This window comes from Phycobacter azelaicus (assembly GCF_014884385.1).
Lineage (GTDB): Bacteria > Pseudomonadota > Alphaproteobacteria > Rhodobacterales > Rhodobacteraceae > Phycobacter > Phycobacter azelaicus.
Genome location: NZ_WKFH01000001.1, coordinates 1 through 56,434, shown reverse-complemented (window position 1 = coordinate 56,434; position 56,434 = coordinate 1). Strand labels below are relative to the sequence as shown.

General features: G+C 57.2%; 55 protein-coding genes and 4 pseudogenes (1 of these 59 cut by a window edge). 16 read left to right on the top strand and 43 right to left on the bottom strand.

The window, feature by feature from the left end; genetic code table 11:
- The 5 genes from INS80_RS00290 to INS80_RS00270 form a co-directional block, all read right to left on the bottom strand.
- Window positions 1-256: the 5' portion of a hypothetical protein gene (locus INS80_RS00290; RefSeq protein WP_192963697.1), read on the bottom strand. It extends 329 nt beyond the left edge of the window; the window shows 256 of its 585 coding nt (coding positions 1-256); it begins with the start codon at window positions 254-256; its stop codon lies off the left edge, out of view.
- Window positions 257-326: 70 nt separating this feature from the next.
- Window positions 327-620, bottom strand: coding sequence for a hypothetical protein (locus tag INS80_RS00285; protein ID WP_192963696.1), 294 nt, complete (start codon window positions 618-620; stop codon window positions 327-329).
- Between the two features lie 112 nt (window positions 621-732).
- Complete coding sequence (locus INS80_RS00280) at window positions 733-2,400, bottom strand: ATP-binding protein (RefSeq protein ID WP_192963695.1); 1,668 nt, start codon at window positions 2,398-2,400, stop codon at window positions 733-735.
- Window positions 2,401-2,473: 73 nt separating this feature from the next.
- The gene (locus INS80_RS00275; RefSeq protein ID WP_192963694.1) at window positions 2,474-2,872 is read right to left on the bottom strand and encodes a DUF3768 domain-containing protein; all 399 of its coding nucleotides are present in this window, start codon (window positions 2,870-2,872) and stop codon (window positions 2,474-2,476) included.
- 125 nt (window positions 2,873-2,997) lie between these two features.
- Entirely contained in the window at window positions 2,998-5,106 is a 2,109-nt protein-coding gene (locus tag INS80_RS00270; protein ID WP_192963693.1) for a ParB/RepB/Spo0J family partition protein, read from the bottom strand.
- Between the two features lie 570 nt (window positions 5,107-5,676).
- Here INS80_RS00270 and INS80_RS00265 point away from each other — a divergent pair.
- The 3 genes from INS80_RS00265 to istB (INS80_RS00255) all read left to right on the top strand — a co-directional run bounded on the left by INS80_RS00265 (window position 5,677) and on the right by istB (INS80_RS00255) (window position 10,031).
- Window positions 5,677-7,512, top strand: a complete 1,836-nt coding sequence (locus tag INS80_RS00265) for a type II toxin-antitoxin system HipA family toxin (RefSeq protein ID WP_192963692.1) — start codon at window positions 5,677-5,679, stop codon at window positions 7,510-7,512.
- Between the two features lie 208 nt (window positions 7,513-7,720).
- A complete protein-coding gene (gene istA / locus INS80_RS00260; RefSeq protein WP_110732346.1) occupies window positions 7,721-9,250 on the top strand; it encodes an IS21 family transposase in 1,530 nt (509 codons plus the stop codon).
- Complete coding sequence (gene istB, locus INS80_RS00255) at window positions 9,240-10,031, top strand: IS21-like element helper ATPase IstB (protein WP_050687164.1); 792 nt, start codon at window positions 9,240-9,242, stop codon at window positions 10,029-10,031. The genes istA (INS80_RS00260) and istB (INS80_RS00255) overlap by 11 nt, the downstream gene beginning before the upstream one ends.
- 73 nt (window positions 10,032-10,104) lie before the next feature.
- Here istB (INS80_RS00255) and INS80_RS00250 read toward each other — a convergent pair whose 3' ends face one another.
- The 7 genes from INS80_RS00250 to INS80_RS19185 form a co-directional block, all read right to left on the bottom strand.
- Window positions 10,105-10,764 carry an ABC transporter ATP-binding protein gene (locus INS80_RS00250; protein ID WP_192963691.1) on the bottom strand — a complete coding sequence of 220 codons (660 nt, stop codon included), beginning with the start codon at window positions 10,762-10,764 and terminating at the stop codon, window positions 10,105-10,107.
- Entirely contained in the window at window positions 10,764-11,549 is a 786-nt protein-coding gene (locus INS80_RS00245; RefSeq protein ID WP_192963690.1) for an ABC transporter ATP-binding protein, read from the bottom strand. The genes INS80_RS00250 and INS80_RS00245 overlap by 1 nt, the downstream gene beginning before the upstream one ends.
- Window position 11,550: 1 nt before the next feature.
- A complete protein-coding gene (locus INS80_RS00240) occupies window positions 11,551-12,444 on the bottom strand; it encodes a branched-chain amino acid ABC transporter permease (RefSeq protein ID WP_369411343.1) in 894 nt (297 codons plus the stop codon).
- 83 nt (window positions 12,445-12,527) lie between these two features.
- Window positions 12,528-13,424 (bottom strand): branched-chain amino acid ABC transporter permease, encoded by an 897-nt coding sequence (locus INS80_RS00235; protein WP_192963688.1) that lies wholly within the window; start codon window positions 13,422-13,424, stop codon window positions 12,528-12,530.
- Window positions 13,425-13,573: 149 nt separating this feature from the next.
- Window positions 13,574-14,863: an ABC transporter substrate-binding protein gene (locus INS80_RS00230; RefSeq protein ID WP_192963687.1), complete on the bottom strand. Its 1,290-nt coding sequence runs from the start codon at window positions 14,861-14,863 to the stop codon at window positions 13,574-13,576.
- Between the two features lie 127 nt (window positions 14,864-14,990).
- Complete coding sequence (locus INS80_RS00225) at window positions 14,991-15,611, bottom strand: pyridoxamine 5'-phosphate oxidase family protein (RefSeq protein WP_192963686.1); 621 nt, start codon at window positions 15,609-15,611, stop codon at window positions 14,991-14,993.
- Window positions 15,612-15,927: 316 nt separating this feature from the next.
- Window positions 15,928-16,698: an IclR family transcriptional regulator gene (locus tag INS80_RS19185; RefSeq protein ID WP_226892489.1), complete on the bottom strand. Its 771-nt coding sequence runs from the start codon at window positions 16,696-16,698 to the stop codon at window positions 15,928-15,930.
- Between the two features lie 208 nt (window positions 16,699-16,906).
- Here INS80_RS19185 and INS80_RS00210 point away from each other — a divergent pair, with 208 nt between their 5' ends.
- On the top strand, window positions 16,907-18,109 hold the full coding sequence (locus INS80_RS00210) for an amidase (protein ID WP_192963734.1): 1,203 nt from the start codon (window positions 16,907-16,909) through the stop codon (window positions 18,107-18,109).
- Here INS80_RS00210 and INS80_RS00205 read toward each other — a convergent pair.
- From INS80_RS00205 to INS80_RS00190, 4 genes and pseudogenes are all read right to left on the bottom strand, one after another.
- Complete coding sequence (locus INS80_RS00205) at window positions 18,089-18,433, bottom strand: nitrile hydratase accessory protein (protein WP_192963685.1); 345 nt, start codon at window positions 18,431-18,433, stop codon at window positions 18,089-18,091. The genes INS80_RS00210 and INS80_RS00205 overlap by 21 nt on opposite strands.
- Window positions 18,426-19,091 carry a nitrile hydratase subunit beta gene (gene nthB / locus INS80_RS00200; RefSeq protein WP_192963684.1) on the bottom strand — a complete coding sequence of 222 codons (666 nt, stop codon included), beginning with the start codon at window positions 19,089-19,091 and terminating at the stop codon, window positions 18,426-18,428. Before nthB ends, INS80_RS00205 begins: the two co-directional genes overlap by 8 nt.
- Entirely contained in the window at window positions 19,088-19,711 is a 624-nt protein-coding gene (gene nthA, locus INS80_RS00195) for a nitrile hydratase subunit alpha (protein WP_192963683.1), read from the bottom strand. Before nthA ends, nthB begins: the two co-directional genes overlap by 4 nt.
- 412 nt (window positions 19,712-20,123) lie before the next feature.
- A pseudogene (locus INS80_RS00190) lies at window positions 20,124-20,705 on the bottom strand (IS3 family transposase); the annotation flags it as partial.
- Between the two features lie 84 nt (window positions 20,706-20,789).
- On the opposite strand from INS80_RS00190, the pseudogene INS80_RS19525 reads away from it, so the two are divergent.
- The 7 genes and pseudogenes from INS80_RS19525 to INS80_RS00160 all read left to right on the top strand — a co-directional run.
- Window positions 20,790-20,925, top strand: a pseudogene (locus INS80_RS19525) (transposase); the annotation flags it as partial.
- Window positions 20,926-20,954: 29 nt separating this feature from the next.
- Window positions 20,955-21,134 (top strand): hypothetical protein, encoded by a 180-nt coding sequence (locus INS80_RS19520; protein ID WP_192963681.1) that lies wholly within the window; start codon window positions 20,955-20,957, stop codon window positions 21,132-21,134.
- Window positions 21,135-21,181: 47 nt separating this feature from the next.
- Window positions 21,182-21,313 (top strand): hypothetical protein, encoded by a 132-nt coding sequence (locus tag INS80_RS19515; protein WP_439650922.1) that lies wholly within the window; start codon window positions 21,182-21,184, stop codon window positions 21,311-21,313.
- 96 nt (window positions 21,314-21,409) lie between these two features.
- A complete protein-coding gene (locus INS80_RS00175; protein WP_192963680.1) occupies window positions 21,410-22,396 on the top strand; it encodes an ATPase, T2SS/T4P/T4SS family in 987 nt (328 codons plus the stop codon).
- Window positions 22,393-22,581: a hypothetical protein gene (locus INS80_RS00170; protein ID WP_095589381.1), complete on the top strand. Its 189-nt coding sequence runs from the start codon at window positions 22,393-22,395 to the stop codon at window positions 22,579-22,581. The genes INS80_RS00175 and INS80_RS00170 overlap by 4 nt, the downstream gene beginning before the upstream one ends.
- Window positions 22,578-22,982 carry a hypothetical protein gene (locus INS80_RS00165; RefSeq protein WP_192963679.1) on the top strand — a complete coding sequence of 135 codons (405 nt, stop codon included), beginning with the start codon at window positions 22,578-22,580 and terminating at the stop codon, window positions 22,980-22,982. Before INS80_RS00170 ends, INS80_RS00165 begins: the two co-directional genes overlap by 4 nt.
- 6 nt (window positions 22,983-22,988) lie before the next feature.
- Window positions 22,989-24,068, top strand: coding sequence for a TrbL/VirB6 family protein (locus INS80_RS00160; protein ID WP_192963678.1), 1,080 nt, complete (start codon window positions 22,989-22,991; stop codon window positions 24,066-24,068).
- A 245-nt stretch (window positions 24,069-24,313) separates the two neighbouring features.
- Here INS80_RS00160 and INS80_RS00155 read toward each other — a convergent pair whose 3' ends face one another.
- The 21 genes from INS80_RS00155 to INS80_RS00055 form a co-directional block, all read right to left on the bottom strand.
- The gene (locus INS80_RS00155) at window positions 24,314-26,317 is read right to left on the bottom strand and encodes an ATP-binding protein (RefSeq protein WP_192963677.1); all 2,004 of its coding nucleotides are present in this window, start codon (window positions 26,315-26,317) and stop codon (window positions 24,314-24,316) included.
- The gene (locus INS80_RS00150) at window positions 26,314-29,100 is read right to left on the bottom strand and encodes an Eco57I restriction-modification methylase domain-containing protein (protein ID WP_369411342.1); all 2,787 of its coding nucleotides are present in this window, start codon (window positions 29,098-29,100) and stop codon (window positions 26,314-26,316) included. Before INS80_RS00150 ends, INS80_RS00155 begins: the two co-directional genes overlap by 4 nt.
- A 105-nt stretch (window positions 29,101-29,205) precedes the next feature.
- Window positions 29,206-29,997: an IS21-like element helper ATPase IstB gene (gene istB, locus INS80_RS00145; RefSeq protein ID WP_050687164.1), complete on the bottom strand. Its 792-nt coding sequence runs from the start codon at window positions 29,995-29,997 to the stop codon at window positions 29,206-29,208.
- Window positions 29,987-31,516 carry an IS21 family transposase gene (istA, locus tag INS80_RS00140; RefSeq protein ID WP_110732346.1) on the bottom strand — a complete coding sequence of 510 codons (1,530 nt, stop codon included), beginning with the start codon at window positions 31,514-31,516 and terminating at the stop codon, window positions 29,987-29,989. The genes istB (INS80_RS00145) and istA (INS80_RS00140) overlap by 11 nt, the downstream gene beginning before the upstream one ends.
- 107 nt (window positions 31,517-31,623) lie before the next feature.
- Complete coding sequence (locus INS80_RS00135; RefSeq protein WP_226892488.1) at window positions 31,624-32,043, bottom strand: hypothetical protein; 420 nt, start codon at window positions 32,041-32,043, stop codon at window positions 31,624-31,626.
- A gap of 155 nt (window positions 32,044-32,198) precedes the next feature.
- Window positions 32,199-32,927, bottom strand: a complete 729-nt coding sequence (locus tag INS80_RS00130; RefSeq protein WP_192963676.1) for a DUF736 family protein — start codon at window positions 32,925-32,927, stop codon at window positions 32,199-32,201.
- A gap of 124 nt (window positions 32,928-33,051) precedes the next feature.
- A complete protein-coding gene (locus INS80_RS00125; protein ID WP_192963675.1) occupies window positions 33,052-33,354 on the bottom strand; it encodes a hypothetical protein in 303 nt (100 codons plus the stop codon).
- A 100-nt stretch (window positions 33,355-33,454) separates the two neighbouring features.
- Window positions 33,455-33,916 (bottom strand): DUF6915 family protein, encoded by a 462-nt coding sequence (locus INS80_RS00120; RefSeq protein ID WP_192963674.1) that lies wholly within the window; start codon window positions 33,914-33,916, stop codon window positions 33,455-33,457.
- Between the two features lies 1 nt (window position 33,917).
- Complete coding sequence (locus INS80_RS00115) at window positions 33,918-34,304, bottom strand: DUF6878 family protein (protein WP_192963673.1); 387 nt, start codon at window positions 34,302-34,304, stop codon at window positions 33,918-33,920.
- A 121-nt stretch (window positions 34,305-34,425) separates the two neighbouring features.
- Complete coding sequence (locus INS80_RS00110; protein WP_192963672.1) at window positions 34,426-38,688, bottom strand: strawberry notch family protein; 4,263 nt, start codon at window positions 38,686-38,688, stop codon at window positions 34,426-34,428.
- A gap of 102 nt (window positions 38,689-38,790) precedes the next feature.
- Window positions 38,791-38,943, bottom strand: a complete 153-nt coding sequence (locus tag INS80_RS00105) for an antitoxin PaaA2 family protein (RefSeq protein ID WP_043754116.1) — start codon at window positions 38,941-38,943, stop codon at window positions 38,791-38,793.
- Window positions 38,933-39,097, bottom strand: a complete 165-nt coding sequence (locus INS80_RS00100; protein WP_009819683.1) for a hypothetical protein — start codon at window positions 39,095-39,097, stop codon at window positions 38,933-38,935. The genes INS80_RS00105 and INS80_RS00100 overlap by 11 nt, the downstream gene beginning before the upstream one ends.
- Before the next feature lie 94 nt (window positions 39,098-39,191).
- Complete coding sequence (locus tag INS80_RS00095; protein ID WP_024099306.1) at window positions 39,192-39,710, bottom strand: type II toxin-antitoxin system YhaV family toxin; 519 nt, start codon at window positions 39,708-39,710, stop codon at window positions 39,192-39,194.
- Complete coding sequence (locus tag INS80_RS00090) at window positions 39,707-40,033, bottom strand: type II toxin-antitoxin system PrlF family antitoxin (protein ID WP_005668772.1); 327 nt, start codon at window positions 40,031-40,033, stop codon at window positions 39,707-39,709. The genes INS80_RS00095 and INS80_RS00090 overlap by 4 nt, the downstream gene beginning before the upstream one ends.
- Before the next feature lie 124 nt (window positions 40,034-40,157).
- On the bottom strand, window positions 40,158-40,811 hold the full coding sequence (locus INS80_RS00085; RefSeq protein WP_142494606.1) for a DUF6927 domain-containing protein: 654 nt from the start codon (window positions 40,809-40,811) through the stop codon (window positions 40,158-40,160).
- Window positions 40,811-41,404: a regulator gene (locus INS80_RS00080; protein ID WP_142494607.1), complete on the bottom strand. Its 594-nt coding sequence runs from the start codon at window positions 41,402-41,404 to the stop codon at window positions 40,811-40,813. Before INS80_RS00080 ends, INS80_RS00085 begins: the two co-directional genes overlap by 1 nt.
- A gap of 76 nt (window positions 41,405-41,480) precedes the next feature.
- A complete protein-coding gene (locus tag INS80_RS00075; protein ID WP_192963671.1) occupies window positions 41,481-43,463 on the bottom strand; it encodes a ParB/RepB/Spo0J family partition protein in 1,983 nt (660 codons plus the stop codon).
- 155 nt (window positions 43,464-43,618) lie between these two features.
- A complete protein-coding gene (locus INS80_RS00070; protein ID WP_043754131.1) occupies window positions 43,619-44,008 on the bottom strand; it encodes a DUF3768 domain-containing protein in 390 nt (129 codons plus the stop codon).
- Window positions 44,009-44,096: 88 nt separating this feature from the next.
- Window positions 44,097-44,369 carry a DUF6330 family protein gene (locus INS80_RS00065; protein WP_192963670.1) on the bottom strand — a complete coding sequence of 91 codons (273 nt, stop codon included), beginning with the start codon at window positions 44,367-44,369 and terminating at the stop codon, window positions 44,097-44,099.
- A 23-nt stretch (window positions 44,370-44,392) separates the two neighbouring features.
- Entirely contained in the window at window positions 44,393-45,331 is a 939-nt protein-coding gene (locus tag INS80_RS00060; protein ID WP_043754134.1) for an ArdC family protein, read from the bottom strand.
- Between the two features lie 40 nt (window positions 45,332-45,371).
- A complete protein-coding gene (locus tag INS80_RS00055) occupies window positions 45,372-45,857 on the bottom strand; it encodes a hypothetical protein (protein WP_043754136.1) in 486 nt (161 codons plus the stop codon).
- Window positions 45,858-46,301: 444 nt separating this feature from the next.
- On the opposite strand from INS80_RS00055, the gene INS80_RS00050 reads away from it, so the two are divergent.
- Window positions 46,302-46,652 carry an MbcA/ParS/Xre antitoxin family protein gene (locus tag INS80_RS00050; RefSeq protein ID WP_027264271.1) on the top strand — a complete coding sequence of 117 codons (351 nt, stop codon included), beginning with the start codon at window positions 46,302-46,304 and terminating at the stop codon, window positions 46,650-46,652.
- Complete coding sequence (locus INS80_RS00045; RefSeq protein ID WP_043754138.1) at window positions 46,652-47,164, top strand: RES family NAD+ phosphorylase; 513 nt, start codon at window positions 46,652-46,654, stop codon at window positions 47,162-47,164. The genes INS80_RS00050 and INS80_RS00045 overlap by 1 nt, the downstream gene beginning before the upstream one ends.
- A gap of 174 nt (window positions 47,165-47,338) precedes the next feature.
- On the opposite strand, the gene repC is transcribed toward INS80_RS00045, so the two are convergent.
- The 4 genes and pseudogenes from repC to INS80_RS00025 all read right to left on the bottom strand — a co-directional run bounded on the left by repC (window position 47,339) and on the right by INS80_RS00025 (window position 52,052).
- Complete coding sequence (gene repC / locus INS80_RS00040) at window positions 47,339-48,394, bottom strand: plasmid replication protein RepC (RefSeq protein WP_085870099.1); 1,056 nt, start codon at window positions 48,392-48,394, stop codon at window positions 47,339-47,341.
- 240 nt (window positions 48,395-48,634) lie between these two features.
- Window positions 48,635-49,603, bottom strand: coding sequence for a plasmid partitioning protein RepB (gene repB, locus INS80_RS00035; protein ID WP_223229246.1), 969 nt, complete (start codon window positions 49,601-49,603; stop codon window positions 48,635-48,637).
- A complete protein-coding gene (gene repA / locus INS80_RS00030) occupies window positions 49,603-50,802 on the bottom strand; it encodes a plasmid partitioning protein RepA (RefSeq protein ID WP_043754158.1) in 1,200 nt (399 codons plus the stop codon). The genes repB and repA overlap by 1 nt, the downstream gene beginning before the upstream one ends.
- 342 nt (window positions 50,803-51,144) lie before the next feature.
- A pseudogene (locus INS80_RS00025) lies at window positions 51,145-52,052 on the bottom strand (recombinase family protein).
- 226 nt (window positions 52,053-52,278) lie between these two features.
- On the opposite strand from INS80_RS00025, the pseudogene INS80_RS00020 reads away from it, so the two are divergent.
- The 3 genes and pseudogenes from INS80_RS00020 to INS80_RS00010 all read left to right on the top strand — a co-directional run bounded on the left by INS80_RS00020 (window position 52,279) and on the right by INS80_RS00010 (window position 55,275).
- Window positions 52,279-53,341, top strand: a pseudogene (locus INS80_RS00020) (hypothetical protein).
- A 757-nt stretch (window positions 53,342-54,098) separates the two neighbouring features.
- The gene (locus INS80_RS00015; RefSeq protein WP_192963669.1) at window positions 54,099-54,485 is read left to right on the top strand and encodes an alpha/beta hydrolase family protein; all 387 of its coding nucleotides are present in this window, start codon (window positions 54,099-54,101) and stop codon (window positions 54,483-54,485) included.
- Window positions 54,486-54,924: 439 nt separating this feature from the next.
- Window positions 54,925-55,275 carry a hypothetical protein gene (locus tag INS80_RS00010; protein WP_226892485.1) on the top strand — a complete coding sequence of 117 codons (351 nt, stop codon included), beginning with the start codon at window positions 54,925-54,927 and terminating at the stop codon, window positions 55,273-55,275.
- A gap of 282 nt (window positions 55,276-55,557) precedes the next feature.
- On the opposite strand, the gene INS80_RS00005 is transcribed toward INS80_RS00010, so the two are convergent.
- Together INS80_RS00005 and INS80_RS19170 are read right to left on the bottom strand one after the other, a co-directional pair.
- The gene (locus INS80_RS00005; RefSeq protein ID WP_226892513.1) at window positions 55,558-55,833 is read right to left on the bottom strand and encodes a MerR family DNA-binding protein; all 276 of its coding nucleotides are present in this window, start codon (window positions 55,831-55,833) and stop codon (window positions 55,558-55,560) included.
- Complete coding sequence (locus INS80_RS19170; protein WP_226892501.1) at window positions 55,787-55,927, bottom strand: MerR family transcriptional regulator; 141 nt, start codon at window positions 55,925-55,927, stop codon at window positions 55,787-55,789. Before INS80_RS19170 ends, INS80_RS00005 begins: the two co-directional genes overlap by 47 nt.
- Window positions 55,928-56,434: the final 507 nt, after the last annotated feature.

Below are 56,434 nucleotides of genomic sequence, written 5' to 3'. Positions count from 1 at the left end.
GTAGAATGACAGCCTTCCGCTCTGCACGCGGAAGCAGATCATCAACGCCGAGCGGAACATCTTCAGACATGTTCAGAAGATCAAGCAGGAATGCGCGTCCTCCATCGAAGTTGTGCTTATCGCCAAGTTGATAACGGGAGTGTCCGCAAATCATCGTGCCAAGATTGTCCCAATCGCGCGGGTTTTCTGGATCGGTGTCTGGATAAATCTTGATGGTGTGACCGCAAATGGTCTCTTCGTAAACTGGGGCTTCCATGGGTTTTCCCTCTCTGAAATGAAAGAACCCGCCAGCGGCGCTGACGGGCTAAATTTGGCATTGGGTCGAATTAGCCGCAGGCAGCTGTGCCGATCGGCTTTTCCTTTAGATTGAAGTAGAGGTCGGAGGTTGCTGCCTTGAACCCGGGCGGCTTGCGCGGGGCGAGACATTTGACATAGGCGTTGCATCCTTCGCCGTGATCGTTGGCGAAATCGGTAATCTGGGCCACCAGATCGGGCATGCCCGCTGCTGTGATTTCTTTTTCGGGATAGGTGCCGCCGAAGATATCGACGGTCGTTGTGACGAACCCGCCTTCGCGATGCGCGGGATGAAGCGTGACTTTGTAGTTGATGGATTTTGGCATGGGTTTTCTCCTGTTGCGCGCGGGCCGGTCCATCCGGGCCTTGAAAACGCGGCAGCAGGCAAGGGCCGCTCCTGTTGTCAGGAACGACCCAGCGGTATCGAATTGATCGGGTTTAGGCGGCCTTCGTTTGAAAGGCTGTGTCGAGACCGTCAATATCGACGCTGCTTCCGCGAATAGAGATCGAAATCTCTGAGGTTGGGCGAAGGATCCAATAGAGTTCGCGTCTGATCACGCGTTCGACCTGATTTCTGTGCACGTCAGATGGGGTCTGTAGATAGGCAATTGCGGTGTCTTCGGCCTCATCTGTGAACCATTGCCGCTGCCGGTCGTAGGAGTCTGCATCGCAATCGGTGGAGGGAGAGAAAAGGGCGCGTTCCATGAAGTCGACCAGATCATCAACGGTCAATTTGGCCGACTTCGTGAGGCAAGGAGCGGCCTCATCGATATGCGCATCAGCTGGCGCAAAGAGGATGAAGTCGGTCGAGAGTGACCAGGGAGTTGCGCTTTCCCCTTGATGGCACGTTCCGATGATCCAAAGACGATCCGGACGATCCTTGATGACGGGTACATCCTCAATATCGCACTCTGACGAGGTTTCACCATCTCCCCAGCGGTAGCCAGTGACTTCGATTTTCGCGATCGCATCATACCAATCGTATCCTGCGAAGGCAGAGTTTGGTTCGTAAACCGCCAGATCAGATGCATCCTTGGAAACAGCCCAAGCAAAATTCTGTTCTTCCACCGCTTCGTCGGCCCCTGAGAAGAGAAAGCACTCGTTCTTTACCTCTATCGGTGCAGGCCAGTCGTTCGAGTCGCGGTCAGCATGGCTTGGTGAGAAGGGTCGCAGCTGCTTCACAGCTGATGAAAGTTTGATGCCCAGAGCCGCTGCGCGCTGATGATCCTTGAAAGACAAGGAATGGGTCGCAGCCTTAGCGACAACTTTAAACAAGGTTCGCTCGATCTCGTCACGCAGAGTGTCGTAGAAGGCATCCTGCACCACTTCCTTTCGCGCGGGCAAAACGAGCTTCAGGTCGCGGCAAGCTTCAACATCAAGACGGATGTGGAGTTGATCATGATAGGATTGTGAGAGGCTGGGGAGGGGAATATTCAGGGTCAGCCCATGGAAATTCGTGTTGTGATGCACATGTCCACGAAAGCTGGTTCCAGGAAAGACGCCGATACGAATACCTTTCCATGTCTCAATATGGACCGCACCGTTTAGATAGTCTTTCCGCTCCACTTCCTCGCATTGAACATAAACAGGAATGGAGCAATATTTGGCCGCTGCGTTGGCAGCGGGCACAATGTTTTCGCCAGGTTTGGCTGCAAAGAGAATGGTCGTTCCGGTTTGCTCATCGAGCTCTTCGATGCCCTCGATGGGTTCTTCGCCGCTAAAGGCTTTGGGCGAGACATCGAGCACCCAGTTTGATCCATCACCTTTGGGGTTTTCGGCAATGATGCGGGTTCTGCGGCCGGCCAGGGAAAAGAAGCCCATACCTGCGGCATCTTCAGCGGAACAAGTGTCTGCGTCCCAACCGCTTCGTCCGAGTTGGAAGAGACTGGCGGGATCTTCAAGACCAGGTCCATTATCAGAGACGGCAATGACTTCGCCAAGTTCTGAGTGCTCATATTGCTGGAACCACACTTTGGTAGCTCCAGATCGGCGGGCATTCTGAAGCAGTTCGGTGACGATATCATCGAGGCTTGCATTGAAAAGACGGGTGACTTTGGACATCGCATCGGGGGCGACAGATGCTGTGAGGGTGAATTGTTCTTCCATGGAAATTCTCCTGACGCCAAAACGCGCGCAGGGGATCGCTGCGTGTTGGCTCAACTCGGTTTGGGGGAGTGGATTAGTATTCTGAGGGTAAGAGCAGCGTCAGAACACGGCGTGTGAAGCGCAGCTCCGTTGGATCTGATGAGCCGTACTCATAGTTCTCATCGTAGAGGTCGATTTTGAACCAAACGGTTTCGCCTTCGATCTCCATCACGCCCATTTCGTGCCAGCCATGCGGATCGCAATCGGTGTTGAAATCATCATAGGCGACAACGGCATGAATGAGTGCCGCGCGAAAGCTCTCGTCGCGATCGGACACACCAGCTGTCATCATGACCTGGCCAGATGGAATGGGTGCTTGCTCGGCGATGCCAAAGGCAGCGCGGCGAAAGCGGTCATTTTGATCGGCAATGATCTTGGCGGTTTCCGCACGGCTGAGGACCGGGGCTTCTTCGAGGATGATATCGTTGGTCATCGGGTTTCTCCTTACCGGTGCGATCGGGACCATCCCGTTCTTGTTCATCCGGCATGGAGAAAGGACCGTCCACGACCTGTGTTGTGGCCGCGGACGATCCAGCTGCGCTCGATAGGGTGCGGGTTTTAGGCCGCTTCTGATTTCAGGTAGTCGGGCAGCTCTGCGGTCTCATCCGCTTCGTTTGACGCGGCATCGTCCTGAACTGCGTCTGTTGCGTCGCCAAAAGACATGCCGTCTGGCAACCAGCGAGATGTTTTCGCGGCACTGTCTGGCGTCAGTCCTGCGGCCTCGCTCGGATTGTCCGAGAACGCCTGTTCCATCGCTTTTGCGAGCTCGGGTTTGCGCAAACCGGATTTATCGTCGGACCAGCGCTCGCCGATGAGAGAATTTGCGGTGGTAAGCGCATGGTCCTTTTTGACCCGCGCCCAATAGGTCTCAGAGGTTGGTCGCCAGCAGGCGGCCACATCGACAGACAGGCGCTCTCCGATGACTTCGATGGCGGCATTAGACTGGCTGTCATTAGACAGCTGCTGCTTGAGTGCGTATGCCGTACACCAGGCAAAGAGCGCTTGTTTTTCCTCATCAGGCAACTTGCACATGGCTTGGAAGTCTTCCGGTTGCTCGAGCAGCATCCAGGAGACAGACAGGCCTTCATTGAGCGCATCGAGCATATGGCTCGCGACGGTTTCTTTGAGAAGCTCCTTTGATCCCATGGTCATGGCCGGCCGCAAGGACATATCAAGGGGGCTCTTGTAGCCACCATGGCCGAGCGCATTGAGGGCCATGGCATAGAGCATGGTGTCATAGGCCGTTGCATAATCGGCTGCCAAATGGGCTTGCAGGATCTGATGACGTGAGGCCCGCAGATCATCGGCCAAAGCGCGTGGAATGCCCTGGTCTTTTCGCGCGGCTTCGGTCGGATCAACCGGTATGGAAGAGCTCCGCATGGATTGCGGCAGCTCAATCGTGGGGCCTGCCGCGTCCACATTGTCTTCGCTGTCACCTGTTTCAGCGTCGTCCGAAGAGGCGTCTTGAGAAGGCTCCGGAATGTCTTCGGCCCGTACCAGACCTTCGTGATAAGTAACCTCGCCCGCGTGATTGATGGTTACAACACATCCGGCGATCGCGTGGTCGTCTTGCGTGAAGGCGACATTGGCGTCACGGATGTCCTCGATCTCGCGCTGACGATCCCAGATCTGCTCTTCTTCCTCCTGAAGCGCCTCCGTCCACGTTGCCTCATCATAGTCCGCCTCCAATTGCTCTTTTCGAGCTTGAAGCTTTTCATATTCGGCTTCGAGTTCAGTATCTGGATCGAGCGGTTGGGGATAGACCCGACCATAGGGCCGAAAACTGTCATAGTCGGTTTCCAGATGTGCTTCGGCCCATTTCCAGGTTTTGCCCGCTTTCTCGGCGATGCCGTCGAGCTTCTCTTGTGCCAAGCGTTCCAGAAGCTCCGGGTCTTTGAGATGCACGCTGTCATTGTCGGAGAAGAGATCCTCGATGACATCGCCACCTGCTTTCTTGTAGGCATCAACACCGACGAATTTGGCAAGCTTTGACCTGCCCGAGTAAGATTTCTGTGTCAGATGATTGCGGATGGCGTAGGCACTTGGATTGTACTGTTTCTGGACAGTCTCCCAGGCCTCCAGCTGGCGCTCATGATCGTCGGTCAAGGTGAAGGCCATGATGCAATCGAGCGTGATGTCTTCATCACGAAACCTCTGCATCAAGTCCGGCGCAACTGATGCCAGTTTCAGACGCTGACACACGAGGTTTTTGGTGATGCCAAACTGGGCCGCGATCTGCTGCTCGGTTCGTCCTTTAGCGCGCAAGGCGGCGAAGGCTTCGAACTGATCGGCTGGATGCATGGCAGCGCGCACGATGTTCTCGGCCGCTGATGTGTCTTCTGCGACGTCCTTGTCCTCGACCTGGCAGGGAATGGCATGACTTGCTTTGACGTGGCCATCGGCTTTCAGTTTCTGCAGCGCTGCGAGGCGCCGGCCGCCGGCATGAACGTGGTATTTCGCACCAACTTTGTGGACGATGAGGTTCTGTTTGAGACCGGTTTCGAGAATGCTGGCGTAGAGCTCGGCGTCGGCTTCAGGACTCGCCTGCGTTTTGCGGACATTCATCGGGCTCAAGGCAAGCTTTGAGAGCGGGATCATCTCAATGGTTGCGACAGCTGCGGCTTGCGCAGATGTTTCGGTTTTTGCTTTTGATTTTGTCTTGGTCATGTTTCGGGTCCTTTTTGTTCCGAACCCGGGCCGGGAGAGCCTCTCTCTCCCTATCAAGCCCGGCAACCCGGGCTTGCCTTCCTCTTCCTTTGTTCAAAGACCTCATCCTCACCCGAGGCACCGGCTATTCCGCACTCCTTCACGGTCCAGCTTCGGTTCAGGTTCAGTTTGAACCAGCGCCGCTGACCTAGTTGGGTTCATTCATGTCGGTAGAATTTGTGGGGCTATAAGGCCTTTGCCGATTTTATGACGCTTCACGTTGGCAGAGCTGATGCGTGATGAACGATCATGATGATCACCATGGTCATCGCAATGATCATCATCTGCATGATGGTGGTCATGGTGGTGATTATTGTTGTGACGATGACTGCCATGATGATGCGGACATTGTTGCGGCGACGGCTACGATTTATGATGTTGTGACTATTGTCGTGGTCGTGTCGACTGAGCGGAGTTAATTGCAGAATTCTAACGATTGCGTCTTTGAAACACGCGAAAGTTAGAAATTCTTGACATGCTGAGCAAAAAAATATAACTATTCCGTATTTGAAATACGGGAAAGTTAGAAAATTGATCTATCTCGTCGGAGAGAACCTCGACAAAAGCCGTGCGCACTATCAGGCCGAAACAGGCAAGATCGTGCAACTCATGCGTGGCATCTATGTCGACGCCGATGCTGATGCGGATGCTGATGTACTGAGATATGCAGTCCGGATTGCGAGGTATTTGTATCCGCGGGCGTATCTCTCAGCCGCGAGCGCAATACTGCTTGCCCCGACGCGCGATGGTAGGCTCTTTCTCAGCGGGCCGCGCAATCAACGCACCCGAATAAGAGCGCTGGAAATCATCCAAAATGCTGCACCCGATCATCCGTCGGTTGCAAGTGCGACTATCGAGGATGGGCTTGGAGAGTTCCGGACCAATGTCTCGTCTGTCCGCCAGCGGTTTCTTGAAGCATTCCGACTGCGTAGCGAACATGCAGGGTCGATCGACGAAGCGATGCGCGCCGACATCATGGAAAGGCTTGTCGCCGAATATGGTGATGCCAAAGCTGCGGCCGATGCGCTTTGGGCGCTGGCACGAGAGAACAGTTGGTATCGAGAAGGGGAGCAAGCTGAGCGCTATTTGCTCAGCACGCCAGTAGAGATTGACATCAGCAATCAGGCAGCGCTCGATTTCATTGTCGCTTGGCACGGGACCAATATAGGTCATCTTCTGTACGACGGATTTGAATGGCGCTGGAAGCCAGACGATGGGTTCGACCTGCCGCTTATCCAACAGCGTGTTCCAGGCAAGCTACCGCCTTTCATCTTATCTCTTCTGCCAGAAGGATGGTTGGAACGCGTTCTTAAGGAAAGCGACGAGAGAGCGGTCCTGCGGTCTGGTAAGCGATATATGTCAAACATCACGATCAGCACCAAGGCAGCGGACCTTAAAGCATTGCCCGCAGACGTCTTGGTTAGCCGCCTGCAAGATTTTCAAACCGACGGCGTATTTACCGGTATCTACGCGGGCCCGAGCCGGGGCGACATCGAGCAGAGCTTCGAAGAGAGGCTGGCGCGTCTTTACGCCAGTGCAGACACACCGCGTTTGTCCGGTGTGCAAATTAAGGCACCGATGTTTCTGGGCGAGGACGGCGCGCTCGTGCCCAGTACAGGAGTGCCATTTACGCACATTCTAAAACCTGCAGGGACCAGCGGCTTTCAGGCTCTGCCTGTGATCGAGTTTCTCGCCATGGCACTTGGACGGCGTGCGGGCCTTGACGCGCCGCAGACGGCACTAACAGAGATGCCGGATGGGATGCCACCGGCACTCATTGTCGAACGGTTCGATATACGCTGTTCGTCGGAGGATACGCGACGACTCGCACTTGAAGATTTGTGTTCGGTTTTGGACCTCCCTCCGGAGGCCAAATATGATGGCACGATTGAGCGTATCGCCCGGGGGGTGAGACCGCTTTCAACTCAGGCCGAAATAGATTTGCAGCTTGTACTTAAGCGGTCATTATTTGCTTGGCTTATCGCCGATGGGGACATGCATCTAAAAAATCTCGCGCTGCTCAAAGTTGCGCAGCCTGACACGCGAAGTTTTGAAAGTGTTGAGCTCGCACCGCTCTATGATGCTGTCACCACAGTCGTTTTTCCAGGCCTTGAACATGATCGCATGGCGTTGAAGATTAACGGCAAAGACAATCGTCTACGTCGCACGGACTTTCTTAAAATGGCGGCAACCGCTGGATTGACAGCCAAGGGTGCAAACACTGCGATTGACGCGTTGGTTTCAGGATTGCGCTCTGGCTTAGACGCAATCACGATTCCGGAAATAAGCGGGATTGATAGAGACATCGCCGGTAAAGCCGAACAGATGCTTGGGATATGCCATCAGCGCCTCAGCGAATTTGAGTGATCTTGACCCATCATGGAGAATGGGTTGTTGCAAATAAGTTCAGACCGGCAAAATCAGGTGAGTTCAACAAGTTAGAAGGGCAGTTTGGCTTTGGTTGTTGATTGTCACTGAGAACTGACCCGGTAGCCCTATAAATTGTCACTGAGAATTGACCCATGTGAACACACTTCCCCGACGGTTTTGGTTGGGGGGATTAGGAGTGATCGACATGGGATTTTTGAGTGTCATTCGACGCTGGGCATTGCGTGACAAAATGCCAATCAGGGAGATTGCCCGGCGGACGGGTTTGTCTCGGAACACGATCAAGAAGTATCTGCGTGAAGGTGCGGTGGAACCGCAGTTCAAGACGCCCAAGCGTCCAAGCAAGCTGGACCCCTACGCGGATCGGCTGTCAGCCTGGCTTTTAATCCAGACGCGGAAGTCACGCAAAGAGCGGCGGACAGTGAAGCAAATGCATGCTGATCTTGTGAAGCTGGGATATAATGGTTCCTATGAACGCGTGGCAGCTTTCGCCCGGGCATGGCGTGAAGATCGGCATCGAGCGGAACAGACGACGGGGCGCGGCACCTACGTGCCTTTGGTGTTCGCGCCCGGCGAAGCCTTCCAATTCGATTGGAGCGAGGACTGGGCCAACATCGGCGGTGAGCGCGTCAAACTTCAGGTCGCTCATATCAAGCTATCGCACAGCCGCGCTTTCTTGGTGCGGGCCTACCCGCTGCAAACGCACGAGATGCTGTTTGACGCCCACTGGCATGCATTCCGCGTGTTCGGCGGTGTGCCTGGTCGCGGGATCTATGACAATATGAAGACCGCCGTTGATCGTGTGGGCAAAGGCAAGCAGCGGGACGTCAATGCACGCTTCAAGGCTATGGCCAGCCACTACGTGTTTGAGCCCGAGTTCTGCAATCCGGCGGCCGGTTGGGAGAAAGGCCAGGTTGAGAAGAACGTGCAGGATGCGCGCAACCGCATGTGGCAGGTCATGCCGGTCTGCGCCGATCTGGCAGAGCTGAACCAATGGCTTGAAGATCGCTGTATCGCCCTTTGGACAGAGACGCCGCACAAGGCTTTGCCGGGGTCCATCGCTGACGTGTGGGAGGCCGAGAAGCCTACGCTGATGGCACTGCCGCCGGCATTCGATGGCTTTATCGAACACAGTAAGCGTGTGTCACCCACATGCCTGATCACTTTCGAACGCAATCGCTACAGCGTTCCCGCCAGCTTTGCGAACCGCCGTGTCAGTTTGCATGTCTATCCCGAACGGCTGATCGTGGTCGCTGAAGGGCAAACGGTTTGCAAGCATGCGCGGATCATCGAGCGGTCTCATCGCAAGCCCGGCAAGGTCATCTATGACTGGCGCCACTATCTCGCTGTTATCCAACGCAAACCGGGCGCACTTCGGAATGGTGCGCCGTTCACGGAGATGCCGGATGCCTTCCGTCAATTGCAGGATCACATGCTGCGTAAAGAAGGCGGTGACCGAGAGATGGTCGACATTCTGTCTTTGGTCCTTCAGCACAACGAAGAGGACGTTTTGTGTGCAGTGGAGCTGGCACTTGAAGCAGGCGTCCCCACCAAGACGCACATCCTGAACCTGTTGCATCGATTGATCGACCGCAGACCGACAGATCACCCCGAGGTCGATCCGCCGGACGCACTGGCATTGCAGACAACGCCAGTGGCCAACGTCGGTCGCTATGACGGGTTGCGACAGACTGAGGAGAAGCGCCATGCGTCATGACCCAGCAGGAGCCTCTATCGTCATCATGCTGCGCAGTCTTAAGCTCTATGGCATGGCAAATGCGATTGAAGACTTGGTCGCCCAGGGCGCGCCAGCGTTCGAAGCTGCCACACCAATGCTGTCACAGCTGCTCAAGGCCGAGATCGCCGAACGCGAGGTACGGTCCATCGCCTACCACACGAAGGTCGCCCGCTTCCCCGCATACAAGGATCTGACGGGCTTCGACTTTGCATCGAGTGAGATCAACGAAGCGACAGTGCGGCAGCTACACCGATGCGAGTTTATCGAAGCGGCCGAGAATGTCGTTTTGATCGGCGGTCCCGGAACGGGCAAGAGCCACACAGCCACAGCAATCGGCGTCCAAGCCATCGAACATCACCGGCGTAAGGTGCGCTTCTTCTCGACCGTGGAATTGGTCAACGCGCTGGAGCAGGAGAAGGCGCTTGGTAAGGCAGGGAAACTGGCTGAGATGCTGACGAAGGTCGACTTGGTCATCTTGGACGAACTCGGCTACCTGCCGTTCAGTTCATCTGGCGGGGCGCTGCTCTTCCATCTGCTCAGCAAGCTCTACGAGCGCACCAGCGTCATCATCACCACAAACCTCAGCTTCTCAGAATGGGCGCAGGTCTTCGGGGATGCAAAGATGACAACCGCGCTCCTCGATAGGCTGACTCACCGCTGCCACATCCTCGAAACCGGAAACGACAGCTACCGCTTCAAGGCCAGCGCTGAGGCTGCAAAAAAAACACGAAAGGAGGCCAAAACATTGACCGCGTCATAAACCACGACGCATAACTGAGGGTGGGTCAAATCTCGGTGAAAATACCGGGTCAGTTCTCAGTGACAATCAACACTTAGGCTGCTTTGGCCGCTTCCATCAGACTGATCTTGCCTCTCTCAATGGAATAGACCCTGTCAACGACCTTCTGTGAATGTGTGTAGTCAGATTCCGATACGAGAACTGTGAGCTTCTCTGAGCGCAAATCACCGATCACTTCCATCAAACGTGCTGCGAGTGCGGGGGCTACGCCTTCAAAAGGTTCATCCAAAAGTAGCAGGTTGGAACCGGCGACGAGCGCGCGGGCCAGGGCCACAAGCTTTTGTTGTCCCCCGCTCAGGGTGAGCGCTTTGCGGTCAGCAAAACGACCAATTTCGGGCATGAGTTCATACACCCATTTCAGCCGAGATTGGTCGGTGTTTTTGGTGGCCCATAAAGAGACCAGAATGTTTTCTTCAACGGTGAAGTGCGGCACGAGCCTACGGTCTTCGGGCAAGTACCCTATCCCGAACGCTGCACGCTCATGAGACGGTGCTGAATGTAGAGCTGTGTCATTGAACGTAATGCTCCCCTGCTCGACTGGCAGCGCCCCCATGATGGAGCGCATCAAAGTGGTTTTTCCCGCTCCGTTTCGGCCAATCAAACCACATGTTGTGCCAGTTTCAATTTCCAAACTGACATCGTGCAGGATCGGAACCCGTTGAATGGAAAGACTGATGTTTTTAATGGACAGCATTAGTTGGCCCTCTCTTTGGCTTTCGTCTCTCCGCGGTGGAACTCGCTGCCGATGACGAACTCCCGTACCTTTTCGTTTTCCAACACATCCGCCGTGGGACCATCAGCAAGAATAGTGCCTTCGTAGAAAGCAACGCAGCGTGGCGAGAATTCCTCGACGATCTCCATGTCGTGCTCGATGAACAAAACCGCTGTTTCGGTCTCTTTGAGCGCATTGATCAGGATGCGCATGAACTCCATTTTTTCATCCGCACTGACACCGCTTGTCGGTTCATCAAGGAAAAGAAGATCAGGATCGGCAACAGTTGCCATGGCAATATCGACGAGTTTACGCACACCCTGTGGCAGGACTTGGATTTCCTGGTCAGCATATTGATCAATTTTAAAGCGTCTGAGCATGGTCAACGCTTCTTCTTGGAGTGACGCATCAATGGCTTGCCGGAAAAGCACGGGCCTGTCCTGTTTGGCAATCGTGAGAGCGATCAGCATATTTTCTATCACTGGAAGCTCGGGAAAGAGCTGCGGGATTTGAAACGAGCGACAGATCCCCAACCGTGTAATATCACGTGTTGGTTTTCCTTTGATGTCTTTGCCGCGGTACAGAATGTCTCCCGAACTTGGTTTCAAATATCCCGTCACCATATTTACGAAAGTCGTTTTGCCGGCTCCGTTGGAGCCGATGACGCCCAGGATTTCGCCAGCTTCAATTGAGATATTGACGTCCTTGGCCGCGTAGACCGCACCAAATTTCATTTCCAGGTTTTTGGTTTCAAGTATTGTTGTCATATCATTCACCTGCTGCAGGGGCTGATGCCGTCTGCTGTGGTTTGGATTTTTTCTTGCGGGTGAGCAGCGACCAAAGTCCTTTTGGCAGGAAGATGATGGTCAGGAGCATGACACTTCCCAAAATCATCTGCCATGTGTTTGGCGATATCTCGACCGCGTAGACGCGTACAATTTCAAGGATGAACGTACCGATCAGCGGCGCTGCAACGTTGCCGATCCCGGAAAGGATTGAGACAAAAACAAACTGACCGGAGGTCGTCCAGTTCGTCATTTCCGGATCGACGTGACCAAGAACCAAAGACCACAGCACACCGCCGATGGATGAGACGACCGCGGCCAGCATATATGTGATGTGGACGGCTTTGTGCGCTGATGTGCCGAGATACTCAACGCGCAGTTCATTTTCGCGGATCGCTTCATTCACATAGCCGATTGGGCTTTTCAGGAAACGATTGAGAGCAATAGCGCATCCGATGGCAATGAAGCAGGTCAAGATGTAAAGCGTGATGCGTCCCACTTCACCTGTTGGCGCCCAACCCAAATAGGTCGGTGTTGGCAGGTTGAACCCATCCGTACTGCCAAGCTCTTCGGTGCTGGAAAGCAATCCGAAAAGGATCATGGAAATCGCAAGGGTGAGCATCGCGTAGAAGATTTCTCGGTATCTGCGCAGGAGAAACCCGAGGATTGCAGACAGAATGAGAGCCGCTACGACGCCAATTGCCAGCAGCACGAACAGGTCGGAGATGCCAAGGAATTTGGCAGTCATACCCGCTGCATAGCCTCCCACACAGAAATACAGACCTTGGCCAAACGAGACGAGACCGGCCCGCATTTGGATCATGACGCCAAGGGCCACCATGCCGGTGCCCATCGACACATGGATGTAGTTCACCACCCATTTGGGCAGGATGAATGCGATCAGGATGAGGGTTGGAAGTGCCATCAGAAGCCCGATCTCGGTGCGGTCTAGTTTGGACATCATATCTTTCTGCTTTCTGCCAATGCGAATAGGCCGTAGGGCTTCACGGCGAGAACAGCCGCCATGACGAGGTAGATCGAAAAGAGCTCTGCGGGCGGATAGAGATGGACTGAGGCGGCGCGCGCAAAGCCCACAATCAAAGCGCCGATCATGGCACCTCCGATTGATCCCATGCCACCTATGACGATCACGGCAAAGGACAAAACAATGATCTCAGCACCAATTCCTGGTGAAACGGAAATTTCAGGTGCGGTGATGGCACCACCAAGTGCGCCGAGAACGGCACCGACAACGAAAGTCACGGTGAAGAATTTTGTGACGTTAATCCCGAGGGCTGCGCTGATCTCGCGATCCTCAATAACCACCAAAAGCAACTTGCCGACGCGGGTTTTATTAAGCACGAAATAGAGTGCGATACCGACGATGATGGCAACGGATATGATGATAAATTTGTAGACGGTGTAGGGAATGTCGAAGACATCGATGGTTCCGAAATGAAAAGCTGGCTGCCAGGCAACGTAGGATTCTGTGCCCCAGATCAGCTTGGTGGCGTCTTCAAGAATGAGGAAGATCGCGTAGGTCACGAGAACCATCAGCACTTCATCACGGCCATACATGAATTTGAGAACGCCTCGTTCCACCAGAAGGCCGGAGGCTAAACCGGCGATGAGCGCGGCAAGCGGAATGAGAAGAAACGAAAAGACGATGGGGGAGCCAGTTGTCGCGTAAAGACCAATGGCCCATGCTGAGGAATAAGCTCCAAGCGCATAAAACCCGCCATGGGCGATGTTGAGGATCCTCATCACACCGTAAATCAGTGTCAGCCCCACTGATGATAAAAAAAGCCATGCGGCGAACCCGAGGCCGTCCACTGTGATCGCTATAGCGGTCAGCATTTTTGATACTCCAGTCTAATTTTGAACTCTCCTTTGCTCAGTTTCAGCTTGGAGAAAAACCGGGCTGACCAGTCTTTGATGGACTGGTAACCCGGCAAGTTGGTCGGAAATGGCTGACATCTGTCTGCCAGCCATCTCTCTCGGGAAGTTTATTCGCAGACAGCTCCTTCAAAGCCACCTTTGATCCAATCAACTGAGCCAACATTGGCTGGCGGGTTCACACAGCCAGCGCTGTAGGTACGAACATTCTCGACCGTTCCTTTGCCTGATGCTGCATCGAACTTATATGTGCCGTATGCAGTGGCGGTAATCGCCTGGTGACCATTGGCGAGCGACATGTTCACTTCTCCAGACATCGACTCAAATGTCAGGCCAGCCAAGGCACCGCGAATGACTTCAGGGTCTGACGAGTTTGACTGATCAGCAGCGGCTTTGATGGCCAAAATGGATTGCGCCATTTGATAGGCCGGGCTCACAGGTTCGGTTCCGAAGCGATCAAAATATGCCTTCTGGAACCATTCAGCCAATTCGGTCTCTGGTGCGTAAGGACCATTGAGGCCGCGCGCGCCGATGATAGTGCCGTCTGGAATTTGCGCTCCCAGGCGCGGGATCGCCGTATCGGAAGATGTCAGCACCACTTGGCTGCGCCCGAACAAACCACGACCGGACCCTTGGATGATCAGCGCTTCGAGATCACCGCCCCAGAAGGAAGAATGGACAACATCCGGTTTGGCGTTCAACAAAGCAGAAATTTCTGAACCGTATTGGCCAGCGAAGATCTTCGGAAATTGTGTTTCCGTTTCTGTGACAGAGTCTTTGAGCGACGCAACGGACAAAGAAAAGTCGCGCCAGCTGTCCTGACCCCATGCGTAGTTCTGATTGATACCACCAATCGTGCTCACATCACCCATGGTTTCGACCACGTATCGCGCTGCTGCGACGTTATCCATGGTCGCATGGCTGAGTGTGCGGAACAGATATTGTGGTTCTGTCACGATCTCTTCGAAGATTTGCGGCGTTCCACAAATTGAGAAGACGGTGAGTGTTTTTAGCTTCTCAGCTTCAGGTGCAATCGCTTTACAGCTTCCAGACGATGCATAGCCGACGATCGCATCGACACCGTCTTTTTCGACAAGTTTGACGAAATCAGCGTTCTTTTGCTTTGAGTTTTCGTCGATCACGACGGTCGAAATCTGGGCTCCACCAATGCCAGCTGTGTTGTAAGGCGCCGGAAGTGTTCCTGCATTTGCAGCATCAATAATGAGTTCTGCCGCGTTTCTGGCTGGAATGCCGAACGGGCCGGCTGCCGGACCAGATAGAAATGAGACGACACCGACTTTGAAGGTTTCTTCCTGGGCAGTTGAAGGCGCAGCACCGATCGCCGTGGTTAGCAACATTGCTGAAGCCAATGTGCTCATTTTTTTCATTGTTTTGTTCATGAAAGGACTCCCTGATTTTTCAGTTTTGATTGGATCTATAGTGAGCGGATCGCCACCAGGTCTGGACCGCCAGAAGCGGCTGAGTTGAGTTTTCGACATGTGTCGGCGGAACTGAGCGGGTGAATGTTCATTCGTTAGCATCCACACGATGAGGATCGGTTTTTGGCAGCCCGTGCCGGATGTAATCGCGTGTCTTCCACTCTGGTGGAGGCGGCACACCCTGGCCTTCACGGGGCACATGCGGGGACGGTAATCCCTCAGCGAGGTTGGGAAGGTAACGCGGGCAATTTGGATAGATTTCGCATCCGATCCTGACCACAAACTTGGCCCCGTAGTGCCTGGACAGCGACGCCTCATCATCGTGGATGGATGCGACACCGTTGATGCGTATGCGACGGCTTTTTCCATCAAACTTGGCGAAGAGAAGCGCAATGTTTGGATTTTTACGAATGTTGCCGAGGGTCCGGTACATCGAGTTCCCGTCATATTCGGGATATTCGAGGGTGTTGTCGTCGACGACTTTTACAAAACCGGGATCGCCGGATTTGATGTTGCAATCGACGTAGTCGTCCCAAGTCGAGGCGATGAAAAAGAACGGCGCTTGAGAGATCATCTCAATCTCGTCATCCCAGAAGGCATAGTGCTTGCGATGTTTTTCGATCGCTTCTGCCGTTCGTCGTCCGTCATGCATGTCCTGGAAGTGACGCATGCCTTCATGGAAAAATGGACGGTTCCATGCCTCACTCATTCAGCTTTTTCTCCCTGCGGCACACAGGACGGGTCCGTCCATGATCGCGTTGTTCATCTATATTCGATATTTCGAATTTCGTTCTGTATATAGAATATTAAACAATGATTAATGTCAAGCGCGCGTTGAGAGCGTTGCTATTTGACTGTTTTTAATGACTTTTTTTGGGGGGTTAGCGCACAGACTCACGCGGCATGTTCGCTAGCTTATGTGAGAGTGAGGAAAAACAGCACGTCAAACAGATCGACACGGCGCTCGTTTGAGGCGGCGTCGTTCGACAGGAAACGGGACTTTGAATGGAGATCTGAGATTGTGTTTATGTGACCAAATCTGCGAAGCTGGACAGGCGAGCCGCCAGATTTTTGATGGCTTCAATTGCCTCGAGGGATACCGCGTCGGTCACATTGTCTTCATGCAATGAGATGGAAACGCCTGCGACGGCTTCACCGGAGGGTTTAGCAACGAGCGCCCCATAAGAAATCATGTTTGGCGCGGTGCCTTTGATCTCTTGCGAATAGCCGTTTTGGCGAACCTGCTGCAGAATTTTTAATAGTTCACTGCGAAATTTGGGATGGGCCTTGGTTACTTGCGGAATCTCTTCAGCTGGGTAAAGCTCACAGACTTCGTCGTCCGTAAGATTGGCCAAAAGCGCACGACCGGAGGCCATGCAACAAGCAGGCAAGCGCGTACCAGGCCGGAACTTAATTCCGAAGGGTCGAGGGCTGTTTCGCGTGGCGATGAAGAAAACATCAGGGCCTTCCAGGACTGTGAGCGTTGCCCCGTTTGTGCGAATGAGCTCGTTTTCTTCACAGGCTTTGTTGAAATGTTCAACGATCTCATAGCTTTTGATTTTCGAACTGGCGAGATCGAGAACCTTCAGTGTCAAATGAAACGAGCCGTCGCTCTGCTTTTCGAGGTAGCCTTCCTGCAAGAGCGTGGTGCAAATTGAATGGGCCGAGCTCATAGCGATACCCATATGATTTGATATTGTTGTCAGATTCTGGGGTTTTGTGCTTTTGGCGATGAATTCCAGCAGGTGCAATCCTCTGCTGAGTGCCGGTGCGGGGCTCTTTTTGGGACTTTTCATTTTTTGTTCTCTTTCCAGTCCCTTAGGCAGGTCGCAGGATTATTATTCAGTATATCGAATTCTTATCCTTGTCGGAGATCAAAAGCAATCTAATCATGAACGATCATCAGGCCGTGGACGGGGGCATAAGCGGGAAACGGCTTGCCACTTCGCGATAAAGAATGATATTCGATATACTGAACATTAACACACAACAAGGAGCTGAGTTATCGCCCCTCAATCCCGAGGCCATGAGCTGAACGCGTGGTGTGACTACCCTCCGGTCAGCGTCGATTATGCTGGAAGCGGTCCGCTCTCTGGAACCACTTTGGCTGTGAAAGACGTGTTTCCTGTAGAGGGTTATCCAAATGGGTGGGGTCAGCCAAGCCGACTGGCGGAAGCGCCAATTGATCGCGAAACGCATATTGAGGTGCAACGACTGCTAAATGCGGGCGCTGTATGCGTCGGGAAGAGTCAGTGCGAGGAACTGTGCTATTCGCTGATGGGGTCAAACAAACATTATGGGCAACCGGTCAACAGCCGCGCCCCCGACAGATTGACGGGCGGATCATCTTCTGGGTCTGCCTCCCTTGTGGCAGCCGGCGCGGTTGACATGGCAACGGCCACGGACACGGCCGGCTCCATCCGGGCCCCGGCATCCTTTTGTGGATTGATTGGGCTCAGACCCACCCATGGTGTTCTGTCCCTCGATAAAGCCATGCCGCTTGCCCCAAGCTTTGATTGTTTTGGTTGGTATGCAAAAGATGCGCAAACCTATTCCATGGTCGCTGATGTGCTACTGGGTCCGCCAGTGCCCGCCAAACTGACCCGTCTGTTGACCTTTGACCCTTTCAACACGCTTCTGTCCGGACCTCAGGAGCGACGCGTATTTGAGGTCGGGGCACAGAAGGTGACACAGCATTTCCAGGTGACAAAGACCCTCACATCGCTTGGGTTCTCGTTTGAAGAGGCCTCACGTATTTTCATCACGCATCAGTCTTATGAGGCTTGGCAAAGTTTGGGCCCCTGGGTCAGTCGCGTGAATCCTGATCTTGATGATGCGATCAAGGAGCGGTTTCGATTTGGGTCAACCATCACGCATGACGATTTTTTGGATGTCGCAACGCAAAGATCAGCAATTGAAGAGGCGCTTGAGACCATACTTGGCGAAGATGGCGTTTTGTTGCTGCCGACTGTGCCCAGCTGCGCGCCTTTGAAGACCAGCAATGCATCGGAACTTCAAGCTTTTCGCTTGCAGATGATACAATTGCTCTGTCTTTCAGGTCTTGCCAGACTGCCTCAAATCACATTGCCCTTAATGAGCGTTGATAACGCGCCCTTCGGCATCAGCCTGCTTGGCCCGAAAGGATCAGATCGAGAATTGGTTTCGCTCGGTGAGCAAATTATGACGTCACACAGTGTCGCCAGCTGAGAGGACGATTGCCTCTCCATGTGGCGTGGCTTTGGCGGCTCGGTGCCAGGCGGCTTCACATTCAATTAGTTTTTGGCCGGTGGTGAGTTTTTTGGCCACCACAATTTTCTCCAGAGCGACAAGCCAGTGTTCATAATACGAGCGTTCCAGACCTGAATGGATCTCGGCGGACAGCGTGTCGGCCCACTCGTTCCAACCAAAGAGTCCATTTTGGTGCAGATTGACAGCCATTGCAAAAGCTTGCGCCTCCCAAGGCTCGTTGAAGACGGGCTCATCTTCTTTTAGCGCGATATCTGGGAGGCGTTTCAGATCAAGATCAGTCATCGGAAATACTCATATAAGGCTCCCACAAGTCGAGCGTGATTGTATCGATCTCATTGCCTTGAGCGCCCCATAGGGCGTGTGATGAGAACGTCACTTGGTATAGCCAATGGGGGTGCTCTCCCAAACCTTGACTGTTCATGTCTGGCAGAACGTGAAACCCATGTATCTTTGTGATGATGCCTTGCTTATTGCGGGCATAGCTCGGCAGGCGCGTATGGGTTTGCGGAAGATCGCTGATGGTCCTGACAGATTGACCGATTTCAAATTGAGGACGCCCCTCAGGTTTTCGATCCGCAGGCTCACCGGCGAATAGAACCGCTTGAACATCGCCTGCGGCAAGCATGCGCTTAACGGCTATGGGTGGTTCCATGGCTTTGGCCGCGTCAATCTCAGCATCGCTGACCATCCCGCGTTCTTTCATCAACTTGATCGCGGCCTCAAGCCAAATCTGATAATAGTTTGCGGTGAGATAAAAGGGTTTTGGCAAGGTCTCGCGTGCGCTGCGCGACATATCCAGGTTCCACAGTCCGCAGGCTCCCAAAGCAATCACGATCCCCATGGCGCGTGCTTCCCAATCGGCATGGAACACGGGTTCGTTTTCTTCCTGGCCAATGGCTCCAAAGCCCCTGACGCCGCCCAGATCGGCAGCGCTGCTCATGAAAGGGATCCAGCGTTAAGCGCAAACTCTGTTCCGATCATCGAATTTCTTGTGACGAGCGTTGCCAGCTTTTGCGCGTCCCACCCCTCAGTGCCGTCAGGACGTTGCGGAACCACGAGATACCGCATCTCAGAGGTGGAATCATGGACTTCAATTTTCCGGTTTGCAGGTATTATGGTTCCAAATTCCTCAAGGACCTTTCGCGGCTCTTTGACTACACGGGAGCGGTAAGGAGGTGACTTGTACCATGTCGGCGGCAGACCAAGTACTGACCATGGATAACAGGAGCACAGGGTGCAAACGACAACATGGTGCACCTCTTCGGAATTGAAGACCGCCTCGATATGTTCTCCTTGGCGTGATGTATAACCAAGAGAGTGGATTGCTGCCGTGGAATCTGACTTCAACCAATCCATGAAATCAGGCTCAGTCCAAGCTTTGGCAATCACATGAGCCCCGTTTTGAGGTCCGATTTTCGTTTGGTAAGTCTGTACGATTTCATCAACCGCTGCAGGGTCTATGTAGCCTTTTTCACTGAGAACGCTCTCCAAGGCGCGCACCCGTCCCTCGGTTTCAGTCAGGTGTGAATGATGGCTGTGCTTGTGATCATGATCTGACATCGTGAAGTGATTACCGCTGGTTTCAATTTATCTTTTATTCCATATTATTCTATATAATGAAGCATATTCAATATCAAGAATTTCACTTTGGGTGTTTTCAACGTCAGATCGCAACCGGGACATGGTCATGACGGGCAGGGTAACTCTTCTACGCAAGCCATCTGTGGCATTCGAGGACCAAGATCAAAGGTGGACTTGTAGAAAGTAACGGTCAGAAAGGACGAATGATTGTGAAACGCCATCGTTTCACGGTAAGCGGTGCGCCGGTCACACGGGGCTGACATAATTCCAGGGCAGTAACGCGTTGATGTCTGCTTGTTTATGCCCTCGTGCAATGGCCATCAGGACGTCGGACAGATAGCTGTCATGGTCATGAACCGCGCCGGGTTTGCCGGAGGCTGATTTGTCTTAGTTACGCGGCCATGTCAGATTTTTCCATAGCTGCATAGAAGTTTGCCTCGGCTTCAGCTGGCGGGATATTTCCAATAGGTTCGAGCAGGCGTCTGTTATTGAACCAATCGACCCACTCCAATGTCGCGTATTCCACAGCATCGAAGCTGCGCCACGGTCCACGCCGGTAAATGACTTCTGCCTTGAACAGCCCATTGATCGTCTCGGCCAGCGCATTGTCGTAACTGTCCCCGACACTACCGACAGACGGTTCGATCCCAGCTTCCGCCAGTCGTTCCGTGTAGCGAATGGACAGGTATTGCGACCCGCGATCGGAATGATGTGTCAGGCCGGACCCAGGTTGGCGTTGATGTACCGCCTGTTCTAACGCATCGAGGACAAACCCGGCGGTCGCCGTGCGGCTGACACGCCAGCCAACAATGCGACGGGCGAAGACATCGATGACAAAGGCGACATAGACGAAGCCTTGCCACGTCGCGACATAGGTGAAGTCGCTCACCCACAGCATGTTTGGCGCTGGCGCATGGAACTGGCGGTTCACCTTGTCCAGGGGACACGGCAGCGCCTTGTCTGGGATCGTTGAGAGGTGGCCCGACAAATCTGAACAGTCGAGTTAGGTGGATTTTCCGCTTTTGATCCGGCAGCGAGCCGGGACGAAGGAGCGAACATGGCAAGACGACCCAGACGGAACCACAGCCCTGCTTTCAAGGCGAAAGTCGCATTGGCAGCCTTGAAGGGCGACAAAACGATGAGCGAACTGGCGACGCAGTTTGACGTTCACCCCAACCAGATCAAGCAGTGGAGTGAGGAGGAACAGAAAACCATCCGGTGAATGGTTTTCCCGACGAACCAGCTCGTCGACGGCGTGGCGGATGTTTTCGACGACAAGCCGAAGGCGTCGAAAGAGCCCGAGATCGACATCAAATCGTTGCATGCGAAGATTGGCCAGCTGACGCTGGAAAATGATTTTTTGGGATTGAAGAGGGACCGTGGCCCCGGTGGGGCCGCGTAAGCCCGATGAAAGCTCGCCAAGGCCGGTCTGTTGGGGAGCGCAAAGAAATGACCAACCGTGACCACAAGCTGAGCCTCACGCGTCAGGCCGATCTGCTCGGGATCAGCCGCGGCAGTCTCTATTACGAGCCGCGTCCCACCAGTGATGATGATCTCAAACTGATGCGTCGGATAGTGTGATTGGCGATTACCTTTCGATCGGCCCCGTTATCTATGTCGACCAAGGCGCGCGCGTCACGGTCATGGTCGACCGAGATCTGGAGATTTTCTGAGCCCATGTCGCTGAGCTATCTCCAGACCTCACTCGACCGGATCGATGCCGCCGCCCGCGACGATGTCATCGAGATCTGCATCAACCCTGACGGGACCTGCTGGGGAGAATTCCACGGCGATCATTTCATGCGGGTGCTGGACCAGAAGCTGACCGCCACGGAGGTCAAAGACCTCGGCAACCAGGTCGCCTCCTCCGCCAACACAACGTTGAGCAAGGACCGCCCGATCGTCTCGGTCTCGATCACCTACAAGGGCCGCCCGATCCGGGCTCAGGTCATCACCCCTCCCGCCGTGCTCTCGGCCATGTCGATCAGTCTTCGGTTTTTTTCTAGCCTGCCGCTTGAAGGCATTGCGCTAGATTTCCTCTTTGGCAAGGAGCGTAAGCTCGAAGAGCTCCGCCTCGAGAAAACCCGCGAACTGCGAGAGGTCGTGGCGTCCGGCGTGATCGACGATGCGCTGGCCTTCTGCGTCGACAACAAGCTCAACATGATCGTCTCTGGCGGCACCTCCACCGGCAAGACCGTCGCCGCGCGGAAGATCCTCGCCCACGTGCCTGCCGAGGAACGCATCGTCACCATCGAGGAAGCCGCCGAGCTTCTGCCGACCCAGCCGAATGCCGTGACCCTGATTGCCAACCGCGACGCGGAGTTCCAGACCGCCGATGTCTTGCTCACTGCCACGCTGCGCATGCGCCCCGACCGGATCATCCTGGGCGAGGTGCGCGGCAAGGAGGCCATGACCTTCCTCGAGGCGATTAACACGGGCCATGGCGGGTCCATGACCACGCTTCACGCCGAAACACCGCAGCTCGCCGTGCAGCGTCTGGCCATCGCAGCGCTTAAGACCGAGATCCCGATGACCTATGCCGACATGATCCAATACATAGAGAATTCCATCGACGTGATCATCCAGGCCGGTCGCCACGATGGCAGGCGCGGCATCACCGAATTCTACCTACCCGGCGCAACCGAGATCGGAGCTTCCCAATGAAGACCTTTGAGTACGACATTCTGTTTTTCCAGGTGAAGAAACAAAAGGACTATGACGCGATGCGAAGCGCCTTGAATGAGCGCGGCGCAGAGGGATGGGAAGTCATTACAGCTGAAGCCGGTGACTACGGCTATACCACGTTCTTGAAGCGTGAATCTTTGGCGACGAAGGTGGCTTCAGAATGATGCGGGTCGTTGCGTCAGCAGGCCTGCTCGTCGTTCTCTGCGCAACCGCTGGCGTTGCTGAACGGAACCTGATCCCAACGCTCGATAACCAGCCAGATGTCTGTCCCGACCAGCCTCCAGAGCCGCAGTGGATGCAAGACATCGCTGTACGCGAGTCCCACAAGCGGCTCCTGATCCAACAGATCTATCGGGCGCAGAGCATGCAACGCATCGTTGAAGCCCAAAGCTGTGAATGTCCAACGTGGTATCCGACTTGGGAGGCAGCTGAAGGCGTCTACTTCGAGCATTTCGCCGCATCTGAATACTGGGACATCGTGGAAGCGACGTCAGAATACCGACGACAGGCGAATGAGCTTCGGCGCGAAGCCATGCCAATCTGCCAAGCCGCTGGAAACTGGTAGGGCTCCATGAGTGTCGTCACCTACTTCGTCGAAACGGCTGAAGGCTATCTCAATACCGCTGCAGAGACACAATTCGGGGCGGTCGCCGCAACTGTGGGAACGATGCTCGTACTCGGCACCACGCTCGTGGTCATTCTGGTTTTCATCAACACGATCTACCAGTATCGCGCCATGGACGGGCGCACGGCCTTCTGGCTCGCCGTGAAAGTCGGGCTGATAGGCGCATTTGCAACCAACTGGGTGCAGTTCAACATCCTTGCTGCGGCGATCCTAAATGGGATCGACAGCATTGCCGGATCGCTCGTGGCCTCAGTCGGCGGCGGATCACCGGGCCCATCCGGTACCTTCGCAGAGGAGTTCGATGACCTGATCGCGGCGCTCGGGGACTATTTGAATGCTGCGGGGTCTGAACTGAACTGGATGGCCGGTGCCCTGTTGGACACCCTGGGGGTTTTGCTGCTCTCGATCCTCGGTGGCTTGGCGGCGTTCATCGTCGTTGCGTCAAGGCTCATGATCGCTCTGCTGATCGGGATTGCACCGATCATGATCTTCCTGACCCTTTTTGAAGTGACCAAGGATTATTTCGCGCGCTGGCTATCGGCGCTGATTTCCTTTGCGATGTACCCTATCGTCGTGGCCGGCGTGTTCGCGACCATCACGGGTGTCTCGCGTGCGCTTCTTGCTGAGCTAGGCGACCCGGAAGGCGCCTCCAACATCGGCGCGCTCATCCCCTTCTTCATGATGGTGCTCATGGCAAAGGGCTTCATCATAGCAACGCCATTCCTGGTTCGGGCGATTTCCGGAAACATCATGATGCCAGCGCTCTCTGCTGGCTTCGGTGGCAGCTATGCCTTTGCTCGAGGGCTTGCAGGAAGCCAGCAAGTCTACAACCGGTACGCCATCGGAGGTGCGACAGGCGCAGAATATGCAGCTCTGCGCGCGCGCCAATTCTTTGGTGTGCAAGCGTTGCCAAGCCGACCCAATACTGCTGGTGGTCCAACCGCAGCTACGTCCAGCGACGGGACCGGCACAGGAGCCCGAATGCTGGCGCAGCTTTCAAGGTTGGGTCGTCTCGGCAGGCGGTGACGGCCCAATCCCGACACTTACCTACCAGTCAAATTGCTGCTTTTGCAGCCTACAAAGCCGACATTTGTGCGCAGCGGATCGTTCGTGCCAAGAAGCGGTCAAACCCCGATCAGAGCCTCCCGCGTTCAAAGTCAGCGTTTCTTTTCACAAATTCCGATCGTGAATTGTGCACGCTCTAAGCCATTGAGGGTACCAGTTTCGAGTGAGTGTGCAAAAGTCTTGATTTTTGCACGCACCCGTGGAGATCAGTCGATGCCAAGCTTGTGGAAGAAGACACTGTTGCGCATCTCAGCGTCTCGCAGCACCTTGTCCCAGCTCAAAACCTCCATGTAGAGGTTGTTATTCCCAAACCACTTAAACCATCCCCCGCCGTCAGGCATGGGCGTGAAGTCCTTCTCCATCTTCAGCCACTCTTTGACCTTTTCGGTGATTTCACACATGACGTAGCCATAGAACGGCGTGTTATCAGCAACTTGGATTTGGCGTCCTTTGGGGGTCTTGAATTTGCCCTTCTTGACGTTGTTCACATACCGGATGATCTGCTGCACTGGGTCTTCCTTCGATGACGGGTTCACAAAGTCATCGCGCCCCGGCTTCTTGAACTCGAAGACGGTGATCGGATTGCTCGCCTCGTTATCCCCCCTGAACAGCACTGGCTTGTCAAACACCAACAAGTCCGGGCGCTCAGTCGCGCCGCCATCCAACGGCTTGTCTGAGCTTACGAAATTCGTGAAGTTGAGCCGTTCGTCGATAATCCAAAGATTGTGATCCTCGTATGCTGTCGCGGCCGTATCGCCCTTTCGAGGGAATATGATGTCGTGGACGGTTCCCTCGGACGGGTATTTTTGGTCGTCGGTAAGCTCGAAGCTTTTCCCGAAGAGCGTCAGCACATGCTTTCGCAGCGCAATATAGTGGATTAGGTCATTGCGACTGGTTTTCGATATCTGATCCAAGATTTTCGGTAGGCCATCTTTAAGCCCCTCCGCGTCCGTTTCGCTGAGCATCTTGTTGACTTGCTGGCGGATGGATACTTCCTGGGAGAATTTTTCTTTCTGAAAGACCGTCTCAATTTGCTCTGGGGTCGGGTTATAGGGCATCGACGACAGGTCGATATCCTCTGCGATCGTCCGGTGCCAGGGCGCTGAATCCTCTACATAGCTGCGAACCTGAGTGCGTTTCTTTTCCTGACGTGCGGTGATCGTATCACCAAGCGCATCGCGCGCGATTTGCGCGGCTGCCTGCTCGATCTCAGCCTGTGAGATGGGATGAAGCAGGTCGTCGCCCTTGGGAAAGTCGAAACCGCCCCGCTCAAGTGACACGTTGGCATCGAGATACGGGCCGAAGACATAGGCCTTAACGATGTAGTTGCGATCTCTTTCTTCGCCCTCAGATGATCCTTCTTCAAAAAATTCATCCACAAATTCTGGCACAAAGCTATGGATCGCAGTGTCCGTGACCTCTCGGCGGTCGGCAACCAAGCTGATCTTGCTCTTCTGGTTTCGCGGCGAGTAGAGCTTGAACACGCGAACCTGAAATTTCTGCTCCTTGTCCCCTGAACCGAGGACGATATCCCCCTCTTGGAGCGGAATCTCCTTGATCATCGCAGCAAGCTGATTGCTGACAAAATTGTTGAGAATGATCCGCCCCGTTCCGTCTTCCTCGGCGATCCCGATCTCGGGACACCGATAGTCGGCGTCGATGAAGTACGGCAGAAGCCGCTCCACCAGTGTCCGAGCAATCGTCTTGATTTTCTTGTCGGGAAACGCGCGCTTGACCTTGTGCATGGTGACACGGGAACCGATGTCGCCGTCAGGACAGTCTTCAATACTTTCGTTGACGATGATGTCGGTTTGCTTGCCCATCTTAAAGGCGCGCTTTTTCCGTCCCTCTTCGTGCTCGAAAACGCTCTCGATGAGTAAATCGTCGAAGTATTTCAGACAGGTGAAGCGTCCGAAACCCTTCCCGCCCTGTGCGATCTTGTGATCCGAGTAAAGGGTATCAAATGAATCCCTGTTCTCGTCGTTAAAGCCGATGCCGTTGTCGATGACAGTGAAGCTTTCGACGGGCGGCTGACCGCCCTCAAGTTCCTGCTGGTTCGACCGCTTCACCAGAATATCAACGCGGCCCGCTTCAGGCGATGTGGCCTCGATCGCCTGGATAGCGTTCACGATGGTTTCGACAAGCGGGGTGTAAACATTTGTCCCAGAACGGATATTCTCGACGGCGCGTCTGACATTGACGTTGCTCATAGCTTGATCTCCGCGTCGGGGTTTCCGGCAGCGAGCGCGTTCATGTAGGCGAGGCAGAGCTCGCAAGAGCGGTATTTGCCACCATAGGCGGCTTTCTCTTCACGCTCGACGATCGGGAAGGTCGAGTAGATGTAGCGGATGTCGTCGCGGTCGGTGATGCCATAGAGATGGAAGAAGACGGCATCGAGCTTGGCGCGCAGGACAAGGCGGCGCTCTTCATCCCAGGTGAAGGGGGGCTTCACGTTTCCAGCCTTGTCCACATAGCCCATATCCCGCGCAAACGGTTCCATGTCATGGGCGGTGTAGGTGAGCTCAAGAACCGCCTCTCGCACGATTTGAGCGGCGGTTTTAGAGCCAAACTGGCGCTCATTGAAGCGCTCGGGCGCGATGACGGGCAGTTGTTCGACAATGAACCAGTTGATGTTTTGTCCCTGCACCTTCTGGCGCATCACAAAATCAAACGGCGTTGAGTTGATATTGCCCAACATCAAACTGGCGGCTCCCCGGAAAACCTCTTTTCCGTTCTTCTCAGGCAGCAAAATGCCCATTGAATTGCCGACGCCGCATCGAGGTAGAGCCGCTGCGATCATGGTTCGCATGTTCGTGGGCGCGGTGATCATCTTGTAGCTGATGCACCATGAGAACCCGAGTGCGTCAGTCAACTCGCCTGTGTTCACCCAAAACTGTGGATCAGGAACCCAGTCGGGGTTGGCTTTTAGCTCTTCTGTGGCGGGCACGGGCTGCGCGGGGCGGTGCTGGTTTTCAGGGTTCACCACCACATTGGCGGCGCGATGATCATAAGCTTGCACCATCTTGCCTTCATAAAGTGGCAGCCAGTTGCCCGAGGCGCTTCCGAAGGTATTGCCGCCCAAGGGATAGGCCGACTCCTGCTCTTCCAACTCCTTGCGGGTGCGGAACAAACCGGAGTCGTTCGTCATGTGGAACATGGTCGCGTACTTCACCGGCCAGGCTTTGACGGCATCGCCGCCTGATCGGTCCACGAGGATCGGAGCAGCGGCGTAGATCGCCTTGGTCAGCTCGGCATCCCGGCGTGAGCGAAAGATCGGCGCAGTGCCAGTGTTGGGGTTCACGCGGGCGAAATCCTCGGCGCTCAGCGTGAAGCAACGCTCTGGGTCCGACAACTCGGCGATATTGTGCAGATAGAACGCCAGTTTGGCTTCGTCCGGTGTTTCGGTCGGGCTGGCAACAAACGCGCAGAATTTGAACGACGCGTGAACGTGGGGAAAGAACACCTTCTTGTTCTCGAAATCATAAAGCGCCTTCAGCCGCCCCTCAGTCGCCACCCCCTTGAAGAACGGTGCGGCGGTTTTGTCGGACGCGATGCCCGAGGGTACGATCAACCCTGTAAGCCCTGTGGGCTGCACCAGCGTCATGGCGCGTTCGACAAAGAGCGAATAAAGGTTCACGTCCCCGCCGGAAAGCAAGGGATAGTCGCCGCCCTTTCGCGCCATGCGCGTTCCGGCCTCGGCCCTCTCGGATGCCTTGGCGTAATTCTGCGCGAGCGGGTCGCCTTCCTTTTCGAGCGCGGTAATCATCTTCTTGCGATCCGACGCTCTTTGAGCTTTCGCAATCTCGGGGCGGCGCTCCGCAAACCACTCGACCTGCTGAAGCTTCATCCGATCCCATGGCGGGTTGCCGACTACGGCATGAAACCCGCCGGTCAACTCGTCTTCTTCCCAATCGGACCAAATGCCTGGGAAGGTCACTTGCCAGTTGAGGAAGTTTTCTTCCGCGATCAGAATGCGCGCCTGGCCAAGTATCTCGGCAAAGCGCTGTCCCTCTTCGCGTTTGGTCTTGGGCTCCTTCTTGCCCATGGCGATGTCGAGCGGATCGCCAAACTGACCATCGAAGAATATTTTGAGCGCGGCTTTGTCTGCCTTATCCTTGATGTCGAGCCAGTCGATCGCATGGATCAGCTTCAAGAGCGCGTCGAGCGGCGCGGTCATGTCCTCGATCTCGGCAAACACGTCTGCCGATCGGTGCGCCTCGGCAATCTCGGCGTCTGTCAGCCCCTCGACGATCTGCATCTTGGATGCCGCGCGCAGGGCACGCTTCATCGGCTCGTGCAGCAAGAGCGGCGTGCCATAGGTCGCAGCCTTGTCGATGCCCTTCTTCACCCAGGAGCCGAAAAGGCTGTCACCACAGCGAAGATGGTGGTCGAGGAAGGACAACGGCGCGCCCACGGTGAAGGTGTGCAGCCACAGCGCCACCTTCGCGAGCTCCACAGCCATCGGGTTCTTGTCTACGCCGTAGATGCAGCGTTTGAGCACCATGCGGCGGATGATGTGCCGGTCGTCGAGCTGTTCCTCGTCGATCGTCCAGTCGCGTTCATCGGCATTGGCCAGGATGGTGTTGCGGATCGTGTCGATTCTCTCGCCAAGCGGGGAAATGTAGTCCCCCCATTCCTCAGGCGCATCGAGCTCGGCCTCGGCCATGGCGGCGATCACCTGGTCAGCCATGAAGTCAACGAGGCTCACAAGGAAATGGCCAGAACCCATAGCCGGGTCGCAGATTTTCAGGTCAAGAAGCGCGGTTGCAGGATCGAGGCGTTTGAGCTGCCCGATCTTGCGATGATCGGGCAAGTCCCCCTGCCCTAGCTCTGCGATCTTGTCCCTGAAGGCGCGTTTGCGCTCTTCGACAAGCGGCTCAAGGGTCTCGGTCAGGATGAGCTGCACCAAGTCGTCGGGCGTGTAATAGCTGCCCGATCCCTTGCGCGCAAAGATGTTCGGCTGAACGGTGATGTCGTCGCCGTCGCGTGTCACCTCGTATTCGAGAAGTCGCTCATAGATCGAGCCTGTTGATTGTCACTGAGAACTGACCCGGTATTTTCACCGAGATTTGACCCACCCTCAGTTATGCGTCGTGGTTTATGACGCGGTCAATGTTTTGGCCTCCTTTCGTGTTTTTTTTGCAGCCTCAGCGCTGGCCTTGAAGCGGTAGCTGTCGTTTCCGGTTTCGAGGATGTGGCAGCGGTGAGTCAGCCTATCGAGGAGCGCGGTTGTCATCTTTGCATCCCCGAAGACCTGCGCCCATTCTGAGAAGCTGAGGTTTGTGGTGATGATGACGCTGGTGCGCTCGTAGAGCTTGCTGAGCAGATGGAAGAGCAGCGCCCCGCCAGATGAACTGAACGGCAGGTAGCCGAGTTCGTCCAAGATGACCAAGTCGACCTTCGTCAGCATCTCAGCCAGTTTCCCTGCCTTACCAAGCGCCTTCTCCTGCTCCAGCGCGTTGACCAATTCCACGGTCGAGAAGAAGCGCACCTTACGCCGGTGATGTTCGATGGCTTGGACGCCGATTGCTGTGGCTGTGTGGCTCTTGCCCGTTCCGGGACCGCCGATCAAAACGACATTCTCGGCCGCTTCGATAAACTCGCATCGGTGTAGCTGCCGCACTGTCGCTTCGTTGATCTCACTCGATGCAAAGTCGAAGCCCGTCAGATCCTTGTATGCGGGGAAGCGGGCGACCTTCGTGTGGTAGGCGATGGACCGTACCTCGCGTTCGGCGATCTCGGCCTTGAGCAGCTGTGACAGCATTGGTGTGGCAGCTTCGAACGCTGGCGCGCCCTGGGCGACCAAGTCTTCAATCGCATTTGCCATGCCATAGAGCTTAAGACTGCGCAGCATGATGACGATAGAGGCTCCTGCTGGGTCATGACGCATGGCGCTTCTCCTCAGTCTGTCGCAACCCGTCATAGCGACCGACGTTGGCCACTGGCGTTGTCTGCAATGCCAGTGCGTCCGGCGGATCGACCTCGGGGTGATCTGTCGGTCTGCGGTCGATCAATCGATGCAACAGGTTCAGGATGTGCGTCTTGGTGGGGACGCCTGCTTCAAGTGCCAGCTCCACTGCACACAAAACGTCCTCTTCGTTGTGCTGAAGGACCAAAGACAGAATGTCGACCATCTCTCGGTCACCGCCTTCTTTACGCAGCATGTGATCCTGCAATTGACGGAAGGCATCCGGCATCTCCGTGAACGGCGCACCATTCCGAAGTGCGCCCGGTTTGCGTTGGATAACAGCGAGATAGTGGCGCCAGTCATAGATGACCTTGCCGGGCTTGCGATGAGACCGCTCGATGATCCGCGCATGCTTGCAAACCGTTTGCCCTTCAGCGACCACGATCAGCCGTTCGGGATAGACATGCAAACTGACACGGCGGTTCGCAAAGCTGGCGGGAACGCTGTAGCGATTGCGTTCGAAAGTGATCAGGCATGTGGGTGACACACGCTTACTGTGTTCGATAAAGCCATCGAATGCCGGCGGCAGTGCCATCAGCGTAGGCTTCTCGGCCTCCCACACGTCAGCGATGGACCCCGGCAAAGCCTTGTGCGGCGTCTCTGTCCAAAGGGCGATACAGCGATCTTCAAGCCATTGGTTCAGCTCTGCCAGATCGGCGCAGACCGGCATGACCTGCCACATGCGGTTGCGCGCATCCTGCACGTTCTTCTCAACCTGGCCTTTCTCCCAACCGGCCGCCGGATTGCAGAACTCGGGCTCAAACACGTAGTGGCTGGCCATAGCCTTGAAGCGTGCATTGACGTCCCGCTGCTTGCCTTTGCCCACACGATCAACGGCGGTCTTCATATTGTCATAGATCCCGCGACCAGGCACACCGCCGAACACGCGGAATGCATGCCAGTGGGCGTCAAACAGCATCTCGTGCGTTTGCAGCGGGTAGGCCCGCACCAAGAAAGCGCGGCTGTGCGATAGCTTGATATGAGCGACCTGAAGTTTGACGCGCTCACCGCCGATGTTGGCCCAGTCCTCGCTCCAATCGAATTGGAAGGCTTCGCCGGGCGCGAACACCAAAGGCACGTAGGTGCCGCGCCCCGTCGTCTGTTCCGCTCGATGCCGATCTTCACGCCATGCCCGGGCGAAAGCTGCCACGCGTTCATAGGAACCATTATATCCCAGCTTCACAAGATCAGCATGCATTTGCTTCACTGTCCGCCGCTCTTTGCGTGACTTCCGCGTCTGGATTAAAAGCCAGGCTGACAGCCGATCCGCGTAGGGGTCCAGCTTGCTTGGACGCTTGGGCGTCTTGAACTGCGGTTCCACCGCACCTTCACGCAGATACTTCTTGATCGTGTTCCGAGACAAACCCGTCCGCCGGGCAATCTCCCTGATTGGCATTTTGTCACGCAATGCCCAGCGTCGAATGACACTCAAAAATCCCATGTCGATCACTCCTAATCCCCCCAACCAAAACCGTCGGGGAAGTGTGTTCACATGGGTCAATTCTCAGTGACAATTTATAGGGCTACCGGGTCAGTTCTCAGTGACAATCAACAGTCTTGGACTGTCATGTCTTTCAGCGAAGAGGACAGCGCCATGAATAGCTCATCCTCGCTGATCGCAGCGGCACGGTGCATGGCGTCCGCGTAAAATGATGGATCGTTCAGAACCTGCTCGCTCAGGGGCATCCGCGCGAGGTTCTCTTCCGGGATCGCCATGAAGATCGTGTCCTGGAGGTCGGTCAGATACGCACGCCGCGATGTGGACACCGGCTTTCCCGCCGCCTTGGCCTCCAGATATGCCTGCCTTGTCCTGTCGAGCTTTGCCATTGCATGGGTCATGATGACATCACGCTGTCGTTCAGGCAGCGCAAATCCAGTGCAACGCTCGATATGAGCAAGAAGCTCTTCAACCTCTGCGTCTACATCAAAGCTCTCGAACCACGGAGCTTTTCCCAGTCTCGCTACCATGTGCCCACCCTCGACCATTCAATAATATATTATCGTATATCATATTCAGCAGATCGCAAGCAGATGTGTGCGTCGTGCAGCCAGACATGGAAAAAGGGGAACCGTGGTCCCACGGCTCCCCTTTGGGCTCAGATCGTCTCCCCCTCGCTCGCCGATTAGGCGACCAAGGAGAGCCCCACGCTCGCGTCCTGCGCCTGATCGCCGCTGTCGATGAACGGGATGATCGAGAAGGTCTGGCCGCCGCGCTGCTCTTCGTTCTGGACGGCGTTGACGCGCAGGTCGCCATCGGGCGTGTTGATCATAAGCGACAGGTAGTCATTGCCCGTGCGGCTGCTTTTGGCCATCCAGGCCGAGCCAACGCGGATCGGCGTGCCCCGGGGCGAGCTGACCTCGATCCGGTAATCGGGGTGGGTCTCCTCGGTCTTGTAGCTGTTCTCGATCAGGATGAACTCCAGATCGAACATCATGTTGGCGATGTAGCCGGTGAAGGCGTTGTCGGCGTCCATGGCGGTGAGCTCGCCCGAGATCGAGCCGGATTTCATCAGGCCGTTCGAGACCAGAGGGATGATCTCGAACGCGCCACTCTGGGCCGTGCGCGCCTCTTTCGTCTGCACCGCGTTGACCCGGAAGGGGCCGAGGCCGACATCGATCTGCATCGAGATGTAGGGGTTGCCGCTGGTATTGCCGGTTTCGTTCCAGGCCGTGCCGATGCGCACCTTGCGACCGGACTTGTTGATCGCCGTCACGTCATAATCCGGGCTGCGCGCGGACATCTTGGCCCGTGCCTCCAACTGGATGGCGATGTCAAAGCGCGTCGAATGGATCATGCCGGTGTATTCGGCGGCTGCGGTCTCGACATTGCGGGTGAGGGTTCCTGCGAACATGGGATGGTTCCTTTTGGATTGGCCGGTGTCTGACGTCCTTGCCAGCGCATCCGGGATTGCTTTCTCGACCCCTTGAGGGATCACAAATCAGAAAGCCTGCTTTCCTTTCAGCCCCGCCCACGGGTCAGAGCTGCCGTCCGAGTGGGAATGCCCCCGCGCCTCCTGGTGCTACGCCCCTCCCCTGCCCGTCTGGTCTTGATTGGCTGCCCGGATTTTCCGCGCTGTCCTCCGATCGCGCGATGAAGAACTCCGCCTCTTTGCCATTCAACCGTTGCCCTTCCCGGTCGGTCAGACCGATGCAGCTACCGTTCGGCACATAGGTGATGAGGTACTGACCGAGCCGGTCCTTGTGGACAATGTAGCCGGTATTGGCCCAATGCACGGTCTGGCCGGCATCGACGGCCGCCTTGATTTCATCGAGTGTCATGTGACCCTCCTCAAGTAGAATGGTGGGGAAACGACGCAAGAAGCCCGATCTTCCAACCGGGCTTCCGTGCGGCATTCAATTGGCAAAAAGCCGGGTCCTGTCAGGCACTCTGCGCCACTTGCATCGCGCGCGCCGCCATCCAATCTTTCAGGCCAAGAACCGTTCGTCCGGCGGCGACCTCGGAGGCCCAGGCAACCCTTGGATCACCGCAGGGCTCCCCGCTGAGGTGCTGCTCGATATGGCCATTGGCCATCCATGGCTCAGGCTGTATGCGTCGCAGCCAGTCCGCCATGCTCGGGATACGGCCCTGGCAGTCTTCGCGGATATGCTGCTCGCCGATCCAACGCACGGGAATGTCCCGACCCGCGCTATTGGTCAGGGTCAAGCCGAAGACACGCTCCGCTTCGAACAGGCCTTGGGCATGGTGACGCAAGGCGCGGTGCGTGAAAAGCGCGAGGTGCTCTTTCGAGGCGTCAAACCAATCGTGCACAGCCTGATAGTCAGACGGCACCCCGCCGAATTTCCGGGCAGAGCTTTCAGCGTGATGAAGCGGATGTGCCATCTCAAAGTCCCTCGACATAGCTGTGCGAGCATTCGACATAGCGGTCGGCATGATCCAAGGTGATACTGTCGGCGGTGATGTCCCAGGACAGCGTGCCGTAGCCGCCCTCGTTGTTTTCGAACCCCGGGTGATGGTGATAGGCGAGCGACCAGGCGAAATCGCCAACTTCTGTGACAAGCGGCTCCGGCAGGTTGACCTCTGCAGGCTGCACCGTCACATCCTCGACATTGCCAGAGTCGCCATAGCCTTCGTATTCGGCGGTGACCTCGTTGATGCCAAGCGCGCGCAATTGCGCGATCAGTTCCGCTCGGGTTGCTTTCAGGGTGGTTTCGCGCTCGGCGCGCCACTGAGCCGCCATTGCGGCATAGTCGATCTGGGGATTGGTCATGGGTCTGTCCTCTTGTCAGAAGTTGGGGGGCCAGGCGTCGCATTGGTCAGCGCGGGCCCGGAAAGCGCAGACCGGCCAAACCCCGATCCGCGACGCCCGACCCAAAGCCCGCTTTGGCTTTTCAGGCGGCTTGTTCTGCCGCCTTGGTGGTTCCCTGCCCAACGATCCGGGCCAGAATGGTCCCCGTGTCGACCCCGTCCCCATGCGGCAGGAACACCCGCAGCTGGAAGGCGATGATCTCAGTGAAGCAGCCGAGGGCCTTGAGGCCTTCGATCATGCCCCGATCAGCACCAGCGAGCTCGAGGCGCATCTCGCCTGCGACCCGGCGACGGGTCAGGGTGAGACCCCGGCCCAGATCGACCGGTGCGGTGGTGCCGAGGGCGGCGGTCAGCATCTCTTGCGGTGTTTCCGGGTTGGAGACTAGGAAGCGGGCGCGCAGCGCGGCCGCCCCTTCTTCGCTCAGCGTGCGCCCAATCATCGCGGTTGCCCCGTCAGGCGTGACCCTGTAGATGCGTTCATTCGTGGTCGGAATGTCCTTCCAGATCGGCAACAGCAGCCCGGTCAGCAGGTAGAGCTTGGTCGTGGTGGTTTTCGGCAGGGACGCAGCCTCGGCATCCCAAAGCCTTGCGAACTCAGGCCTTCCGATGTCTTCCCAGGCCGAGGACTCGAACCGCGCCTCTTCGAGATAGCTCGACCCGTTTGGCCGCACCACCTTGCGCATCAGCGTGACGATGTCCTCGTCATACATCTGCATGGGCCGCGCCGAGATGAGCGCCGCGCGACCGGAGGCGCGATTGACCATCGGCAGCTTGTCGGGGTTGCGCGACAGGGCGTCATCCGCCGACAGCACGTGGACCGGGTCCGTCACCTCAAGTCCGATGATCCGCGTCACGGCGCCAGATTTCGGGCAGGTCCAGAGATCTTCCGTGGAGACCTGTTCGATCTTTTCCCCGCGCAGGGTTTCCACGCCGAGATCGAGCGTGCCCGCCGCGCGCGCCCTTTCCGTCTGATCGGCGATCCGGCGCATGAACTCGGCAAAGAGCGCGTTCTGCATGTGGATGGGTAGCGCCAGCACCCGGTTCAGAAACCGCTGGATCGGGGGAAGCTCTTCGAGCAGCACACCGTCCTTGTCGATCAGCCGCAGGGCCGTCCAATCGGTGAAGCTCTCGTAGCTCATCGCCTCAGCGCGCCCGGCGGCAAGATCGGCGAAATACCCACGCAGCGCCGCCCGCGCGATCGGGCTTTCGAGATTGTCCTCCTCGCGGAACATGCCCTGCGAGCCGGTCTCGCGCTGGCCCTTGGTGAGCGCCCCCAGCTGGTCGAGGCGTTTGGCGATCGTCGAGGTGAAGCGCTTCTCGCCATGCACATCGGATGTGCAGACCCGAAAGAAGGGCGCGCTGACCTGGGCCGAGCGATGCGTGCGGCCCAGTCCCTGGATGGCCGCATCGGCGCGCCAGCCGGGCTCCAGCAGATAATGCCGCCGCCGCTTCTGGTTCTTGGCCGTTTGCGCCGCGTGATAGGAGCGGCCCGTGCCGCCTGCATCGGAGAAGATCAGGATATCCTTCTCGCCGTCCATGAAGGCTTGGGTCTCAGACGAATTGCTGCTGGCGGCGCGTTTCTCGATGAAGAGGTGGCCATCCTCGGCCTTGAGGGGCCGGATGGACCGGCCCGTGACTTCAGCGACGGCCTCGTCGCCAAAGGCCCAGAGGATCTGGTCGAGCGCCGAGGGGATCGGGGCCAGCGTCATCAACTCCATCATGGCCGCATCGCGCAGGGCCAGCGCCTCGCGCGAGACGACCAGCGCGCCAGTTTCATCGCGGAGCGGTTCGGCCACCATATTGCCATCGATCTCGACCAGCTTTTGCGCATGAATCGGGAAGGCCTGTTCGAGGTATCCCAGAACATAGTCGCGCGGCGTCAAGGCACCCTCGACGAGTTCACCCTCGGGATCCATCGTCTCAAGTCGACGTTTCAGCAGGCTCTCACCCGTCGAGACCACCTGGATGACGCAAGCCTTGCCCGCCGCCAGATCGTCCTCGATGGCGCGGATAATGCTTGGGGCTTTCATCCCCATCAGGAGATGGTTGAAGAAGCGCTGTTTCGTGCTCTCGAAGCGGGACTTGGCCGAGGCGCGTGCGGCCGAGGCATTGGTCTCGCCAGAGGCGTCGTTGACGCCGGTCGCCGTCAGCGCGGCTTCGAGATTGTGGTGGATGGTGCGAAACGCACCCGCATAGGCGTCGTAGATCTCGATCTGGGCCGGGGTGAGCGCGTGTTCGAGCACGTCATACTCCACGCCGTCGAAGCTGAGGGCGCGGGCCGTGTAGAGCCCGAGCGTCTTGAGATCGCGCGCGACCACCTCCATGGCAGCGACACCGCCGGCTTCCATCGCAGAAACGAAGCTCTCGCGGCTTGGGAAGGGGTATTCGGGGCCCTGCCCCCAGAGCCCCAGCCGCGCGGCATAGGCTAGGTTGTGCACGCTCGTGGCACCCGTGGCCGAGATGTAGAAGACGCGAGCGCGGGGTGCTGCCAGTTGCAGCCGCAGGCCAGCAAGGCCCTGCTGGGAGGATTTGACCCCCCTGCCCTGCTCGGAGCCTGCGGCGTTCTGCATGGCATGGGCCTCATCAAAGGCCAGCACGCCATCGAAGTCTTCGTCCATCCACTCGAGGATCTGGCTAAGCCGCGTGCTGCCGCATTTGCCCGCCGAGCGCAGCGTGGCGTAGGTCACGAACAGGATACCATCGCCCATCGGGATGGGCTGGTCCGGTTTCCATTTGGAGAGCGGCTGGATGTCGGCTGGCGAGCCGCCAAGATCGGTCCAGTCGCGGATCGCGTCCTCGATGAGCGTGGCGGATTTGGAGACCCAGATCGCCTTCCTGCGCCCGGCCAGCCAGTTGACAAGGATGAGCCCCGCGCATTCGCGCCCCTTGCCGCAGCCGGTACCGTCACCGAGGAAGTAGCCGAGGCGATAAGCATTGGCGTCCGGGTCATCATCGGCCCGGGTGAGCTTGGTCTGGTCGTCATCGATGGTGAACCGCCCCGGCAGGTCACGCCCATGGGCATCATGCGCCATGATGATCGTCTCGAGCTGCGCCTCGGAGAGATGTCCCTCCTCGATCAGCCTGGCAGGCAGGCGCAATTCTGAACCGGCCGCGCCAGAGGGCATGGGCGGCGCGACAGAGGCCATGGCGATACTTTCGACAAGCGGCGTTGGATGTTCCTGCGCACCCGGGATCTCGATCCGCTGCGGACGGTAGCGCGCATAGATGTCCGAGATGGGCGTGTTGTCGCGCGGAGCCTCAAGGCTTGTGAAAGTGAGCGGTATGGCGGCGTTGGTCTGAGCGTTGGACGCCGCAACTCTGGCAACTGGGCGCTTGCGCGTGACAGGTACTGGACCGACCGATCGCGCATGAGGGTTTTTCGCCGCCTGTTGTGCGGGGCGCGTCTCAGACCGGTTTGCGGCCACGGCGTCGACAAAAGGAAAGGCTTCATCCAAGTCCCGCACAGGGACGCGGATCATCTCGCCGTCCTCCTGCACCTTGTCGAAGACCATCAGCTGGGTTTCCACAGAGGTTCCGAGCTTGCGGTAGACCGGCCCCGGCATCGTCAGCGCCAAGCGCGGCGTCAGGAGACCGCAGGCGCGGAACCAATGCGCGGTATCGCGTTCGGGCGTGAATCCTGGCGGCATGATCGCCACCAGCCGCCCACCGGGCGCGAGACGCTTCGCTGCCGCAATGAGATGCTTGGCGGCGATGTGCTTGTCTCGCGAGCGATCGACCGAGGAAGCGAAGGGCGGATTCATCACCACGACGTCGGGCAGAATCGGCGTCTGCAGCAGATCGTCAATATGCTCACCGTCATGGCCCGTCACATCGCCGCCAAAGACCGCGCGCAATAGGCTCTGGCGAAAGGGGTCGATCTCGTTGAGCAGAAGCGTGGCACCGGCCCGGGCGGCGAAAGCGGCCAAGGCACCGGTGCCAGCCGAGGGCTCCAGAACGGTCTCGCCCTTGCGGATCGCCGCGGCCCGCAAAACCAGCGCCGCGAATGGCAGCGGCGTGGAAAACTGCTGTAGCCGGATCTGCTGCTCTGACCGGCGGGTTTCCGTCAGGAGCCGTGAGGCAAGTAGCCTTGCAGCGGCGATGTCACCTGCCGCGCCGTCCCCACCCAGCAGCACCTGGACAGCCGCAGCCTGCATCATGTCATAGGCTATGCGCCAGTCCCAGGCGCCCCCGGCATCACTGCCATGAAACGTCTCGCGCATGATACGCGCGAGCGCTGAACTGCGCAGGGGCTGGTCATCGACCTCCGTGCCGATTTGCGCGAGGGCAGAGGCGAGATCGGCTTCGGAGATTGCGAGAGCCGGGTTGGCCGTTCTGGGTTTGGACATGGGGATTTTCCTTTGGATCAGGGTCTGAGTTCCAAAGGACAAAAAGCCCGCTTTCGCTTTTCAGGGTGACGTAGTCAGACCGCGCCGACCTCAAAGGCTTGGTCAGGACTTGGGTTCGACCTGCCGCTTCGCATCAATCAATGCCTGTGCGGCCTGCATCACCTGAACCTGAGATGTTCCCGAGCGTGCATCCTCCAGCGCGGCCTGCACCTGCGCGCAAAACCACGTGTCATAAGAATTCGCTTCAGCGGCCACGGAAATGCTCCTCGAGCCCGATATCCAGCAGCTTGCCGAGGTCATCGGGCATGTCTGCAACGCGCACAGCAATTGGGAAACGGTGCCCCGTCAGGTCAGGCGCGCATTGCTCCTCTAGACCGAGGTGCTGCCTATCCTTTTCCGTCTCATTCATTGTGCTTTCTCCGACCGCATTATCAGCCGATGCTACATCTTCGAGCGTGGCGTCGTAAATGATAATGCCAAAGGGTCATAGCAAGCTGGCCCACTTACCGATCGGGCACCGCTTCAAGGGATTTCTCGAACCGCTTGCCTGCCGCTGCAGCTTCTTTCAAGAGCGCGTCGAAATTGTCAGGTGGGTTGCCATCTTCCAGCATCCCTTTGAACGTCGCATAGGCATCCGTCTTGCTGCCATAGGCGCGCAGGGTCTTGTCGTCGTTCACCCATGCCACCACGATGACCTTCGCATCGCTGTTGAACCGGTAGAACAGCCGATACTGCTGGAAGAATTTCGCCCGGAACCAGTGCTTGCGGTGATCGCCGAGTGTGCCGCCTTGCCGGAAGGCGGCGGCACCCGGATCTGCAGGTATGGCCTCGGTGACCAGCTTGAAGATGGCGGCCAGCCGTTTCGTCGGGTTTTTCTTGTGCCAGGTCTTGGGATCGCGAGCCTTACGCGCCTCTACCTCCTCGACCAGCCCTTCGAGCTGGTCCAGAAAGAGTGGGTGCGCATAAATCGACCATCCATTCACGACAAGGGGCGCTTGGGCGGGCACGCTATCGCCGCTCATTCATCCTCGAGCGATAGCGGCGCATCGAGATCGACATCAACGTCTCCGACCAGTGCTGCAAGACGGTCATGCAAAGCCCCATCGAAAGCCCGAATGCGGTCCGGATGCGCCTTGATATCGGCCTCGACAAAATCGAGAAAGGCTCCGAGCACGGGATCTTCCTCGTCGCTGCGCACGGGCTCGATATAGACCCTGCCACTCGGCTCGGTGCAGTAACGAATCTGGTCGCCCTTGCCCAGCTTGAGCTGTTTGCGCACACCCGCCGGCACGGTCGTCTGATACCGATCCGTGAGTTTCGAGACATCTTGTGCGAGGGCTGTCATGGCAGTCTCCTGAAGAAAAGGTTCTTTGCTGCCCGCGATAGGTAATGCATTTGCATTGCCTTGTCAAGACAAGCCGCAGCATCTGCTGTCGCCGGGCAGGTCGATGAACCGTCCGGCGCAGGACCTAATTTCGCCCCGCCAGGAACTCCGCCAGCACCGGGCTAGCCGCACCTTTCGCGGAGCTGAGCAGCTCCGAGCCCGCAAGCGAGGCCTTCGACAGGCGTACGAGCCCACCAGTTTCCTCGATGCGGTAGCAGCGGCGCTTTTGCCGCCCGCGCCTGTAGTGGGTCGCGGTGACAATCTGGCAGGTACTGCCATCGGTGAGCGTCACAGGTGCTGCGAGCTTGATCTTGTCGCCTTCCTCGTAGTCCGGGATCGCAGCCCAGTCCTGGCAGCGCTGGCGCCAGGCATGAGCATAGCTGTCTGGGTCTTTCAGCTCGGACAGCAGGGCCAATAGGCTCAGTGGCGCGCGGGATTCGACCGGTCCCGCGCTTTCCTCCATGTCCTTGTAGCCCCAGCAGCCGTCATCATATCGGGTAAGGAATACGGCGGCGAACGTGATGGAGCCATCCGCATCGGTCACATAGGTCGTGTCTTCGACAGCGGTGCCGTCGATATTTGTGACCTTTGCCGCCGCGTACCAGGTGGAGCCCACCTTGCAGGCTTTGACCAGTTCCGTCTTGCGCGTGTCGCCATGAGAGGTGCAGAGCCGGGCGATTTCCGCTTTCTCATCCGCGTAGGTCTGGACGCGACCGTCGGTATAGAAGAGCCAACCCATCACGCCGCCCTCCGGTCATCGATTTCCATCAGCGCATCGAGCGGCACGCGGTAGGGCTGCATGGCGTCGAAATCCTCGCAATTGCCGCAGTTCTGCACGATCGCGAAGGTGTCGCAGGCATCCTTCAGGATGACCCGGAAGGTGCCGCCGAGGCCCGAGGGCACCTCGTAGGTCCCGCCGATGAGATAATCCGAGGCCCGGCGCACGAAGACGCGGATGCTGTGGCCATCGGTGGCGAGCCGGATCGCCCCCCGCCCCCGGTCGATGAGAACCTGCACGTCATCCAGGATGTCGGTGTAGAACTGGCCGGTCAGATCACGAAACGCCATGCGGCGCTGCGCCATCCAGTCGGTGTCCCGAAACGGGTTCATGCCATTGGCGAAAGCAAAGGAAGGATCGGCCTGTTCGGTGGTGACGATACGGGTGGTCGTGCCATCGATGCCATTTGAGCGCAGATGCACACCATTGCCGACGATGAGGATCAGGGCGGGCCTGTCCACGGGCCCGTTCCAGTTGGGCAGGAAGGTCTTGCAGGCGCGCGCATGTGCGATTTGCGCCGCAACTGCGGAGGCAGAGAACATGAGAATAGCCATGGGGATGTCTTTCGGTTGAGTGTGGGAGGGTCGACCCGCGCGGGCGGCATGGTCCACGCGCGGGTCGCGTGATGGCTCAGGCCGCTTGCGCGACCTCGCCGTCAGGCTCCGGGGTTTCTGCGATGGGCTCCGCCTCATCAAAGGCGATACCGGCGGTCTGCATCATAGGCGGGCACCAGGCGGCCACGGCAGCGCGCTGCGCGTCCGTGAGCGTCGCGAAGGGCTCGGCGAAGAGCTTGTCGCAGAAGGCGACGATCTCCTTCTTGCTCGACGAGGCCAGCGTCACCGCCTCCTGGGTCAGACCCAGATCCTCGCCGAGGATCTTCAGGAGCCAGGCTTTCTTGAAGCGGTTGAAGAGTGCAGCATTCGGCGCCCAGTGGGCGCGGATGTCGGGCATGATCTCGATCTCGAACGCATGCATCAGGTTGTCGCGCTGGCGGTCCCGCGCGAAGCAGGACTGCGTGGTGCTGGCGGTTGCAAAGGCGACGAGCTTGGCCTTCTCCCCTGCCTCCAGCGCGCGAAACGCCGCGAACTGATCGGCGGGCGCGCGGGTGTCATCGAGCCAGGAGAGATCAAGCGCATCATGCGCCGCCGCCACCTGCTCAAGCGAGGTCTCGTCGATCTCGTCCATTTTGGCATGGCTGCGGTATTCCTTGCGAGCATCGATCTTGATCGCCTGCGTGACACTCATGCCGCTGGCCAGAACATCACTCACCAGCTTGAAGAGCGTCAGATCGAGCGTGGCCTCCGGATGCAGCGCCATCGCGGCCCCAAGCGCCATGGCTCGCTCGGTCTTGAGGTCCTCAGCCAGTGAGGCCGGGTAGGTGATTTCGCCCGGGTCCGGGGCCTCCTCCCCGGTCGGGCTAGCCGAGGAGCCGCGCGCGCCCTCCTCTTTGACGGTGTCTTCCGGGCGGACGAGGCCCACATGGAGCGTGATCTGCCCACCCTGCCACGACGCTATCACCCCAGACCGCGCGAGGTCCTCGGCGCTGTAGGCTTCCTGCAGATCGCGGGCTTCCTCTTCCAAGGCGTCGACGCGGTCGTAGAGGGCATTGTACGCGTCCTCCTCGAGCCCTTCATCCTCCATCTCGAGTTGCAGTTTCTCGAGCTCGGCGGTGATTTCCTCGATGCGCTTTTGGGCCGCCTCATCGGGCTCGGTCGGGCCGGGATAGACGCGGCCGTAGTCGGCCATGGTCGCGTAATCATAGCGCACCATCGCATCGGCCCAGGCAAAGCCCAGCCTCATACGGGCCTCTTCGGCAGCGGCACCGAGCTTTTCGAGCAAGATGGTTTCGACCAGCGCCGCATCCTCGAGCACCGAATGCTCTTCAAGAAGGTCGGCAGCGATCGCCCCGCCGCGCGCCTCATACTCCTCGCGCACAAAGGCCCCGATATCGTCGCTGACCTGCACGCCTCGGGACTTGAGCGCCTGTCGCACCGTGTAGGCCTGCAGATAACCGCCGTCTTTCGTGAGCGCCTCGAACACCTCGCGCTGCGCCTCCTGGCTCGGGTGCTCGGCGAAGGCTTTCATCGTGTCGAGCGTGATCACCTTGGCGCGGGCCGCGGCGCGGATGTCGGGATGGATCAGGCCATAGCGCAACCGGCCTTTGACGGCGGTGACGGTCGTGCCGAAGGTCTTTGCGATGGTCTCGGGCGTCTGGCCGTCGACCTCCATCATCCGCGCGAAGGCTTCGAACTCGTCGATCGCGTTCATGGGGGCCTGGGTGATGTTCTCGGCGAGCGACAGCGCCGTGGTCAAGTCACAGTCCTCCGGCACAAGGCGGCAGTCGACCTTGGTTTTCGCTGTGAACCCCTTGGTGGCCTTGTCTGCGACCAGCTCCTTCAGCGCGGCATGGCGTCGGCCACCAGCCAGCACGGCGTATTTGCCGTCGAGCTTCTGGACCATGAGCGGCTGGAGCAGGCCCAGCACAGCGATGCTGGCCTTCAGATGCGCGATGTTCTCGGGGTCATAGGTTTCCGGCGAGTTGCTGCGCACATTTGCGGGATGCGAGACCAGATCGCCGATGGCGACGGAGACGGGTTTGAAGCTTGTGGTCATGGCGTTTCCTTTTCGGTGGGTTTGGAGCGGCCCGCGCATTCAGATGCGCGGCCAATCCCCGTCTTCAGGGATCACCACGACAAAAGGCCCGCTTTGCCTTTTTGGGGGCAGCGGGCCTTCATCGTCTGAGATGTCAGGGGGAGGCGTCCCCTGCCCTACCAGTCGCGCGCCAGCATGATGGTCAGCACGCGCATGGTGGTGGCGGGATTGTCCGGGGCCTCGGCGCCATAGCGGAAGTCGGAATCCGCTTCGTACAAATCCAGTTTCCAGAACACGGTCTCGCCGCGGACCTCGACCGCCCCGAAATCATGCCATCCTTCGGGATCGTTCTCGGGCTCGAAGGTCTCGAACATGCCCGTGGCCTTCACCGCCTCGGCCATGAAGCCGTCACCGGCATTCATAATTGAGCGGGTGACATGCATGCGGCCCTGAATAGACTGGGCGGTTGGCACACCGAGGCACGCGAGCTTGCGAAACGCGTCGTTCTGCGCTGCGATCACACTCGGATCAGGGCGGTCTGTCTGGGGTTGTCCTGTCATGGACATGGGGTGCTCCTTTGAGAAGTTGAAACACCCTTCCAAAAGCCAGCTTTTTCTTTTTCCCCCTGGCGGCAGGACAGAAGCAGAAGGGGCCCTACCCGAACAATCGCTTGGGTCTGTAATTCGGGTTGGGGATGGTTTCGATCCAGCCGCCTTGGTCCGTGATGCTCTCGAGTGCCGCCGAGAGCGGGTAAGCGCCCTCGGACGGGCTCCACCAATAGGCACCGCGTTTGAAGGTGATGATCTTGCGGCGGCCATCTTTGAGTTCGCGCTGGTCCGCGAAGCGGCAAACTGTCCGGGGGACAGTTTGAGGCAAGAACGGGCGGAGCCCGGCCACCCGCAGCGTCTTGGGTTCCTTACGTGACATGGGCGTCTCCGTTCTCCCTGTGGTCAGGCGGCCTTGGCTCGGCCCCCTGCCCTGCCCGCCTCCGATCTGGCGATCAGGTAATCACAGGCGCGCTGCGCATCCGCGGCGTGCTTGAAGATCGCACCCTTGTCCGACCGAAGAACGCGCAACCAGTTATGGAGGTAGGCAGCATTCATCTCGAGCGTATGCGCCGTAAAGCCGAGCGTCTGACCCAGGAACACCGAGGTCAATTCCGCGACGATCTCCTCGCGCGCGTAAGAGGTGTTGCCAAACTTCGAGAACCCGAAATCACGGTTCAGTCGATGCCGGGCCTTCGTGGCATGGGCCAGCTCATGCGCCCAGACCCCGTAGAAATTGCGCGGGTCCTGGAACCGCGTGATGGATGGCATGTAGACCTTGTCCACGGGGGGCAAATAGTACGCCTCCGTGCCCGTGAAGACGGTCGTGATGTCGATGGCATCGAAAAACGCCTGCATGTGCGGGATGGGCTCGGACGGCGGATGCTCGGGCGCGGGCTCCGGGTCTGGGAAGAAGCTGTCGGGCAGGCCATCGATCTGGCAGGCATTGAACACGCGGTAGGATTTCTGGAAGCGGAAGATGCGGGCTTCCTCGGAGCGATCATCGCCATCGCTGCGGTCGTCCTCGCCGCCCGCGTCTTTCCGGCTTTGGCCGTAATAGACGACGACAGAGGATTTCTCGCCCTTGCGGACCTTTGCGTCCAACGCATTGGCCTGAGGCAGAGTCATCCAGAAGGGAGAGCTGTGGCCCGCCATCACGGTCCGCATCGTCAGCAGGAAGTTGTTCACCCCCTGGTAGGGTTCGCCGCCCACGCGCAGGGGGCGTGAGCTGCCGCCTGCGGTCCAGGGCTTGCGCCACGGCAGGACGCCGCGCTCGATGATGCGGATGATTTCGTTTGTGATGACCTCGGAGGCATCGAATTTGGGCGTGGGGGATCGGGCCATGGCTGGCCTCCTTTCGAATGTTTGTGAGAGGGAGTGGTGATCAGATTGACTGACGGGGCCGCGGATCGTTGACGATCCTCGCGCCGAGCCGCTCGACCGTGTCGATGTAGGTGGTCAGCGAGACGCACCTGCCGGCACCTGAAAGGTCAGGATCGACAGATCTGTCCCGCGCCACCCGCGGCAAGTTCGCGAATGCGATAACATCGGTGACGGGTCGGATATCGATGAACGGGGTCCCTCGTGCGACCGCAAGAGCGGCCAAGGGAAAGCGTTCGATCGGCGCGAAAGTCGACACTGTGGTCCAGCCGAGATGAAGGAACGTCCCACCCTCCCCGCAGATCACATGCGCGTTTGGCAATAATGCCGCCTGCCTGAGGTAGCCAAGATCGCGCAGGACGGTCTCGCGCTCGAGTTGCCGCGATAGCGCCGTCTGGCCAGTTCTGCGCAGCTCTCTATGCCGCCACCAGGAGGCGGCGGTTGTGCGGAGCACGCGCAAGACACCTGTTTCCATTAGAATGCCCTTCATTAGGAAAGACAGACCGGAATCCGGTCCGGACCCATCCGAGGGACCCCAAAGGCCCTCATCCGTCAGTCACAAAACCCGAAGGACACTTTTACTTTTCAGCAGCCAACTGGTCCGGGGTAACGGCCGAGGGTCCGACACCACCGCGGACCCCAGTGACGGCATGCAGTAAGTGGCGGTTTCGATCCAAGATCGGCAAGCCATATCGGCAACTCCGGCCCGACTGCTGCAGTCTTTCTCATATTATCAATAGCTTATCTGACGTTCTCGATCGGCAAAAGCGCTCCAACGGTGACCTCTCAGGCCCAAAGATCAGGATTTGCTTCGTTCAGAGCACTGCAGCGTTACGGATAAGCACGGGAAACGAAGGCGCAGCGCCTCCTGTCAGCTTGAATTTCAGCGATGTTGCCGCTATATACCGTCAGTATCACCGTAGGAGCATAGATCATGCACATCACGAACTTTGCTGAAGCTGGGCAATTCGAACCGCGCAAGATCGCCGCGGTGCTACGCACATCAGCAGAAGAGATCGCATTGACCGTCGGCTTGGGCAAAGACGCGTTGCAGAGGCGAGCCCGCATCGGTTCGGACAAGACGCAGCGCCGCCTGCGCGAATTGGTAGAGGTGCTGAACAAAGTTGAGCCCCGCTTCGGCTCGGAACTGATGGCCTATGCATGGTACCGGTCAGAGCCCCTGCCCGGCTTTGATGGCCGGACAGCCATGCAGCTGGTGCAGGAAGGCAAAGCTCAGCAAGTTCTGGAATACATCGATGCGGTCGATGCGGGCGTCTTTGCCTGATGCCGTTGAAAGATGGACGCTACACAGGGCCACTCTATCGCGCCCTGAACCCGGTCTATGCGCGTGAACCTCTGTCCGGACGAGGCGCTGAACTCTATGGAGGGCGCTTTAACGCCAAGGGCACCCCTGCCCTCTACACCTCGCTGGATCCCGCGACCGCTCTTAGAGAAGCCAACCAGGTAGGCAGCCTGCAACCCACGATCCTGGTGTCCTACAAAGCCGACCTTGGGCCTATTTTCGATACCCGCGATCAGGACAAGCTCGAACGGTATGGTGTGACCGAGGCGATGCTTGCCGACTCTGCATGGCGCATGAAGATGCTCGATGGCCAATTGGTACCGACACAGGAGCTAGCACGCGCCCTTATAGCAGATCGGTTTGCGGGGCTTCTGATCCAAAGCTTTGCGAAGGGTGCGTCATCAACGGACTTCAACATCGTCCTGTGGGCCTGGACTGCCAACAAGGGTTCTTTGGAAGTGGTGGATGACGAAAAGCGGCTGTCGCGCATGTGAGTTGTGAGACTTGGTGCCGGATCTGTCCACCGCGGTGGACATCGGCGGGTCGGAGGTACATGGATTGACTGTGTAGTATCGCCCTAGTGGAATTTGGCTCTGTCGCTTTGATGCATGTGGCGAGACCGCGCGTCATTGGACTAGTTGATGGCCAGACGTCCACCGCGGTGGACACTAGGCGGTTTGCATAGCAGTTTTGGATAGACGCTTGATCAAAGCCACTGGATCAAACTGGTCTTGACGTTGGCCCAAGGTGATACTGTGAAAGTACGCTCCAAAATCCCTGATGCGTTGTCCAAGTTGTAGCATGATGAAGATCGCGCATGACGCTTTCTGAGCTCCTACTGCATTCTTGGCTTTCTCAAATGTTTCTGGGTGAATCCCCATCATGGGTGCAAGAGTTCGAGCATGGTTTTCAATGTCCAACCAGTCTCTAAGTCTCTCTGTGGAGAACGATGTCGCTTGATCGCAGACTGAGGTTAGCAAGTCTGGTTTCAGAGCTTCATTGCCTGTGTTGCTATCTAAATCTTTTTTTTCTTCTTCAGACATAGATTGGTGCCGGACAGTTTGTCCGTCATTGGCGGGCAACTCCACAGTTTCTGGTGGGTTATCTGGGGTATACAAAGTCTGGCATTCTTTGTCCGTGTCGGCGAGCAGCGCGTGGTATTCGGTAAGGCTCAGCTTCCTGCGTAGAGCTCTCCGTGCGTGGTTGATGAATGTGTTGCTGGGATCATGCTCTTCCAAATGGGCGAGCTTTGTCAGGATCTGTTTGCGGACAAATATCCGATCCCGCCGGTTATTTTCCATCTCATGTGCGATGGCGATAAGCTCGCTCGCACGTTGGAGGAGGGGGGTTAGAGACAGTCCATAGCTGATGCATTCCCCGCTGGATGAGCGAACGCGGTAGCGCTTTCTGTTCGAGCTGTCATTGCGTTTGATGAACCCGAGTTCGACGAAGCGGTTGATGTGCCTGCGGAGTGTCCGTTCGTCGATTCCGCCGACGCGCTGGCAAATCGAGTCGTTGGACGCGAAAACCGTTTCGCCATGGCCGGGCTTCAAGAAACTGAGCATGGCTTGAAGTGTTTGGATATGGCCAGGACGCAGACCGAATACGCTACGTGCATCTCTTAGTGCCCTGAAGATGGTCCAGATGTCGGTTTCAGCCGCAGAAATTGAGCCGCGTGATGCATCAGCATCAGCGGTTCTGATCGATAGTTTTGTAAATGCCATGGTTTCTTCACGACGACCGTTCGGCCCACAACTTCCCAGTCTCTTCCCGAGATTTCGCTCAGAAAAAGGCAATAAAAACCCGTCCACCGAATCGGTGACTCTTGACCGGTTTGCTGGAGGTTGCTACATCATGAGTGCTAATCGAATGATGAGGGCTCTCCAGGGGAAACTTTGGGGGGCTCTTTTCTTTCTGGTCTTCGCTTTTCTCCTCTGCTCGAGTTACTCTGTGTGGCTCGGGGCTTAGGACCCAGAGCCGCTCTCATTCCGCCACTGTTCGAAGAGCTTCAAAAGCGCTGCCTCCGCGCGCTCTTCGATCCATTGGCCGAATTCTGGGTTGTCCTTCTTGGTGATCTTGATAGCGATCGTTTTCTGGTCGACTGTCAGCGTTCCCACAGAGCTACCGTCCCCATCTTTGACAACGGACGTTAGGCTGCGGTTGGCTTGCTTCTTGTCGCTACGCGCCTTGTTCGAGCAAGCCGAGTAGACTGCCTGAAACTTATCCGCGCTTGGAGTGTCGTCGGGCAGGGCGGCGATCACCTCTTTGGCTGTGTTCACCAGATCTATCTTTTTCGACAAAGCGGCCAGGTCACCCCATTGCCGTCGTCCGATGCCATGTGCCGGCCCGATCAGCTGTACAAGCCCTTCTGGCAGTTGCTCTATGACGACGCGATGATTGGACACGCCCTGCCGTGTCAAGCCGAGAGCATCCTGAATGACGTTTGGCTTGTAACCTGATTCCTGCATCTCTTTGATAAAAAGAGATTTCTCAATGAAAGACGGGTCTAGTCGGAGGTTGTTCTCTTGGCCCTGTGCGATCAGAGATGCGTCGTCATCCAGGCTTCGAACGATCGCCTTGACCGTTCCGCCGACCATGCGGATCGCTGCGAGCCTGCGTCGTCCGTAGATGATACGGTATCTGTCCGGTTGCGCTGATGGACGGACCATAATTGGTACTTGTTGCCCATGCTTGCGAATGCTTTCGGCCAACTCATCAATACTGGAATCCTCCAGCACCAACCGATCGCGCAGACCATCCATGTCAATCTGATCGGGCTCGATGTCACGGATCGAATTCGCGGTAATCTCGCGCAAAGAGTCGCGCAATCCGCCAACAGATCCTGGCAGTTTTGCTGCTTTTGGCGGGGTAGGGGAGGGGGCCGCGCTCTCCTTCTCGTCCTTTGGAGGCTGATTGAAGATATTTCGGGCCATCAGCGACGCCCCCATGCCATTTGGATTGTCTGTTCCAACTCATCTCCAACGCCATTCACGCTGGTCAGAGCGCGATCAATCGTTTTTCTAATGAATTGGCTCGGATCAACTTCGTAGACGGTTTGCTGGGTCATACCGGCGTCCGAGATTGCTGTAGATTTCAGCATTGGCTCAGTCATGACCTGTCCGGCCAAGATCGATCTCAGGTAGCCCGCCATCTGGGTCTGAGGCCCGTCCGACGGCTCGTATCTCGTGATCAAGAACTTTACGAAGTCCCATGTAACGCGCCTGCCAATGGCTTCTTCGACAGCCTTTACCGTTTCCGAAGCAAGTTTCAGGAACTGGCTCATTGAAGCAATGTCGAGCATGCCAGGCACGACCGTTACTAGGAGTCCCGTCGAGGCTGCCAACGCCGTTAGGGTCAGAAAGCCAAGTTGAGGTGGGCAGTCGATCAGAACGATGTCGTAATTCGCCTCTACTTCCTCAAGCGCTAAGGCAAGACGCTCCGCAAATATGGGTTGCACCCGGCGGGCGAGGGCGTTTGCCGTCTCAGTTTCGTATTCCGAGAGCATCAGGCCCGCTGGGACCATATCGAGCTTATGGAAGTAGGTTTTTTGGATGACGGCTGAGAGCGGAACTTGTTCCTCATATCTCAGGGCATCATAGATTGTGCCGCCTTCGGCGAACTCGAGCTCTGGCCGAAAGCCGAAAAAGGTGGTCAAACTTGCCTGCGGATCGAGATCCAAGACCAACACTCGGTAACCTCGCAAAGCATACCGTTGTGCAAGATGGATCGTTGCTGTTGTTTTTGACGATCCGCCTTTGAAATTGACGACAGATATCACCTGGAGACGATCGCCTTCACGTCGACCGGGGCGGTAGCTTTCTGCGTTCTTTCCGGTGCGCCCCAGAATGTCGCGCAGCTTATCGATCTCTTGGGCTGTGTAGAACCGGTGTCCGCGGTTGTCTGTATGAACTTCCGGGAAGCTGCCGTCCTTGTGCCGGTTGCGCAGGTTAGATGTGCTAACGCGCAGGAGGCTGGCAACTTCGGTAGAACTGAATCGGCGCAGGGACTTTCGTTCTTCGGGCTCGAAAGCGATCTTCATCTGGCGATCCAAAGATTCAGCCAGATTGTCGGCAAATGCTCCGATGTCGGAAGAGCCTATGCCTTGCGCGTATCCAACGTTACGATCATCCATGTCCTGCCGCCCACTCTCGGCCTCTGTTGAGGCTCTTGGTCATTCTGACGGTGTACAGCGCGACTGACGCGTTTTACCGTCAGAATGGGAATGCCACGATCAAGTGAGTCCGGCAAGAAGAATCTAGATGTAGTGTGAAAGTTATCCACAGCACCAATACGTACAGTCACATCAAGATAACTGCAAGTTGTTGATTTTATGGTGATAAATCCAAAAGACCGTGCTTCAAGCCATTCATGGGGATTGTTTGGATGGTATTGGCTAAACCCATGCAACCAATGGCACAATTGACCTTCTGACGGTGTTTAGAGCGATAGATTCAGCTGTTTGAGCCTCTGCTAGTTACAGTTGGGAGTGAGCCGATTCTGATGAAATTAGGCCAAGCCGCTCCGCTCGTTCGAGCAACATTTTGACCGAAGACGGCTGCCAGCTGGCACGACCTCGAGGGGTCCGTTCGCGCATCGACTCTAGCCGATCGCAGATCGCCTGCAGCGTGATTTCGGGGTCCGCGCCTTTGATCGCTGCGACGATGGCCGGCAGGCGGTCATCGGTTTCGCGGCGTCCGGCGCGGCCAAGCACCTCGGCAGGAAGGAACCCGTCGCGCACATATGCCTTCACAGCGCGGAGCAGTCGGCCTTGTGTCCAATGGTGATCTGGGGGCAGGGGGGCATTGATAATTCGCAGCACGTCTTCCCAAGCCATATCGGGGCGCAGGCGGCGCACATGAGGCACCCAATCCTGCGCGGTCTCGTTCAGGCGTTCCATATAGCCGTCCTGCCGTGCCAGCCGCACCTTGCGCAGCGCGGCGGGATCCTTGGCGCGTAGCCCTGGGTTGCCGCCTACGCGCCCTTTGGCGCGCGCAGAGGCAAGCCGGCCTTTGTGCGCTCGCGGATCAGAGCGCGTTCGAACTCAGCCGCAGCGCCCAGAACCTGCAACGTGAACTTGCCCTGGGGCGAGGCAGTGTCGATCGGGTCCTGGAGCGAGCGGAAGAACGCCCCCTTTCCCTCCAGTCTTTCGATCACCTCCAGCAAGTGCGACAGAGATCGCGCAAGCCGGTCGATCCGCACAACGACCAGCGTATCGCCGCTCTGGACGCGTTCGAGCACGCGTGCCAGCACGGTCGCGCGCGATTGCCGCCCGAGGCGTGCTCTTCAAAGATCTCGGCGCATCCCGCAGACTGCAGGGCCTCAGACTGGGGCAGGGGGGGTCTGATCCTCTGTGGAAACACGGGCGTAGCCTATCAGGGGCATGAAAACGGGCCGTTTGCAATTTTATGTATCATCAATAAACGACCATTTGTAAACGAATGCAAGCAAGTGTTCTCTCGTCGTGCTGGCGCACAATCCCTTGGTTTCCTTGCGCTGAGCGCGATCTGAGAGGTTCCGCCGGCGGTCGCGCGCGCATACTACATAAAGAGCATGGGCAATGACCATAAAACTGCTTGGGTAATGTGCATAATAATAGTATTTTGCATATATGAAGCCGCAAGCATCTACTTTTCTTGATGATTTCGACGACCCCCTCATCACTGTCGAGGGGGATGAGGAGACTCACGAAGACGACCTCTGGTTCCTGCCGGGGCCGCTCGAAGAGGGACCGGATGATTTGCCTCCCGGGCCACGGGCGGAACCGCCTGATACCGCGGTCATCGACGATTGGGCAAAGGCAGAGGGGGCTCACTCTGCGCGGCTGGCAAAGGTGGCTGGACGCTTGGGTGCGCTGGATGACGGGTTGCTGCGTGGCCCGAATGGCTGGCGAAACAGACTGGCACTGATCGAGGCGGCAGACGTCAGCTGGCTTGCAGGGGATCGGGTGAGTTCTGACCGCCTCGCTCTTTGGATATCAATGCGATTGTCTGGCGCGCAGGATGATCCGGAAGCGCTGCCCGAATTGGGTGGGCTGTTCGTCGCCTGACAGGTGGTCCCGGCCCAAGGTCGATCTTGCAGCGTTTCTTGACCGCCGCGATCCCGAGAACATCGAGGACAGCGCCGAGCGTTTCGAAGATCGCGCTCGCGGATGGCTAGCTGTGATGACGGCAGCTTCCGATCTGCACCCAATTACACGCGCCTGTATGGGATATCACCTTTGGAGCTGGCTGGTCTCGGGCAACACGGCGACCAGATCGAAGCGGCCGTCACAGCTGCCAGGATCGCGGCCAGCGACGGAAGCGGTGCCATCTTTGCACCGCTGGCCATGGGTGGGGCAGGGGGGCTGCGTGCCTCCGGCTTGCCGTTAGAGCGGTTTGGACCGCTGGCTAGATGGCATGGACAGCGCCATTTTGACTGGCGATGCGTCACCTGGATGGTATTGAAGAAGGGGCGTTCGCGCGAAGAGCGCGATGGCGCAACTGTCGGGTCGTACACCTGTCTTTGCGCAAAGTCCTCACGGAATGGCCTTTGCCTCGGCTCCTATGGCCGAGGCCTTGACCGGTGCGAGCCGGGCTGCTGTGCAACGCAATCTGATCAGGCTGGAAGAAAGGGGCTTGATCCGTGAGATGACAGGGCAGCGGCGCTTTAGGATGTGGCGGATCGACATCTAGGTGCTTTGACAAACCCGGCGCCAACCCGGCCTTGCGGGAAACAGCCTTCGTTCTGCGCGCAGATAACGACGGCAGAGAGCCCCAAGTTGTGATTCGAACTTCTCGCTGCGCTCGCCTGAAGCGAAAAAATGCTGCAGTGCCAAAAATTTGATGCTGCCAAGCAGCAGAAGAACCGGTCGCTCAAGAAGCGTACGGCGATGCTGGCAATAGCAACCTACACCTTGCGGACAAATCCGTCCCTACCTGACATTACATGTACGCGCGGCTTGACGGGTGAGTGGGCAGCGAAGTGCCCATCTTTGCATCTTATGAAGCAGCTCGCATTTGAAAATAAGGGTAAGGCTTGATCAGCGCGACCCAGGGGACCACTGCGCAACCGGCCCCGAAGAGAAACCCCTTGACTCTGTACTCACTACAGGCCGTAGGACTGCCATTGAGATATTCGGAACTGATCAAATCTGGCAAAGCATTGACGCAACAATATGAAACAACCAACCGTAAACATCGGCGAACTCTTTGGTCCGTATGCCGCAGCTCTGTCGTGTCTGTTATGATAGCCTCGCGACAGCAGCGTCTGCGCAGCAGGGTACCGAGCAAAACGCGCCCCAAGCGCTCCTGACTTCGACGGAGGTGTCGCTGTCGATTGGAGCCGACGTTCTCGAGACGCTGCCTTTGCTCAACAACGATGCTTTGGCCCGCGTGAGAATCCGGGAAATAACATACGATAGCGGCGGGCTGCCAGTGGCCGGTTTTCTTTTTGAACCAAACGCTCCTGTCCGCATCCGGCATTATCTACAATCGCGGCGGATACGGTACATTCGGCATGCTCGCCCCTAATCTAGATTTTTTGCAACTTGTTGATTTGGCGGCGGAGGGTTGTGTGGTGGCGAGCCAATACCGGGGAACCGCAGGAGCCCCTGGCCACGATGGGTTTGGAGGCGAAGATGTCGGAGATGTGCTTTCGCTGATTGATGTGTTGGATCGACTAGAGTCGGTCGATTGCGGACCGTATTGGGGTGATGGCCATAGCCGCGGCGGCTTGATGACATATCTTACCGTGACAAGAACAAATCGTATCCACGCCGCCGTCGTGATGGCCGGACCAACTGATCTTCGGGCAGGATTGGAAGCCCGCCGGAAATGATGCGGGTCTATGCGGAAGCTATTGACCGGCAAGGTGCGGAGCTTGGATTGAACTCGATGCTCGCTCAGCACTCAATCTCGTCGAAATAAATTTCCGTAGACCACTCCGCTTCTTATCCTGCACGGCACCGCAGACTGGCGTGTGCCTCCTTCGGACTCCCTAAGGCTATCAGAAACTTTATTGGACCGCCGCGTGCCCTTCGGCTCGTTATGCTTGAAGGCGGTGATCACAGCATGTCCGAATTCGAGCTTGAAGTTCAGATCATGGTCCGGGACTGGTTCGATCGCTACCTCAGCCCCGATGCGAAGTTACCCAACCTCGCGCCGCATGGGCCGTAGGTGGTTGCGATGATGAACGAGACTTTCAAGTCGGATACCAAAGCCAAGGGCAAGAATCTGCAGAGAAGTATTCATCCAAGTCGACGTCGCGGCTTACTTCTTTGCTGCGCTGGTCCGTGCTGATTGCTGCAATCTTGCTGCTCAATTTCCTGCTTGGAAAGGGTTTTACCGAACTTATCGAAGGACAGCTTGATGCCGGATTGTCTTCAGGGGTCTGGTTCGGCGTTGCTGCCCTCGTCGTCTACGCCTTGCTACTGGCAATTCCATTTGTCCCCGGTGTGGAAATCGGAATCGCACTCTCATCATGTCAAGGACCAGCGATCGCGCCCTTCGTGCATGCTGCGACTGTAGCGGGATTGTTGATTTCTTTCGCAATCGGTGGGCCTTCGCGACAACATTGCCGTGCAAGTTTTTGGACACAATGGGGCTCCACCGCGCTTGCGCCTTTGTAGACGCGATGAAGGTGATGAGCCGTCAAGAGAGGCTAGAGTACCTCAATGCGGCGGTGCCGCGGTGGATTGGGCGATGGATATTGCGGTATCGCTATGTGCTGCTGGCCGTGTTGATCAACTGCCCGGCAATAGCTTGATTGGTGGAGGTGGTGGAATACTGTGGTTGCGGGGCTGAGCCGGTTGTTCTCACTGCCCTCTATCTTGGTTACGGTGATCCTAGCGACGGCACCGGTTCCGCTGGCCGTCTGGTTAATTGGCGTGGACATTCTCAAGTGACGTCTTTCATGCCACTTCGGTCAGCGCGTCAATTACGGGGACACTCGGGTACGTTGTCGCCGGTGCATTGCGCACGGTAGAAGACAAGACGTGCTCGATTCGCTTGAGATCGGCAATCTTGGTGCGAACCGAGGTAAGATGCGTATTTGCAAGAACTTGCATTTCGCCACAGGTCTGGAGCGCCTCCATCGACAAGCGCCAAGAGATCGCGAACCTCTCCAGCGTGAACCCCAATTCACGCGAACGCATAAATAAAGCGCAGCCGCGTGACATGACTGTCATCGTAGACGCGGTAGTTTTTGCTGGAGCGTGGCGTCTCAGGCATGACGCCTATGTTCTCGTAATAACGAATGGTCTCCAGGTTACATCCTGTCATCTGCGCCAATTCTCCGCGCCGAATGATCTTCACAGGTTATGATGTTTTTTCAAAATTACCCCCTTGAGCCTGTACAACTACAGACATAGTTTGAAACCTCAATGAGGCAAGGACGATTCGAATTATGACTGAAACCACATCTACAGGCCGGGAGACGGCATCGACGAAACGCCGGGTGCCGATAAAAAGGCATGGGCAACAACGGTCTGGGGGGTGCTGGGCGCGCTGGCGATGACCTCGTGCTGCATCCTGCGCTGGTGCTGGTGAGCTTCGGCGTCACCGGCGTGTCATCGCCCAGTGGGGCGCCCTCTACCAATACAAGTGGATCACCTTCGCGCTGAGCGCCGCGTTCATCGGCTACGGCTTTTACAAGGCCTACCGCCCGATACCGGCCGAATCATGTGCCGATGGAACCTGCGCGCGGCCCATGAACCGAACATTCATGCGATCCATTCTTTGGATTGCAACCGCCATCGTCGCCGTCGCGATGATCTTCCCCTATCTCAC

What these genes read in the sequence shown, in the direction of transcription:
- INS80_RS00285 (WP_192963696.1), bottom strand. Translation starts at nt 620, where the DNA reads ATGCCAAAATCCATCAACTACAAAGTCACGCTTCATCCCGCGCATCGC.
- INS80_RS00280 (WP_192963695.1), bottom strand. Translation starts at nt 2,400, where the DNA reads ATGGAAGAACAATTCACCCTCACAGCATCTGTCGCCCCCGATGCGATG.
- INS80_RS00275 (WP_192963694.1), bottom strand. Translation starts at nt 2,872, where the DNA reads ATGACCAACGATATCATCCTCGAAGAAGCCCCGGTCCTCAGCCGTGCG.
- INS80_RS00270 (WP_192963693.1), bottom strand. Translation starts at nt 5,106, where the DNA reads ATGACCAAGACAAAATCAAAAGCAAAAACCGAAACATCTGCGCAAGCC.
- istA (WP_110732346.1), top strand. Translation starts at nt 7,721, where the DNA reads ATGGGATTTTTGAGTGTCATTCGACGCTGGGCATTGCGTGACAAAATG.
- istB (WP_050687164.1), top strand. Translation starts at nt 9,240, where the DNA reads ATGCGTCATGACCCAGCAGGAGCCTCTATCGTCATCATGCTGCGCAGT.
- INS80_RS00250 (WP_192963691.1), bottom strand. Translation starts at nt 10,764, where the DNA reads ATGCTGTCCATTAAAAACATCAGTCTTTCCATTCAACGGGTTCCGATC.
- INS80_RS00245 (WP_192963690.1), bottom strand. Translation starts at nt 11,549, where the DNA reads ATGACAACAATACTTGAAACCAAAAACCTGGAAATGAAATTTGGTGCG.
- INS80_RS00235 (WP_192963688.1), bottom strand. Translation starts at nt 13,424, where the DNA reads ATGCTGACCGCTATAGCGATCACAGTGGACGGCCTCGGGTTCGCCGCA.
- INS80_RS00230 (WP_192963687.1), bottom strand. Translation starts at nt 14,863, where the DNA reads ATGAACAAAACAATGAAAAAAATGAGCACATTGGCTTCAGCAATGTTG.
- INS80_RS00225 (WP_192963686.1), bottom strand. Translation starts at nt 15,611, where the DNA reads ATGAGTGAGGCATGGAACCGTCCATTTTTCCATGAAGGCATGCGTCAC.
- INS80_RS19185 (WP_226892489.1), bottom strand. Translation starts at nt 16,698, where the DNA reads ATGAAAAGTCCCAAAAAGAGCCCCGCACCGGCACTCAGCAGAGGATTG.
- INS80_RS00205 (WP_192963685.1), bottom strand. Translation starts at nt 18,433, where the DNA reads ATGACTGATCTTGATCTGAAACGCCTCCCAGATATCGCGCTAAAAGAA.
- nthB (WP_192963684.1), bottom strand. Translation starts at nt 19,091, where the DNA reads ATGAGCAGCGCTGCCGATCTGGGCGGCGTCAGGGGCTTTGGAGCCATT.
- nthA (WP_192963683.1), bottom strand. Translation starts at nt 19,711, where the DNA reads ATGTCAGATCATGATCACAAGCACAGCCATCATTCACACCTGACTGAA.
- INS80_RS19520 (WP_192963681.1), top strand. Translation starts at nt 20,955, where the DNA reads ATGGTTTTCCCGACGAACCAGCTCGTCGACGGCGTGGCGGATGTTTTC.
- INS80_RS19515 (WP_439650922.1), top strand. Translation starts at nt 21,182, where the DNA reads ATGACCAACCGTGACCACAAGCTGAGCCTCACGCGTCAGGCCGATCTG.
- INS80_RS00175 (WP_192963680.1), top strand. Translation starts at nt 21,410, where the DNA reads ATGTCGCTGAGCTATCTCCAGACCTCACTCGACCGGATCGATGCCGCC.
- INS80_RS00170 (WP_095589381.1), top strand. Translation starts at nt 22,393, where the DNA reads ATGAAGACCTTTGAGTACGACATTCTGTTTTTCCAGGTGAAGAAACAA.
- INS80_RS00165 (WP_192963679.1), top strand. Translation starts at nt 22,578, where the DNA reads ATGATGCGGGTCGTTGCGTCAGCAGGCCTGCTCGTCGTTCTCTGCGCA.
- INS80_RS00160 (WP_192963678.1), top strand. Translation starts at nt 22,989, where the DNA reads ATGAGTGTCGTCACCTACTTCGTCGAAACGGCTGAAGGCTATCTCAAT.
- INS80_RS00155 (WP_192963677.1), bottom strand. Translation starts at nt 26,317, where the DNA reads ATGAGCAACGTCAATGTCAGACGCGCCGTCGAGAATATCCGTTCTGGG.
- istB (WP_050687164.1), bottom strand. Translation starts at nt 29,997, where the DNA reads ATGCGTCATGACCCAGCAGGAGCCTCTATCGTCATCATGCTGCGCAGT.
- istA (WP_110732346.1), bottom strand. Translation starts at nt 31,516, where the DNA reads ATGGGATTTTTGAGTGTCATTCGACGCTGGGCATTGCGTGACAAAATG.
- INS80_RS00135 (WP_226892488.1), bottom strand. Translation starts at nt 32,043, where the DNA reads ATGGTAGCGAGACTGGGAAAAGCTCCGTGGTTCGAGAGCTTTGATGTA.
- INS80_RS00130 (WP_192963676.1), bottom strand. Translation starts at nt 32,927, where the DNA reads ATGTTCGCAGGAACCCTCACCCGCAATGTCGAGACCGCAGCCGCCGAA.
- INS80_RS00125 (WP_192963675.1), bottom strand. Translation starts at nt 33,354, where the DNA reads ATGACACTCGATGAAATCAAGGCGGCCGTCGATGCCGGCCAGACCGTG.
- INS80_RS00120 (WP_192963674.1), bottom strand. Translation starts at nt 33,916, where the DNA reads ATGGCACATCCGCTTCATCACGCTGAAAGCTCTGCCCGGAAATTCGGC.
- INS80_RS00115 (WP_192963673.1), bottom strand. Translation starts at nt 34,304, where the DNA reads ATGACCAATCCCCAGATCGACTATGCCGCAATGGCGGCTCAGTGGCGC.
- INS80_RS00110 (WP_192963672.1), bottom strand. Translation starts at nt 38,688, where the DNA reads ATGTCCAAACCCAGAACGGCCAACCCGGCTCTCGCAATCTCCGAAGCC.
- INS80_RS00100 (WP_009819683.1), bottom strand. Translation starts at nt 39,097, where the DNA reads ATGAATGAGACGGAAAAGGATAGGCAGCACCTCGGTCTAGAGGAGCAA.
- INS80_RS00095 (WP_024099306.1), bottom strand. Translation starts at nt 39,710, where the DNA reads ATGAGCGGCGATAGCGTGCCCGCCCAAGCGCCCCTTGTCGTGAATGGA.
- INS80_RS00090 (WP_005668772.1), bottom strand. Translation starts at nt 40,033, where the DNA reads ATGACAGCCCTCGCACAAGATGTCTCGAAACTCACGGATCGGTATCAG.
- INS80_RS00085 (WP_142494606.1), bottom strand. Translation starts at nt 40,811, where the DNA reads ATGGGTTGGCTCTTCTATACCGACGGTCGCGTCCAGACCTACGCGGAT.
- INS80_RS00080 (WP_142494607.1), bottom strand. Translation starts at nt 41,404, where the DNA reads ATGGCTATTCTCATGTTCTCTGCCTCCGCAGTTGCGGCGCAAATCGCA.
- INS80_RS00075 (WP_192963671.1), bottom strand. Translation starts at nt 43,463, where the DNA reads ATGACCACAAGCTTCAAACCCGTCTCCGTCGCCATCGGCGATCTGGTC.
- INS80_RS00070 (WP_043754131.1), bottom strand. Translation starts at nt 44,008, where the DNA reads ATGTCCATGACAGGACAACCCCAGACAGACCGCCCTGATCCGAGTGTG.
- INS80_RS00065 (WP_192963670.1), bottom strand. Translation starts at nt 44,369, where the DNA reads ATGTCACGTAAGGAACCCAAGACGCTGCGGGTGGCCGGGCTCCGCCCG.
- INS80_RS00060 (WP_043754134.1), bottom strand. Translation starts at nt 45,331, where the DNA reads ATGGCCCGATCCCCCACGCCCAAATTCGATGCCTCCGAGGTCATCACA.
- INS80_RS00055 (WP_043754136.1), bottom strand. Translation starts at nt 45,857, where the DNA reads ATGAAGGGCATTCTAATGGAAACAGGTGTCTTGCGCGTGCTCCGCACA.
- INS80_RS00050 (WP_027264271.1), top strand. Translation starts at nt 46,302, where the DNA reads ATGCACATCACGAACTTTGCTGAAGCTGGGCAATTCGAACCGCGCAAG.
- INS80_RS00045 (WP_043754138.1), top strand. Translation starts at nt 46,652, where the DNA reads ATGCCGTTGAAAGATGGACGCTACACAGGGCCACTCTATCGCGCCCTG.
- repC (WP_085870099.1), bottom strand. Translation starts at nt 48,394, where the DNA reads ATGGCATTTACAAAACTATCGATCAGAACCGCTGATGCTGATGCATCA.
- repB (WP_223229246.1), bottom strand. Translation starts at nt 49,603, where the DNA reads ATGGCCCGAAATATCTTCAATCAGCCTCCAAAGGACGAGAAGGAGAGC.
- repA (WP_043754158.1), bottom strand. Translation starts at nt 50,802, where the DNA reads ATGGATGATCGTAACGTTGGATACGCGCAAGGCATAGGCTCTTCCGAC.
- INS80_RS00005 (WP_226892513.1), bottom strand. Translation starts at nt 55,833, where the DNA reads ATGACAGTCATGTCACGCGGCTGCGCTTTATTTATGCGTTCGCGTGAA.
- INS80_RS19170 (WP_226892501.1), bottom strand. Translation starts at nt 55,927, where the DNA reads ATGACAGGATGTAACCTGGAGACCATTCGTTATTACGAGAACATAGGC.